This is a genomic window from Mycoplasmopsis lipofaciens ATCC 35015 (assembly GCF_000686585.1).
GTDB lineage: Bacteria > Bacillota_I > Bacilli_A > Mycoplasmatales > Metamycoplasmataceae > Mycoplasmopsis > Mycoplasmopsis lipofaciens.
Genome location: NZ_JMKY01000001.1, coordinates 115344 through 173014, shown reverse-complemented (window position 1 = coordinate 173014; position 57671 = coordinate 115344). Strand labels below are relative to the sequence as shown.

General features: G+C 26.0%; 60 protein-coding genes (2 of these 60 cut by a window edge). 23 read left to right on the top strand and 37 right to left on the bottom strand.

Annotation, left to right across the window (positions count from 1 at the left end; translation table 4 throughout):
* The 7 genes from lon to trpS all read right to left on the bottom strand — a co-directional run.
* Nucleotides 1-2569: the 5' portion of an endopeptidase La gene (gene lon, locus T388_RS0100855; RefSeq protein WP_084489739.1), read on the bottom strand. The gene continues 233 nt to the left of window position 1, outside the view; only the first 2569 of its 2802 coding nucleotides appear in the window; its start codon is at nt 2567-2569; its stop codon lies beyond the left edge, outside the window.
* Between the two features lie 136 nt (nt 2570-2705).
* Nucleotides 2706-5051 carry a class I tRNA ligase family protein gene (locus tag T388_RS0100850; protein ID WP_027120458.1) on the bottom strand — a complete coding sequence of 782 codons (2346 nt, stop codon included), beginning with the start codon at nt 5049-5051 and terminating at the stop codon, nt 2706-2708.
* 18 nt (nt 5052-5069) lie between these two features.
* Complete coding sequence (locus tag T388_RS0100845) at nt 5070-5813, bottom strand: MPN527 family putative ECF transporter permease subunit (protein ID WP_156930244.1); 744 nt, start codon at nt 5811-5813, stop codon at nt 5070-5072.
* Nucleotides 5782-6408, bottom strand: a complete 627-nt coding sequence (gene upp / locus T388_RS0100840; protein WP_027120456.1) for a uracil phosphoribosyltransferase — start codon at nt 6406-6408, stop codon at nt 5782-5784. The genes T388_RS0100845 and upp overlap by 32 nt, the downstream gene beginning before the upstream one ends.
* A 169-nt stretch (nt 6409-6577) precedes the next feature.
* Nucleotides 6578-6988, bottom strand: coding sequence for an MAG3450 family membrane protein (locus T388_RS0100835; RefSeq protein ID WP_027120455.1), 411 nt, complete (start codon nt 6986-6988; stop codon nt 6578-6580).
* Complete coding sequence (gene thrS, locus T388_RS0100830; protein WP_027120454.1) at nt 6981-8729, bottom strand: threonine--tRNA ligase; 1749 nt, start codon at nt 8727-8729, stop codon at nt 6981-6983. The genes T388_RS0100835 and thrS overlap by 8 nt, the downstream gene beginning before the upstream one ends.
* Before the next feature lie 19 nt (nt 8730-8748).
* Nucleotides 8749-9747 carry a tryptophan--tRNA ligase gene (gene trpS, locus T388_RS0100825; RefSeq protein WP_027120453.1) on the bottom strand — a complete coding sequence of 333 codons (999 nt, stop codon included), beginning with the start codon at nt 9745-9747 and terminating at the stop codon, nt 8749-8751.
* A 77-nt stretch (nt 9748-9824) separates the two neighbouring features.
* On the opposite strand from trpS, the gene T388_RS0100820 reads away from it, so the two are divergent.
* The 5 genes from T388_RS0100820 to T388_RS0100800 all read left to right on the top strand — a co-directional run bounded on the left by T388_RS0100820 (nt 9825) and on the right by T388_RS0100800 (nt 14285).
* The gene (locus T388_RS0100820; RefSeq protein WP_027120452.1) at nt 9825-10196 is read left to right on the top strand and encodes a PTS sugar transporter subunit IIB; all 372 of its coding nucleotides are present in this window, start codon (nt 9825-9827) and stop codon (nt 10194-10196) included.
* A gap of 128 nt (nt 10197-10324) precedes the next feature.
* Nucleotides 10325-11425, top strand: a complete 1101-nt coding sequence (gene nagA, locus T388_RS0100815; RefSeq protein ID WP_027120451.1) for an N-acetylglucosamine-6-phosphate deacetylase — start codon at nt 10325-10327, stop codon at nt 11423-11425.
* 17 nt (nt 11426-11442) lie between these two features.
* Nucleotides 11443-12165, top strand: coding sequence for a glucosamine-6-phosphate deaminase (gene nagB, locus T388_RS0100810; protein ID WP_027120450.1), 723 nt, complete (start codon nt 11443-11445; stop codon nt 12163-12165).
* A 213-nt stretch (nt 12166-12378) separates the two neighbouring features.
* Nucleotides 12379-12588 (top strand): hypothetical protein, encoded by a 210-nt coding sequence (locus T388_RS0100805; protein ID WP_027120449.1) that lies wholly within the window; start codon nt 12379-12381, stop codon nt 12586-12588.
* A complete protein-coding gene (locus tag T388_RS0100800; RefSeq protein WP_036456763.1) occupies nt 12588-14285 on the top strand; it encodes a PTS transporter subunit EIIC in 1698 nt (565 codons plus the stop codon). Before T388_RS0100805 ends, T388_RS0100800 begins: the two co-directional genes overlap by 1 nt.
* A 58-nt stretch (nt 14286-14343) precedes the next feature.
* On the opposite strand, the gene T388_RS0100795 is transcribed toward T388_RS0100800, so the two are convergent.
* Nucleotides 14344-15528, bottom strand: coding sequence for a phosphoglycerate kinase (locus tag T388_RS0100795; RefSeq protein WP_027120447.1), 1185 nt, complete (start codon nt 15526-15528; stop codon nt 14344-14346).
* Between the two features lie 166 nt (nt 15529-15694).
* Here T388_RS0100795 and T388_RS0100790 point away from each other — a divergent pair, with 166 nt between their 5' ends.
* On the top strand, nt 15695-16231 hold the full coding sequence (locus tag T388_RS0100790; protein WP_027120446.1) for a DJ-1/PfpI family protein: 537 nt from the start codon (nt 15695-15697) through the stop codon (nt 16229-16231).
* Between the two features lie 50 nt (nt 16232-16281).
* Here T388_RS0100790 and T388_RS0100785 read toward each other — a convergent pair whose 3' ends face one another.
* The 25 genes from T388_RS0100785 to uvrB form a co-directional block, all read right to left on the bottom strand.
* Nucleotides 16282-17223 carry a DHH family phosphoesterase gene (locus tag T388_RS0100785; protein ID WP_027120445.1) on the bottom strand — a complete coding sequence of 314 codons (942 nt, stop codon included), beginning with the start codon at nt 17221-17223 and terminating at the stop codon, nt 16282-16284.
* The gene (locus T388_RS0100780) at nt 17210-19390 is read right to left on the bottom strand and encodes a PhnE/PtxC family ABC transporter permease (RefSeq protein WP_027120444.1); all 2181 of its coding nucleotides are present in this window, start codon (nt 19388-19390) and stop codon (nt 17210-17212) included. Before T388_RS0100780 ends, T388_RS0100785 begins: the two co-directional genes overlap by 14 nt.
* Nucleotides 19371-20279, bottom strand: coding sequence for a phosphonate ABC transporter ATP-binding protein (phnC, locus tag T388_RS03625; RefSeq protein ID WP_027120443.1), 909 nt, complete (start codon nt 20277-20279; stop codon nt 19371-19373). Before phnC ends, T388_RS0100780 begins: the two co-directional genes overlap by 20 nt.
* Nucleotides 20280-20298: 19 nt before the next feature.
* A complete protein-coding gene (locus tag T388_RS0100770) occupies nt 20299-21612 on the bottom strand; it encodes a PhnD/SsuA/transferrin family substrate-binding protein (protein ID WP_084489740.1) in 1314 nt (437 codons plus the stop codon).
* A 296-nt stretch (nt 21613-21908) separates the two neighbouring features.
* Entirely contained in the window at nt 21909-22349 is a 441-nt protein-coding gene (gene rplO, locus T388_RS0100765; RefSeq protein WP_027120441.1) for a 50S ribosomal protein L15, read from the bottom strand.
* 121 nt (nt 22350-22470) lie between these two features.
* Complete coding sequence (gene rpsE, locus T388_RS03965; protein ID WP_027120440.1) at nt 22471-23190, bottom strand: 30S ribosomal protein S5; 720 nt, start codon at nt 23188-23190, stop codon at nt 22471-22473.
* 2 nt (nt 23191-23192) lie between these two features.
* The gene (gene rplR, locus T388_RS0100755; RefSeq protein ID WP_027120439.1) at nt 23193-23540 is read right to left on the bottom strand and encodes a 50S ribosomal protein L18; all 348 of its coding nucleotides are present in this window, start codon (nt 23538-23540) and stop codon (nt 23193-23195) included.
* A gap of 22 nt (nt 23541-23562) precedes the next feature.
* Complete coding sequence (gene rplF, locus T388_RS0100750) at nt 23563-24102, bottom strand: 50S ribosomal protein L6 (RefSeq protein WP_027120438.1); 540 nt, start codon at nt 24100-24102, stop codon at nt 23563-23565.
* 10 nt (nt 24103-24112) lie between these two features.
* Nucleotides 24113-24508 carry a 30S ribosomal protein S8 gene (gene rpsH, locus T388_RS0100745; protein WP_027120437.1) on the bottom strand — a complete coding sequence of 132 codons (396 nt, stop codon included), beginning with the start codon at nt 24506-24508 and terminating at the stop codon, nt 24113-24115.
* A gap of 2 nt (nt 24509-24510) precedes the next feature.
* The gene (locus tag T388_RS0100740) at nt 24511-24696 is read right to left on the bottom strand and encodes a type Z 30S ribosomal protein S14 (RefSeq protein ID WP_027120436.1); all 186 of its coding nucleotides are present in this window, start codon (nt 24694-24696) and stop codon (nt 24511-24513) included.
* Between the two features lie 2 nt (nt 24697-24698).
* The gene (rplE, locus tag T388_RS0100735; RefSeq protein ID WP_027120435.1) at nt 24699-25244 is read right to left on the bottom strand and encodes a 50S ribosomal protein L5; all 546 of its coding nucleotides are present in this window, start codon (nt 25242-25244) and stop codon (nt 24699-24701) included.
* A gap of 2 nt (nt 25245-25246) precedes the next feature.
* On the bottom strand, nt 25247-25573 hold the full coding sequence (gene rplX / locus T388_RS0100730) for a 50S ribosomal protein L24 (RefSeq protein ID WP_027120434.1): 327 nt from the start codon (nt 25571-25573) through the stop codon (nt 25247-25249).
* A gap of 10 nt (nt 25574-25583) precedes the next feature.
* On the bottom strand, nt 25584-25952 hold the full coding sequence (gene rplN / locus T388_RS0100725) for a 50S ribosomal protein L14 (protein WP_027120433.1): 369 nt from the start codon (nt 25950-25952) through the stop codon (nt 25584-25586).
* The gene (gene rpsQ, locus T388_RS0100720) at nt 25952-26224 is read right to left on the bottom strand and encodes a 30S ribosomal protein S17 (RefSeq protein ID WP_027120432.1); all 273 of its coding nucleotides are present in this window, start codon (nt 26222-26224) and stop codon (nt 25952-25954) included. The genes rplN and rpsQ overlap by 1 nt, the downstream gene beginning before the upstream one ends.
* Entirely contained in the window at nt 26224-26433 is a 210-nt protein-coding gene (rpmC, locus tag T388_RS0100715) for a 50S ribosomal protein L29 (RefSeq protein ID WP_027120431.1), read from the bottom strand. Before rpmC ends, rpsQ begins: the two co-directional genes overlap by 1 nt.
* Complete coding sequence (gene rplP / locus T388_RS0100710; protein ID WP_027120430.1) at nt 26433-26858, bottom strand: 50S ribosomal protein L16; 426 nt, start codon at nt 26856-26858, stop codon at nt 26433-26435. Before rplP ends, rpmC begins: the two co-directional genes overlap by 1 nt.
* On the bottom strand, nt 26836-27510 hold the full coding sequence (gene rpsC, locus T388_RS0100705) for a 30S ribosomal protein S3 (protein ID WP_027120429.1): 675 nt from the start codon (nt 27508-27510) through the stop codon (nt 26836-26838). Before rpsC ends, rplP begins: the two co-directional genes overlap by 23 nt.
* A gap of 9 nt (nt 27511-27519) precedes the next feature.
* On the bottom strand, nt 27520-27861 hold the full coding sequence (rplV, locus tag T388_RS0100700; protein ID WP_027120428.1) for a 50S ribosomal protein L22: 342 nt from the start codon (nt 27859-27861) through the stop codon (nt 27520-27522).
* Nucleotides 27861-28136, bottom strand: coding sequence for a 30S ribosomal protein S19 (gene rpsS / locus T388_RS0100695; RefSeq protein ID WP_027120427.1), 276 nt, complete (start codon nt 28134-28136; stop codon nt 27861-27863). The genes rplV and rpsS overlap by 1 nt, the downstream gene beginning before the upstream one ends.
* Nucleotides 28136-28981, bottom strand: a complete 846-nt coding sequence (rplB, locus tag T388_RS0100690; RefSeq protein ID WP_027120426.1) for a 50S ribosomal protein L2 — start codon at nt 28979-28981, stop codon at nt 28136-28138. The genes rpsS and rplB overlap by 1 nt, the downstream gene beginning before the upstream one ends.
* A 60-nt stretch (nt 28982-29041) precedes the next feature.
* Nucleotides 29042-29533, bottom strand: coding sequence for a 50S ribosomal protein L23 (rplW, locus tag T388_RS0100685; protein WP_027120425.1), 492 nt, complete (start codon nt 29531-29533; stop codon nt 29042-29044).
* Nucleotides 29533-30540 carry a 50S ribosomal protein L4 gene (gene rplD, locus T388_RS0100680; protein ID WP_027120424.1) on the bottom strand — a complete coding sequence of 336 codons (1008 nt, stop codon included), beginning with the start codon at nt 30538-30540 and terminating at the stop codon, nt 29533-29535. The genes rplW and rplD overlap by 1 nt, the downstream gene beginning before the upstream one ends.
* Before the next feature lie 2 nt (nt 30541-30542).
* The gene (gene rplC, locus T388_RS0100675; RefSeq protein ID WP_027120423.1) at nt 30543-31376 is read right to left on the bottom strand and encodes a 50S ribosomal protein L3; all 834 of its coding nucleotides are present in this window, start codon (nt 31374-31376) and stop codon (nt 30543-30545) included.
* Between the two features lie 80 nt (nt 31377-31456).
* On the bottom strand, nt 31457-31765 hold the full coding sequence (rpsJ, locus tag T388_RS0100670; protein WP_027120422.1) for a 30S ribosomal protein S10: 309 nt from the start codon (nt 31763-31765) through the stop codon (nt 31457-31459).
* A 394-nt stretch (nt 31766-32159) separates the two neighbouring features.
* Nucleotides 32160-34145: an excinuclease ABC subunit UvrB gene (gene uvrB, locus T388_RS0100665; protein WP_027120421.1), complete on the bottom strand. Its 1986-nt coding sequence runs from the start codon at nt 34143-34145 to the stop codon at nt 32160-32162.
* Nucleotides 34146-34270: 125 nt separating this feature from the next.
* Between uvrB and T388_RS0100660 the strand changes: the two genes are divergently transcribed.
* From T388_RS0100660 to galE, 3 genes are read left to right on the top strand one after another with little or no spacing between them, the layout of a single operon-like run.
* Nucleotides 34271-35071 carry a hypothetical protein gene (locus T388_RS0100660; protein ID WP_027120420.1) on the top strand — a complete coding sequence of 267 codons (801 nt, stop codon included), beginning with the start codon at nt 34271-34273 and terminating at the stop codon, nt 35069-35071.
* Entirely contained in the window at nt 35072-36949 is a 1878-nt protein-coding gene (locus T388_RS0100655) for an AAA family ATPase (RefSeq protein ID WP_027120419.1), read from the top strand.
* A gap of 11 nt (nt 36950-36960) precedes the next feature.
* Nucleotides 36961-37950 carry a UDP-glucose 4-epimerase GalE gene (gene galE / locus T388_RS0100650; RefSeq protein ID WP_027120418.1) on the top strand — a complete coding sequence of 330 codons (990 nt, stop codon included), beginning with the start codon at nt 36961-36963 and terminating at the stop codon, nt 37948-37950.
* Between the two features lie 31 nt (nt 37951-37981).
* On the opposite strand, the gene T388_RS0100645 is transcribed toward galE, so the two are convergent.
* The 4 genes from T388_RS0100645 to T388_RS03805 form a co-directional block, all read right to left on the bottom strand.
* Nucleotides 37982-39079, bottom strand: a complete 1098-nt coding sequence (locus tag T388_RS0100645) for an MAG0770 family lipoprotein (protein ID WP_156930241.1) — start codon at nt 39077-39079, stop codon at nt 37982-37984.
* A gap of 17 nt (nt 39080-39096) precedes the next feature.
* Nucleotides 39097-39837 carry a pseudouridine synthase gene (locus T388_RS0100640; protein ID WP_027120416.1) on the bottom strand — a complete coding sequence of 247 codons (741 nt, stop codon included), beginning with the start codon at nt 39835-39837 and terminating at the stop codon, nt 39097-39099.
* Nucleotides 39838-39858: 21 nt separating this feature from the next.
* Nucleotides 39859-40956, bottom strand: a complete 1098-nt coding sequence (locus tag T388_RS0100635) for a nicotinate-nucleotide adenylyltransferase (RefSeq protein ID WP_027120415.1) — start codon at nt 40954-40956, stop codon at nt 39859-39861.
* A gap of 107 nt (nt 40957-41063) precedes the next feature.
* On the bottom strand, nt 41064-41423 hold the full coding sequence (locus tag T388_RS03805; protein WP_169733521.1) for an HNH endonuclease signature motif containing protein: 360 nt from the start codon (nt 41421-41423) through the stop codon (nt 41064-41066).
* A gap of 149 nt (nt 41424-41572) precedes the next feature.
* Between T388_RS03805 and uvrA the strand changes: the two genes are divergently transcribed.
* The 14 genes from uvrA to T388_RS0100555 form a co-directional block, all read left to right on the top strand.
* Nucleotides 41573-44407, top strand: coding sequence for an excinuclease ABC subunit UvrA (gene uvrA / locus T388_RS0100625; RefSeq protein ID WP_027120414.1), 2835 nt, complete (start codon nt 41573-41575; stop codon nt 44405-44407).
* Nucleotides 44408-44418: 11 nt separating this feature from the next.
* Nucleotides 44419-46245: a M3 family oligoendopeptidase gene (locus T388_RS0100620; RefSeq protein ID WP_027120413.1), complete on the top strand. Its 1827-nt coding sequence runs from the start codon at nt 44419-44421 to the stop codon at nt 46243-46245.
* Nucleotides 46246-46462: 217 nt separating this feature from the next.
* Nucleotides 46463-47458, top strand: a complete 996-nt coding sequence (locus T388_RS0100610; RefSeq protein ID WP_027120412.1) for a phosphotransacetylase — start codon at nt 46463-46465, stop codon at nt 47456-47458.
* Nucleotides 47459-47475: 17 nt separating this feature from the next.
* Complete coding sequence (locus tag T388_RS0100605) at nt 47476-48663, top strand: acetate/propionate family kinase (RefSeq protein WP_027120411.1); 1188 nt, start codon at nt 47476-47478, stop codon at nt 48661-48663.
* A gap of 1 nt (nt 48664) precedes the next feature.
* A complete protein-coding gene (coaD, locus tag T388_RS0100600) occupies nt 48665-49087 on the top strand; it encodes a pantetheine-phosphate adenylyltransferase (protein WP_027120410.1) in 423 nt (140 codons plus the stop codon).
* Nucleotides 49088-49090: 3 nt separating this feature from the next.
* A complete protein-coding gene (yihA, locus tag T388_RS0100595; RefSeq protein ID WP_027120409.1) occupies nt 49091-49681 on the top strand; it encodes a ribosome biogenesis GTP-binding protein YihA/YsxC in 591 nt (196 codons plus the stop codon).
* Between the two features lie 16 nt (nt 49682-49697).
* Nucleotides 49698-51167: an MAG1430 family protein gene (locus T388_RS0100590; protein ID WP_027120408.1), complete on the top strand. Its 1470-nt coding sequence runs from the start codon at nt 49698-49700 to the stop codon at nt 51165-51167.
* Nucleotides 51168-51346: 179 nt separating this feature from the next.
* Nucleotides 51347-52777: a pyruvate kinase gene (gene pyk / locus T388_RS0100585; RefSeq protein ID WP_027120407.1), complete on the top strand. Its 1431-nt coding sequence runs from the start codon at nt 51347-51349 to the stop codon at nt 52775-52777.
* A 99-nt stretch (nt 52778-52876) separates the two neighbouring features.
* Entirely contained in the window at nt 52877-54397 is a 1521-nt protein-coding gene (locus T388_RS0100580; protein WP_156930240.1) for an APC family permease, read from the top strand.
* A 61-nt stretch (nt 54398-54458) separates the two neighbouring features.
* Nucleotides 54459-54593: a hypothetical protein gene (locus T388_RS03955; protein ID WP_281170869.1), complete on the top strand. Its 135-nt coding sequence runs from the start codon at nt 54459-54461 to the stop codon at nt 54591-54593.
* Entirely contained in the window at nt 54593-55024 is a 432-nt protein-coding gene (locus T388_RS0100570; RefSeq protein WP_027120405.1) for a hypothetical protein, read from the top strand. Before T388_RS03955 ends, T388_RS0100570 begins: the two co-directional genes overlap by 1 nt.
* A gap of 786 nt (nt 55025-55810) precedes the next feature.
* Nucleotides 55811-57220, top strand: a complete 1410-nt coding sequence (locus T388_RS0100565; protein WP_027120404.1) for a putative cysteine peptidase — start codon at nt 55811-55813, stop codon at nt 57218-57220.
* A gap of 9 nt (nt 57221-57229) precedes the next feature.
* Nucleotides 57230-57364, top strand: coding sequence for a hypothetical protein (locus tag T388_RS03950; protein ID WP_281170868.1), 135 nt, complete (start codon nt 57230-57232; stop codon nt 57362-57364).
* On the top strand, nt 57364-57671 hold the 5' portion of the coding sequence (locus tag T388_RS0100555) for a hypothetical protein (protein ID WP_027120403.1). It continues 124 nt past the right edge of the window; only the first 308 of its 432 coding nucleotides appear in the window; its start codon is at nt 57364-57366; the stop codon falls past the right edge of the window. Before T388_RS03950 ends, T388_RS0100555 begins: the two co-directional genes overlap by 1 nt.

Here is a 57671-nt window from a genome sequence, read left to right as displayed (position 1 = left end):
GTTTATTCGATAATGCTGAGATAAGTGCTGTTGTAAATGTAACTCCCGCACTTGGTCCATCCTTAGGAACAGCACCCTCAGGCACATGGACATGAATTTCATGAGAATCAAAATCAAAATCAATTCCAAATTTTTCAGCATTTGATCTAACATAAGTTAATGCAATATTAGCAGACTCTTTCATAACATCTTTAAGCGAACCTGTTAATTTAATTCCACCACTTTTACTTGCAAAAGGACTTACTTCTATTTGTAATGTTGTTCCACCTATTGAAGTATATGCTAAACCATTAACTACACCAATTTGTGGTTCTTTATTTTGCATATCTTCACTAAATTTAGGTGTTCCAAGTAAATCTTGAATATTGTGTTTATTTATAACAAATTCATCAAGTTTTTCACCAGCAACAATCCTTGTAACTATTTTACGTGCTATTTTATCAAAACATCTCTTTAATCCACGTACGCCAGCTTCAGCGGTATAAAATTTAATAATAAATTCAATAGTTTCATCATCGATTTGGAATTGTTTTGGAGTAATACTTGCTTGTCTTGTTGTAGCATCTATTAAATGTTCTTTAGCTATTTTAATTTTTTCATTAATTGTATAACTATTTAATTCAATAATTTCAACACGATCTAATAATGGCGCAGGTATGTTTTCATAATAATTTGCTGTTGCTATAAACATCACTTTAGATAAATCATATTCATGTTCTAAATAATTATCTTGAAATTTGGTATTTTGTTCAGGATCTAAAACTTCCAACATAGCTGATGATGGATCTCCTTTGAAATCTGAACTCATTTTATCTATTTCATCTAATAAAATAAGAGGATTGGATACATTAGCTCTTTGAATTGCTTTAATAATTTTACCTGGCATTGCACCAACATAAGTTCTTCTATGTCCTCTTATTTCAGATTCATCATGGACACCACCTAAACTAATTTTAATATAACTCTTATTTAAGGCTTCTGCAATTGCTCGTGCTAATGATGTTTTACCAGTACCTGGAGGACCAACTAATGTTAATATTGGAACATTATTATATTCTTTTTGTACTTTTGCACCTTGAGAATCTTCCTTAAATAAATTCATATCAATTTGATGATTTTTATCTAAATTAATTAAAGAACTATCTTTACCATTGAGAATGGTGTTTTTATGATTGATAATCAATGAAAGATATTCAATTATCCGTTCTTTAACCTCTTTTAAACCATAATGATTTTTATCTAATACTTCACGAGCTTTTTTGATATCCAATGTTTCAATTTCTACTTTTCTTCATGGTAATTGTTTTAACACATTCAAATATGCTTGAGTAATATTTGCATCAGGTGTACCAGACATCATTGATTTTAATCTATCTTTTTCCGAAGTAATTAATTTAAGAACTGAATCTGGGAAAATCATTTTAGTTTTTTTATTTGACAACAATTTACTGAACACTTCATCATCACTATCAGATTCTGGTGAAGTCTCATTTAGACTTTCTTTAATTGCTTTCATTTTTTCAAGCAATAAAAATTCTTTTTGTTGTCTTTCTAAATTATTTTTTACTTTTTTATTAATTTCATCTTCTAAAATATTTTCGTAAATATAATCTTTAGTTTCTTTTGACTTATCACTTTTATTTAATTTTTTAATTTCATTACTTACATCTGTTTTTTTATTAGCACTTTTTTTAGAAAAAGATTTATACAATTTGATTTTTGAAAAAATTGCTTTTTCCTTAGGTGTAAAATCCGTTAAGTTATAAAATCCTTCAAGAATTTTTTTAACAATATTTAATTGTTCAATAATTGATTTTGATGAAATAATCTCATATCTTTCTCGATTTCCTGCAACAGAATATAAAGCTAAAGGAACAACAATAGCTCCTGGGTTTTCGAATCCATCTGTATTATCAGCTGATGCTGTTAAAACAGTATTAATTCATTCTTCAGATGTATATTTCATTCCACTTTGAATTAATCTATATTTAACACATTTTGGTCACAAATGAGATTCTACTAAAACTGTTATCGCTTCTTCTAAAGCGCTCATATTATTAGTCATATAATCCATTGTTGAAAAATTTGGATCTGTTATTTCTTCTTCTGTAAATGGTAAATAGTTTTTTACATCTAGTGAGGTACAATATGCAGCATCGTTATAAATATTTTTAGCCTTACTATCATTCATAGTCATAATTGAAGAATTATCAATTAAATGTACATCCTTACATTCAATTGAAAGTAAAAATTTATTTTTACCTTTTACTTTAGTTATTTCGTTTAATTTACAATAAGAAATTTCAGATTTAACTTTTATATTATTAATATCAAATCCTTTGTCAGAACTATCAAAATAAACCATAAATAATGATTCTAATTTTTGATTTTTCTTATTTTTATCAATTTTTTGATACAAATCTACCAATTGATTTAGATATTCCATTGTTCAGAAATTACCATATGGTTCTACTTCCAAAGTAATTTTTTCAGTTGGTAAGATTACCAATTGCTTTAATTTTTTATTATTTATATCGATTAATAACATTTTTTCTTTTAATTTTGTCATATTACCTCCATAGATATAATAAATATTTTAGCACTTTATTTCAAAGAGTGCCAAAAATAATCAAATTATTTATTTATATTTTATAATAAATAGAAAAAACTCCAAAAAAGCAAAAATATATTACTTTTAAGGGGTTTTAATTTTTAATTACAATATTAATAATTTTATTTGGAACAAATATTTCTTTGATAATTAATTTATCTTTTAATCATTTAGAAACTGTTTTTTTAGCTTGTTCCATAACAAAATCTTTATTATTATTTGAAACCTCTATTTCAATTTGTGCTCTCATTTTTCCATTAATTGTAACTGGATAAACAATTGTATCTTGTGATAACGCTTTTTGATCAATAGTAAAATCTTTTAAATTTTCTAGATCAAAATATTTAGAACTTAATTCTCAAGACAAATGAGGAATAAATGGTTCTAAAACATTTAATAAAACATAAAACATTTCTAAAATTAATTTTTCGTCTTCAATTTTTTCATAATTATTTAAAACTTCCATTGATCATGCAATTAATGTATTAAAACTATATCCATTTTTACGATCAGTATAAATTGATTCTTGTTTAATTAAAGCTTCATAAAGTTTCTTTCTTGCAAGTTTCTCTTCTTTTGATAATAAAGATAAATTTATATTTTTAAAATCAACGTTTTTATTTTTTATTAAGTTAGATTTTTCAATCAATCGACGTATAAATTTAGAGCATCCCTCAATACCTGAAAAATTTCATTCTAATTCCTTTTCAGGAGGTGCGGCAAATAAAATAAATAATCTTAAAGTATCAGCATTATATTGCGAAATGGTTTCAACCGGGCTAACAACATTTCCTTTACTTTTTGACATTTTAAAACCATCTTTAAGAACCATTCCTTGTGTCAATAAATTATTAAAAGGTTCTCTAAAACTTATCATTTTTAAATCAGCTAAAACTTTTGTAAAAAATCTTGCATACAACAAGTGTAAAATGGCATGTTCTACACCTCCGATATACTCATCTACTGAATTTCAATATTTTAACTGTTTTTTACTAAAAAGACTGTTTGAACGCTCTTCTGGTGGTGTTGTATATCTCAAGAAGTATCAACTTGATTCAAAAAATGTGTCAAATGTATCTGTCTCTCTTTCAGCTATTCCATCACACTTAGGACATTTAGTTTTTATTCAACTCTTATTAGTTAATAAAGGATTTCCTTGTCCTGTGAATTTAACTTTTCTAGGTAATTTAACTGGTAAATTTTCTATTTTTTCAGGAACTATTCCACATACTTTACAATGTATCATTGGAATAGGAGAACCTCAATAACGTTGCCTACTAATACCTCAATCCTGCAAATTAATTTCTGATGCTTTTTTAAGTTTTATATTATCTTTATATCTAATATTTTTAATTTCTAATGGCTTAATATTATTTGCGACTGCAAATTCTTCATAACTTTTCAATTTTGAAGTGTTAACTAAAATTGTTTTATCTATTTTTCCCAAAGTTGCGAAATCAGAAACATATATTTCATAAATCATATCATTGTAAGAACATGTCACTTCTAAAGGTAACATTAGCGATAACTTATTAGAAAAATCCTTAGACTGTGCTCTATTTTTAATACTTTCTAATTTTGAAATATCTGTTTTAGATAACATTTTTTTATTTATTAGTTCTTTAATAAGAGGATGATTTGCACTAATAACAATGAATTCCATATTTTTAACTTCATCAAAATTTTTAACAAATACTTCTAAATCACTTTTAAAATTTTTTATTTTATTTTGTAATTTAAATTTAGCTAAAAAACCCTTTTCATAACCTATTCAATTTTTTTGCATTAATAAAACTTTTTCAGGTCAATGATCTTTTAATTTGTCTAAATCATTTTGTAATTCTTCAGCATAATTTCTAATTTTTAAATAATATTGTTCCATTTCTTTTTGAACAACCAATTTATCACATCTTCAACATTTGCCATCTTCAACTTGTTCATTAGCTAAAACTGTTTGATCTTGTTCACACCAATTCAATAATGCTTTCTTTCGATAAACCAAACCTTTTTCTCACATTTTAATAAAAATATATTGTTCTCATTTTGTATATTCTTCATCGCTAGTAATGCATTGATAATCTCAAGCAAATGAAATTCCTAATTGTTTTAATTGTGGGTTCATTTTTTTAATATTTTTATACGTTCAATCTTTAGGATGAATTTGATTTTTAATAGCTGCATTTTCCGCTGGTAAGCCAAAAGCATCCCAACCAAAGGGATGTAAAACATTAAATCCTTTTCTTCTATAAAATCTAGATAAAGCATCTCCTAAAACATAGTTTCTAACATGTCCCATATGTAAATTGCCGCTTGGGTAAGGAAACATACTCAATATATATTTTTTAGGCAGTTTATTCGAAATTTTAGGTTCAAAATATTGACTATCTTTTCAATATTTTTGTCATTTTTTTTCGATTTGTGTGTAATTGAATTTTGACATAATTCTCCTTAATGTATTTTAGTAATTTTTAATTTTTAAAAAATTGGTTTTGGTATTAATGGACATAAATGTATAGATTAATATTGCATTTACAGTTAAATTGATTAAATTAAACACAAAATATAATAAAAATGATCCTAAAAAATAATTATTACTATTAAAAAACATGTATTTAACTTTATGATACTCTAATAAAAAAGAAGTTAAAAAAGGTGATTTTGTAATTTTAAATAAATAAAAATAAAGTGGGGTAGTAATAAAAGTATTTAAAACTAACATAATAGTAATTGTTATAGTAGAAGAAATAATTAAACATATTAAAAGAGTAATTAACTCTCATTTAATAATGCTTTTATTTTTGTCATCAAGATTTTCTATATTAATATTTTGTTTCATCTTACGGTATTTAAAAAATTTAAAAGAGATAAAAAATGTTAAAGAAAATATAATTTGCATGATAGCTAATATGCCATTTCCCAATATGCCAGCAGAATCATACCCTAATGTACTATATGCAGGACCTATTATAAATAGTAATATTATTATTGATAATCCATAAAAAAAACCTACATAATGAAATGCAATTAAAATTGCAATTAAAGAAAAATCAAATTTTAAAAAATAACCAAAAGGTAAAAATTTACTTCCAATAAAATTTAACAAAATGGCTAAAGTTAAAAGCAAACCTGTTTGTGTAATTTTTAAAACAACTGGTTTTTTGTAGAATAAACTATTTGGTTCCAAATATTCTGTCCCCCGCATCTCCTAAACCAGGTTCTATATATTTGTTATCATTCAACTTAGAGTCTAATGATGCTAAATAAATATTAAAATCTTTTCCAAAAGTGTTTTCAACTTTTTTAACACCCTCAGGGCAGCCAACCAAACAAACTAATTGTATGTTTGTAAAACCATCATCTTTAAGCTTTTGAATTGCATCTACTGCTGAGTTTCCTGTTGCAAGCATAGGATCAACAACAAAAATTGAACTATCTTTATCAATTTCAGGCATTTTATAGTAATAAGTTTTTGGTTGATGAGTAATTTCATCACGATATAAACCTATATGTCCAACTCTAGCCTCAGGCACTAATTCTAACAAACCATCAGTCATACCTAATCCAGCTCTTAAAATTGGAACAAAAACTATTTCCTTATCAAAATCATAGCCATCATATTTCATATTTAATGGTGTTGTAATTGTTCTTTTTTTAGTTTGATAATTTCTTAAAACTTCAAAAACCATTAATGAAGCAATTTCATTTAAATTTCTTCTAAATCTAGAATGATTTGCATTTTTATCTCTCATACTAGTTAATTTAATTTTTATTATCGGATGTTCTAATAAATGTAACATTTTATTCCTTTCAAGATTATTTTTATACTAAAAATAATACCATAGATAAATAAAAATGTTTTCAATTAGAAAACACATTTATTTTGCTAAAATATTTTTTATTTAAAAAACAAGCATTGCTTTTTTACTAAAATATCTATAAAAAAGCTATTAACAGATAAAAAATATTTTATTTTATATTATTGATTTTATCTTCTATTTTGCCTATTATTATGTTTATCAATAAAGTAAATAAAACAATTAAAAATATAGCAATAATTAATCTTATATAAATATTTAAATTGCTGAAACTTGAAAAAATGATAAACATAAATAAAATAAATAAAGGAATATTTATATTAAAACTTTTAATTGATATTATTTTAAAAATATAAAAAGCTATATTTAATAAAGTTCCAACAAATATTATTATGAAAACAATTAAATAAACATATAAATCATTAATAATTTTTCTATTTTGAAAATCATTTGAACCAAATATTCATATTATCATCATAGGCAAAATAACAAAAATTATGGTAAAAAGAATAGTTGTTAATGGCTTGTAACTTTTTATTTGTTTTTTTTCTTTTCTATTCATATTTAATTCTTAATTTATTTAACATATCAATAAATTCATCAAGTGAAATTGTATGAGTGTCATTTTTACCATATTCACGATATGAAATGGTATTTTCTTTCATTTCTTTTTCACCAATTATTAATTGAAATTTACTTTTAGAAACTTGGGCATCTCTAATTTTTTTATTTAATCTTTCATCTCTATCATCAACTTTAACCCTAAAATTGTAATCAAATAATTTATTTTTAATTTCATTACAATAATTTAAGTTTTCCTCTAAATTAACAGGTATTATTGTTATTTGTTTAGGTGCTATTCAAAATGGTAAAACGCCTTTTGTTTGTTCAAGTAAAATAGCAACAAAACGTTCATATGTACCGATTAAACCTCTATGAATCATAACTGGACGAACTTCTTGTCCATTTTTATCTATATAAGAAAGATTGAAGTTTTTTGGTTGTAAAAAATCTAACTGAATAGTTGAAACAGTAATTTCATGTCCTAAAGCTGTATCAATTTGAATATCAATTTTTGGACCATAAAATGCTGCTTCTCCTGCAACTGTTTCATATTTTACATTCATATCATCAAGTGCTTTTTTCAACATTTTTTCAGCATTATCTCACATATTATCATCTGCAAAATATTTTTCTTTATTATTTTTATCTCTTAATGAAAGTGAAATATAACTAATATCTATTTTAAAAATAGAAAGCATTTCTTTTATTAATTTATACATTAATTTGATTTCGCTTTCAATTTGATCTTCTCTAACAAATAAATGACCTTCTGTTAAAAGCATTCCTCTTACTCGTTCAAGCCCTGTTAAAGCTCCTGATTTTTCATATCTATATAATTGACTTTGTTCAGAATAACGAATAGGTAAATCACGATAAGAATGTTTGTTCATATTATAAACAACAATATGGTGAGGACATGTCATAGGACGAGGAATTAGTCTTTCCTTTTCAACAACCAAGGGTGAAAACATATCTTCTTTATAATGCGCTAAATGACCACTAGTTTTATATAATTCTTCATTACCAAAATGAGGGGTTAAAACTTCTATAAAACCATATTTTCTATCCATTTTTAGAACAAGATTTCTAATTTCATTATGAATATACATTCCATCTTCAAGTCATATTGGAAATCCTTGACCACATAAATAATGAGTAGCAAAAATATTTAAATCTTTACCAATTTTTCTATGATCACGTTCTTTTCTATCATTTAAAATTTCTAAATAATTTGTCAATTCTTCTTTAGTATTTCAACATGTACCATAAATCCTAGTTAATTGAATATTATCGCTATTACCACGTCAATATGCTCCAGCAATACTTAATAACTTAAAATTTTTAATTACCTTTGTATTCTCAACATGTCCACCTGCACATAAATCTTTAAAAACAATTTCTTTATTTAAAGGATCTTGTAATGCATAAAAAGTTATTTCTTTATTTTGAGCTTTTAATTCATCATAAAGTTCTTTTTTATAAGGTTTATTAGTAAAATCAAATTCACTTTCATCAATTTGAATCGTTTGTAAATTACGACTAGCTAATTTTTTCATTAATTTTTCAACTTTATTCAATTCTTGAACACTAAATGGTTCTTCAAATTCAAAATCATAGTAAAAACCTTCATCTGTTGCTGGTCCAAAACCTAATTTTACATTAGGATATAATTTTTCAATAGCAGCACCTAATAAATGGCTAGTTGTATGATTTAATTGTTTATCAACTTTAATTTTCATTTTTTATCCTTCTCTTGTTTTATTTAAAACCCATTTTAACTAATAAATCTGAAACAATAGGTTCACAAATTTCTTTTGCTTTTCTAGCACCCTCTAAAACGACGTCATCAACCATTTTTAATGCTTTTTCATAATTAGCTTGAATTTTTATTAATTCTTCTTTTACAATTGTTGCTACTTCTGTTTTGAATTCTGCATAATTAGCTTCTTTAAATTTTATAGCTGCATCTTCTAAAGATATATTTGCTAGCGAGGCATAAATATTTAATAAATTTAAAACACCTGGTTTGTCATCAGAAATATAAACTTTATTTTCGCTATCTGTTTTAGCTTTCATAATTTTTGAATAAGCAACATTTGGGTCATCATCTAAATAAATTGTTGCTTTTGCACTTTTTTCACTTTTTGACATTTTGTTTTCAGGATTAGTTAAAGATTTTATTCTTGCTCCTACGGGAGGAATCATTCCTTGAGGCATTTTGAATTTAGTTTTATAATTTTTGTTTAATCTTTCAGCAATTGTTCTAGTTAATTCTAAATGTTGTTTTTGATCTTCACCAATCGGAACATAATCAGCATTATAAATTAAAATATCTGCTGCCATTAAAACAGGATACATCAACAATCCAACAGGTATTTTTTCAGTTCCATTTTCTTGTTTTTCTAATTTTGAACTTTTATCCTTAAATTGAGTCATTCTGCTTAATTCACCGATAGCAACTTCTGAAGTCATTAATCATTGAGCCACAGCATGTTCATAAACATCTGATTGATAAAATATAACGCTTTTTTTAGGATCTAAACCGCATGCTAAATACATTGCGACAATTTCTTTTCGAGCCTTTTTTAATTCTTTATTATCAACCTTTCCAGTTGTCAATGCATGCAAATCTGCAACAAAATAATAAGCATCATAATCATTTTGTAATTTAACAAAATTTCTTAATGCGCCAATATAATTACCTAATGTTAAATTACCAGTTGGCTTAATACCACTTATTAAACGTTTTTTGTTCATTTTTACCTTCTTTTTATTTGTTAAATAACTTTAATATATTTTACATTAAAATGAGTAACAATTGATATAATAAAATTATGAATAAAAAAGATAAATTTTTAATTACATTATTGACAATATGTACATTTGGTTTATGTTGATTACATTGAAATAGAAAAAATAAAAAACTAGCTTTACAAAAAACACAAAAAGAAAAAATTAAACTTCCTTCATCTGTAAAAATAGACGAATTAATACATTTATTAGGCACAAAAGACAATATTAAGGAAATAAGCCACACAATATCAAATCTAAAAATCAGTTTTAAAAATAAAAGCAAAATTGACATAAATAAAATAAGTAAATTAAAATACGTAACAGGTATTATGTCAAATAGTGACAAAATAACATTAGTTGTAGGAGATATTGCGGAAAAAATATCTACGGAGATTAATAATAAAATTAAATAATTTTACTAATAGAACTTTGAAATAGTTTTATTAGTAAATTTTTTATTTATTAATAAATTGATTTTTATACTAAAAAATGTAAAAATAAATATTAAATATTAGATTATAATTATAAGTAGAGGTGATAAATGCTAATTAAAAATGTGAAAATTGTTAATTTTAATGAGACTATCAATAATGCTGATTTGATTATTGAAGATAATAAAATTAAAAACATCATTAAAAAAGATGGATACGGAAAAAAAATATTAATGCCAGGTTTGATTGATACTCATATCCACGGTTTTATGAATGATGATGTTATGGATAGTAAAGAAGCTGTTGAAAGAATTTCAATTAATCTTGCAAAAAATGGAATAACTTCTTTTATGCCGACAGCTATGACGAACAGTTGAGAAAAAATATTAAAATCACTCAATCATATTTCGAAAGCAAATTACAAGGGAGCTAAATATATAGGCACTCATATTGAAGGTCCCTACATTGGAATAGAAAAAAAAGGTGCTCATAAACCTGAATGACTAAAAACAGCAACAAAAGAAAATATAGATGAATTATTAAAAGCAAGCGAATACAAGTTAAAAAAAATAAGTTTTGATCCTAAAATGCTAAATAACGAACTAATAAAATATTTAGTAACAAAAAATGTAATTCCATCAATAGGTCATTCAGCTGCAACCTATAAGCAAGCTCAAGATGCATATGATGCTGGAGCAACATGCACTTGTCATTTATGAAATGCGATGAGTGGAGTTGATTCACGAAATCCGGGTTTAGCAGAGGCTAGCCTAGAAAATAAAAACGTATATGCTGAAATGATTATTGATTTTCAACATATATGTCCTGAAACTATTAATTTTTCTATTAAACACAAGGGCATTGATAAAATTATGTGTATTAGCGATGCTATAAAACCAGCATATATTGAAGATGGTCCTTCAATTTCAGGCGGGATTAAAATTAACAAAAAAGGATTATTAATTACATTAGATGGCACAAATACAATTGCGGGAAGTGGCATTTGCATTTATGACTCTGTTAAATTTTTAAGACAATTAAATTATTCATTCAACGATATAGTAAAACTTACATCTTACAATAGTGCAAAAAATTGCAATTTAAACAATACCGCACTAATTAAAGAAGGTTATGATGCAGATTTTATAATTTTAGATGAAAATACATTAGATTTAGAAGAAGTATATATAAATGGAATTAAAATAAAATAAATATAAAGGAAGATATTATGAAAATAATTAAAGTAAAAGACTATGATGCTATGTCTAAAAAAGCTGCATCAATGTTAGAAAACCAATTAGAAGAAAAATTAAATTCAAGAATTTGTTTTGCAACAGGTAATACACCTATTGGAATGTATAAAATTTTAGCAAAAAATAATCAAGCTAAAAAAACAACATTTAAATATGCAGTCACATTTAATTTAGATGAATATGTTGGTTTAGATCCCAAAAATCCTTGTTCATATCATTATTTTATGAATGAAAATTTATTTAATCACATAGATATTAATCCAAAAAACATTAATTTCCCAAATGGAATAGGAGATATAGCAAAAAACGCTAAAAAATATGAAAAAATAATTGAAGATAATTCTCAAATAGATTTTATGATTTTAGGTATTGGCACAAATGGTCATATTGCCTTTAATGAACCAGGTAGTACACCTGATCAATTAACACGCGAAGTTGAATTAACAGCAAGTACTATAAAGAGTAATAGAATTTATTTTGACAACCCAAACGACATTCCTAAAACTGCAATTTCAATGGGAATTGGTTCAATTTTAAAAGCAAAAAAGATTATATTGTTAGCTAGCGGAGCTGCAAAAGCTGAAGCTATTCGAAATGCTATTAAAGGTGAAATTTCATCTAGTTGCCCAGCAAGCTTTTTACAAAAACACAAAAATGTAACATTTATTGTTGATGAAGAAGCAGCATTAATGCTTTAATTAAAATAATTAGCCGAAAACATCACTCCTTAGATGTTTTCGTTTTTTTATGAAAAAAATGTGAAAATATCTAATTATATTATAATAATATAATTTTATTTTTTATAAATTAATATAATTTAAATTGAAGGTTTTCCTTCACAAAAATTTTAGAAAGGTTTTTAGATATTTATGTTTAAAAATATGACAACCGGCAAATGAGTTGTATTTTCGATGTGAATTATTTTTATTGTATTAATGATAACAACAATTATCTTTTCTTCAGTAACCACATTTTCATCATCGTTAACAACTAATAATGCTAAACTAACATTGTCAATTATCGGTTTTCTTTTCTTTTTATCTTTAGTAGCAGCTGTTCTTTCAACTGTTATTGTCGGATATATTGAAAAGAAAGCAAAAACCGAAAGGGGAGGTAGATAATGAATGCAACTGCAACGAAATCTACATCATTCGGTAGAAAATTACTAGAACAATTAGGTAAAGTTGGAAAAACATTAATGTTTCCAATAGCCGTATTACCTATTGCAGCTATTCTATTACGTGTTGGTGCGCAATTACCAGACAAATTAGGAACTGGTAGTGCAGCAGATACATTTGTAAAATTAGTTCATTTATTAGTTATTCAAAGTGGTGCTATTGTTTTTGATAACTTGCCATTATTATTTGCAATAGCTATTGGATTCTGTTTCACAAAAGATAACCGAGGAGAAGCGGCATTCGCTGCAGCTATTTCAATGCTATTATTAATGGTATTTTTATCAAAAGGTAACTTTATAGATTATATCTATGGTAATATCACAATTAAAGGTGCAATTCTTGATAGTGATGGAAAAATAGCATCTATATCAGGTAATCCTGTTGCAAAAGGTTTTGCAGGTATATTTGGTGACAAATATAATAGCGCATTATCTGGCAATGTTTTAAATGGTATTATTGTAGGTTTTATTACTGCAATTATATATAACCATTTTTCAGACGTTCAAATACCAAAAGTTTTAAGTTTCTTCTCAGGACGTCGTTTAATTCCTGCTATCGTAGTTCTTACAACAGGTCTTTGAGGATTAGCATATGCTATTGTATTCCCATGAATTGGATATTTATTCTTTTTAATTTCAAAATTACTAGGAGAAGCAAATTCTAATCGTTTTGCTAGAGCAAGTGTTATGGGCGTTTATGGTTTCCTAAACCGTTTATTAATTCCATTTGGTCTTCACCATATTCCAAACAACTTGTTCTGATTCCAATTAGGAGAATTCCACACAGAAAATGGTACTGCTGTTAATGGAGATATTTTCATTTTCTTAAATGGTGCTGCTAAGAATAACCCAGGTGGATTATTCCAAGCTGGATTCTTCCCAACAATGATGTTTGGATTACCAGCATTAGTTGGGGCATTCTACTTTACAGCAGACAATAAAGAACAAAAATCAAGAATTATTGCTATGTATGGATCAGCAGCAGTAATTTCAATGTTAACAGGTATTACAGAACCTATTGAATTTGCATTCATGTTTGTAAGTCCATTATTATATTTATTCCACGCTATTCTTACAGGAATATTTGCATTCATTACAGGAGTATTCGGAATTCAAATTGGATTCGGCTTCTCAGCAGGATTAATGGACTATCTATTATCATTCCCTAAATCATTAGCAATTATTAAAGAATCAGGATTTACAGGTGCTCACAAAGTATTTGCAAATCCAGCTTGAATAATTCCTATTGGTCTTGTTTGTGGTGCAACATATTTTGCAGTTGGTTACTTTACAATCAAAGGATTAAAATTAGAAACTCCAGGTCGCGGTTCAAATCAATTAATTGATCCTTCACAAATTGAAGAAAATATAAGTACATCAAGCAATTCAAAATTATCACCAAAAGCAAGAATGACAGTTTTAGCTTTAGGTGGATGAGATAATATTTCAAAATTTGGAAACTGTGCAACAAGACTAAGATATTCTGTTAAAGACATGTCGCTTGTTGATGATGCAGCATTAAAATCTGCTGGTGCATTGGGTATTATGCGTATGTCAGACAAAGACATTCAAATAATTATCGGTACTGAAGCAGAAAGCCTAAATTATGAAATTGAATCATCTGTTGGCTCAGAATTATAAAACATAAAAAAATAATCACGCTAAAGGCGTGATTTTCTTATATATTTTTTAAATTTAATTATTCTTCACTGATTGCATCAACTCCTGGAAGTACTGTTCCTTGAAGAAATTCAAGTGATGCACCACCTCCGGTTGAAACATGTGAAAATTTATCTTCCATGCCTAATTTAGCAACTGCTGCAGCACTATCGCCACCACCAACTACTGAATAAGCATCTTTTAATTCACCTATAGCTTTAGCAATTTGCAATGTACCATTTTTATAATTTTCGAATTCTGTAACTCCCATTGGTCCATTTCAAACAACTGTTTTTGCGCCATCTAATGCTTTAACAAATTTTTTAATAGTTTTTGGTCCAATGTCAAGTGACATTAAGTCTTGTGGAATTTCTTTTTCATATACAACTGGTGGAACATCTTCAAATTCCTTTGTACATTGAAAATCTACTGGTAAAACCACTTTATCAGAATATTTTGCTAAGAATTCTTTTGCAAATTCAATGCGATCTTCTTCTAATAATGAAGTTCCAATTTCTTTTCCTTGAGCTTTTAAGAAAGTGTATGCCATTCCGCCGCCAATAATCATTTTGTCAACTAAACCTATAATGTTTTTTAAAACTTTTATTTTGTCGCTTACTTTAGCACCACCAATGATAGCAACGTAAGGATGTTGAGGATTTTCAACCAATTTTGATAATGCTGTTAATTCTTTTTCCATTAAATAACCAACACCATTTTCTTTAATATTTTTAGCGATTCCAACATTTGAAGCATGGGATCTATGTGCTGTACCAAATGCATCATTAATATAAACATCACCTAAACTTGCTCAATATTTACCTAATTCAGGATTATTTTTGCTTTCAGCTTTATTATTCAAATCTTCATAACGTGTATTTTGAACCAATAAAACTTCGCCATTTTTTAATTCACTAATTGCTTTTTCTAATTCAGCACCACGTGTTGAATCAACAAATAAAACTGGTTTTTCTAATAATCTTGCTAATTCATTAGCAACTGGTCATAGATTTTTCTTAGCTTTATCTTCTTCAGTTTTCACTTTACCTAAATGAGAAAATAAAATTAATTTTCCTCTTTCTTCTAATACTTTTTTAATTGTTGGTAAAGCTGCAACAATACGTTTGTTTGATGTTATAACACCATCTTTTAAAGGAACATTAAAGTCCACTCTCATTAAAACTTTTTTTCCTCTTAGTGTTAAACTTTCAATTGTTCTTTTCATTTTATCTCCTTAGAACAGTTTAATTATTAACTATTATTAATTAATATTATAAATCAATAACAACATTAGAAAAAAAATTACTACAAAATGATTCATACATATGTGAAAACTTATTCACTTTAAAATTTAGTTGTAAAATAAATTTGATAAATCAAAAAGGAGAAAAATGAAAATATTAGTATTAGTACACAATAATTTTAATGACATTGAACTCACAACCACAATTAGTTGTTTACAGAAAACAGAAAAAATAACAAAAATAACTTACTTTAATCCTAAATATAAAGAAGCGAAAGGGCAATATAATATTGTTGAACTAAAACTTGAAAATGATTTTAATATTAATGAATATGATGCAATATTTATTCCTGGAGGTAAAGGAGCAAAAGAATTAAGAAATGATAAGAATTCACTTACTATTATCAATCAATTCGTTAAACAAAATAAATTCGTATTAGCTATATGTGATGCGCCAAATGTTTTATTTGAAAATTCAATAATAAAAAATGAAAATTATAGTTCTTTTCCTATTTATAATCTAAAATGTGGATTAAATAGAAACAATAATATGGTAAGTGTAGATTCAAAATTCATTACAGCAAAATGTGCTGCTAGTGCAATGGAATTTGGACTTGAAATTGTAAAAATATTTTTTGGCGAAAATGACTATAATAAAGTAAAATCTGCAATGTTTGGAAATTAAATTTTTTAGAATTAAAAATATTAGACACACCTATCTAATATTTTTAATTTTTATTTTAACAATTTAGAAATATAAGTTAAAACTTCATCAACTTTAGATATATCAGTTAAAGTAAAACCAGCAGAATTATGATGACCGCCTCCGCCAAAATGAATTGCAACTTTTGAAACATCAAAATATGTTTTAGATCTTAATTCGCCTCTATATGTTTGATTATCTTTTTTTAATAATGCTAATTGAACTTCTGTATTTGATATCTCTGTAAATTTAGCAACTAATGGCCTTGCAATATCATTTTCAATAATTTCGTCTGTAATTAAATATGTAACATTATTTTTAATAATTGCCTTATTACACATGTTAAATATTTTTTGATTTTCATCAAAATTTAAGGACATTTTTGTTAATAAATTAGCATAATTTAAACCTAATTTCATCAAATAAGACATACATTCAAAAGTTTCGTCTGATATATTTCTTTCTCTAAAATATTCTGTATCAGTAATAATTGCGACAGCAGCAGCTTCTAAAACCTCATTATTAACTTTTAAATTAAGATATTTAATTAACAGAACAATTAATTGTCCAGTGGCTGGTCAGTAATCACCTCCAATTTCAAACATTCATTGATTTTCAAAACCATGGTGATCAATTTTAACAGATTCTTTTGGCACAACCCTTTCATCGAAAATTCTATGAACTGTTGATGTGTCAACAACCACTTTTAAGGATTTTTGAAAGAATTCGTCATCTACTAATGATATATTATATTTGTCCAAAAAATTTAAATTTCTAGGATAATCACCTCCAGAAATTTTAACTTCTTTAACTTTTTGACAGTTTAATTCGATTAAATTTTTAAGAGCAACTGCACTACCCAATGTATCTCCATCTGGTTCAATATGAGTACATAAAGTTATATATTGATGTTGACTAATTAGCTCTCAAAAATCATGAAGTAATTTTTTTATATCATTGTTATTTTTCAACATTTATTTGTCCTTTTTTATTAAAAAATTTTCTTATAACTTTATCTTTAGCTTTTTGTGCATATTTATGTCTTTCAACAATTCTTCATTTTGCGATATCAGAATTTTTAAAAGTATCATAATAGACATTTCTAGTGATAGTTTTAAATTTATTACTTAAACATTTAAAATCTTTTTTAAATTTTCTATTCAAATTTTTAACAATTATTGATAATTCTTTTTCATTTAATGAATTTTCATTTCTTCATTTAAAATCTAGTAAATATAATTGAGTATACTTGAATTTTGCATTTATATAATTAGCAATCTTTAAATCATTAACAAAATTTTCATTAATTATATTTGCAATTACTAATGCTTTTTTTAGAATGTAATTTCTTCATCATCTTTTAATAAAAAAGTTTTGTTCAAAGAAATAACCTAAAATTAATTTTTTACGCAAGATATTTGAAATTTGTTCAAGAATTAGAAGCAAAATTATTGTAAAAATTAAAAATGACGACAATAGATTTCATTTGTCATAGGCTTGATAATTAGAAATTAATTGTCCAAATGGACTTGCTCCTACTATACCTATAACAACAGTAGATTTAAAATTTATTTCAACTCTATAAAGAAAATTTGACAAAGTTTGAGGCATTATTTCTTTCAATACACCAAATCTAATTTTTTGTCATCAATTAGCACCAACAGAATCAAGAGATTGAAAAATTTTATTATCAATTTTTTCGGTTGATTCACAAATTAATTTACCCAACATACCAATTGAATGTATTCCTAATGCTAACGCTCCTGCTCAAACGATATTCGGTGTTAATAAAATAAATAATAACGCATAAGTAAATGGAGGTATAGCTCTAATAACAATTATTATAACTTTAAATATAATTGAAAAATAATTGCCTGTGATATTTCTAGATGCTAATATACCTAAAAATAATGAAAGAATTAAACCAATTATAGAACTTATAATAGCAACAAATAAAGCTTCTAACCCTGAATTAATAGGGTTATTAGAATTTCATTCTCTAAAAACACTTCACTCAGGATGAAATAATTTATAAATTCCATCAATAAAATGCTTTCTTTTCAAATGATTAGCTAATTGTCATTCAATTTGAAAAATTGAAGCAACGACTAATGCTAAAATCAAAATTATAAGAATAATTTTTCATCAGTAATTTTTAGGTTTTTGCTTATTCAATTGTTGTAATTGGGTTTCAAAAGTATCTTTATTGCTAATTTTAGGGTGTTTTGGAATAAATTCTAATATATATTTTTTAACTAAAAAATTTAAAAATTCCACAAAAATAATAAATGCAACTAGAACTCATAAAACCACAGAAATATGTGGAGCACCGTCAGGTCCAACATATTCACTTGTTAATAAACTACCAACAGTTGAAATACCGACAACAGAAAGAATAGCAGCAAAACGAACAACCATCTCAAATGAATAAAATCCGTATGAAAAAATTCTTTTTGATAAATAAGGTAATATTGATTTTTTAAAAGCCAAAATTTTACTATTGCCAATAGCTTGTAATCCATGATAAGCAGTTACATCATATGTATCTAAATCTTCATATAATCATTTAGCCATTAAAGAAGAAATAAATAATGAAATACTCAATGTTGCTGCTAATTGATTAGAAACTAAATAAAAAAACATAAAAGTAAACACAACTGGAGGAATAGCTCTAATTATTGACATAATTGAACGCATAGGTATATAAATTCAAGGTGTTTTAATAAAGTTTTTTGAACTTAACAAAGCAATAGGAATAGATAAAATAATTCCAAATATAGTACCCAAAATAGAATATGAAACAGTTAATCACAATAAACGAAGGGATTCTATAAATGTTTCATACATTGTTATTTCTTTGGCACCTATTTTAAAACCATCTCCATTACCAAAAAATGCCCCAATTCTTCTTCAGAAAAATCTTCAATTTGAAAAATCAGGATTAATTTTGTAAACTAAATATATAAAAATTATAATTCCTAAAATTCAACCAAAAATTAATAATCAGGGAAATTTTTTAGTGACTTTTTGGTTATCAATATCTATAAATTTAGGATTAAAATAATTTATAAATTTTTGGAAAAACAATTTTAATTTTAAAGATAAACTTAGTTCACTTATATTATTCTTTAGATTTTTCATTTTTACTAAAACCTTTTATTTTATCTTGAATTTCTTGTTGAATATTTAAACGTTTACGGCGAGTTTCTTTAAATTGTTCCTCGTCAAATTGTTCTAATTTTTCACCATAAATTGTTTTTAATACTGATAAATCTACTTTATCTCATGGGCCATCAAAAACAACATTACCACCTTTAGTTATCCCGATAATTCTATCTGCATATTGCAACGCTAAATCAACATGATGCAAATTAGCTAAAATAGTAATATTATCCATTTTATTAACTAATAAAAATCCATCCATAACACTTTTAGCCATTATTGGGTCAAGTGCTCCAACTGGCTCGTCAGCTAAAATAATATTAGGTTTTTGTGCCAAAGTTCTTGCTAATGCAACACGTTGCATCTGTCCGCCCGAAAGATCCTTAGCTAAATCATATGAATTTTCTAAAATATTCACCTTTGCTAAACATTCGTATGCAAATCTCTTGTCTTCTTTAGAATATAAACCAAACAATGCTCTAAATTTATTCATTTGTGGTAATCTTGCAGTCAAAACATTTTGCAATACCGAGATATTATTGATTAAATTATATCCTTGAAACACAATTCCAATTTTAGTTCTAAATTTTCTTAATTTTTTACCTTTTAATTTGTTAACATCATAAGGTCCAACATTTAAAACTCCGCTTGTTATATTATTTATTCTATTTACAGTTTTTAAAAGCGTTGTTTTACCTGCTCCTGATAAACCAATTATTGCCACAAACTCGCCCTGATTAATAGAAAGATTGACATCAGTTAAACCAACCTTACCATTTGGATAAGTTTTATTAACGTTTTGTCAATCAATTTTTCAATCTTTATTTGTTGCAATAATATTTTTTTTAATATTATTGTCTTTTTTCATATTTTAATTCCTTAAATTTTTAAAAGTGTTCAAATCCTTCAAAATGTTTAATAAATCATTGTTCTGGATAAACATAAGATGAACTTGAGGTATTTGATGTATAACCAAATTTAACATATTTTTTAACATCATCTCACTTTAATTTTCAATTAGATCCTTGCTCATTTAAAGCATTTGTTACTAATTCATAAATTTTCGAGTCTTTTCTTGCAAAAATGTATGAACGATAGTAATTAACAATAGGCATTTCGTTATTAACAGGTTCTAATGAACTTACAGCATTGAATAAATCTTGTCCATATTTACCTTCAATTGCAGCTGTTGGACGTTTGCTTTTATCAGCTGAAATATATAGATTCTTGTTATTGAATTCTTTATAGTTATTCATTGCTTGAACCAATTCTTTTTCTTTATCAACCCCTAAAGCAGGTTCTGATGTATTATTTGTTGATTTATAAGGATCAATAATTTGTACATCTCTACCGGCTTGCAAAATAAATGACGCATCTCCTGAATGTTGAGCTCATGTTTCAACTGGTAAAAACGCAACGTCTTGTGTTTTGGCATTAAGAGCTTCTGCAGCTGCATTATAATCTTTTGAAACTGTAATAACAACATTATCAATACCTAAAACATTTCTAATATAATTACTTAAAACAGTTGTAGCATTTTGTACATATGTTGGATCTGAAGAAGGAATAAACATAATTCTAAATTCTTTAGCTCCTGCAATTTTTGTAACACTATTACCTGAAACTGTGAAATAATCACTACCTGCTAATGGTTTTTTAGTATATGCTTTCTTCTTTTCCCCACTTGTATTGTATGGAATTAATGAATCTAAGTTAACTTTTGAATAACCATCATGATTGTATATTTTGAATACTGATTGTGTTTTGTTATTATAAGTTACTAATAAAGATTTATCAGTAGGTTCAACTGCTGCTGGATTATTTTTTAGCTCTTTTAAATAATTAGAATAATCTTTTGCTTGTTTTTTAGCTAATTTAACAGCATCAATAAATATTTTTTGAATTGCTTCAATATCTCCTGCTTTTAAATCATTACGAGCTTGGATACCATCGTTTGCAATAACTTCTGTTGCGCCAATTGCAAAAATATTTTTAGCTTCTTCTTTAGCGTAAAATCTAGCATCGCTTCATGCTCCAGCAACTGTCACATCGCCATCTCCTAATTTAGTCATTAAATTATCATAGCTTCCTTCTTGTGAAACAGAATATTTTTCTGATGAACATGCTGCAGATACAAAAGGTAAAACCGCAGTTGTAGAAAGAGTTCCTAATGTGAACATTCATTTTGTATTTTTTTTCATTTTAATTGTCCTTTGATATGAATTTTTATTTTTTTTAACTTGAATTTTAATGTGCAATATTGATGACATTACACACGTTCATTTTAATATAATTTTTTATTAAAAAATGCAAAAAAATGAAAATTTTGCATTTATTATCATTTAAAAAAAGAACCCTAAAAATTTGTTATAATTATAGTCCAAAGATTTTTAAAAACACGCTTTTCAAAAGTTAATTTTATTTATTTAAATAGTTCAATAATTAAAATACATCAAAAAAAGTAGAGCCTAAACTCTACTTTTAATAATTAAAGATTTTATAATAATGTAAATTTTCCGCCAGCTTTTTCAATAGCATCAATTGCTGTTTTTGAAGCAGCGTGAAGTGAAACATTTAATTTTTTAGTTAATGTACCTTTACCTAATAATTTAACTGGTTGATTTCTTTTGATTAATTTTTCGCTAATTAAAACTTCTAAATTAATTGTGCTGTTTGCTTTAAAGTGTTCTTCTAAGTCTTGTAAATTAATTACTTGGTATTCAATGTGATTTACATTTGTAAAACCACGTTTTCCAATACGACGGAATCAAGGTGTTTGACCACCTTCAAAACCTAATCTATGACCTTTACGTTTATTTTGTCCTGATTGACCTTTACCGGCTTGTTTACCTTTACCAGCTGCATGACCACGTCCTACACGATGTTTTTCTTTACGACTACCTTCTGCTGATTTTAAATTACTTAATGATTGATTCATAGTTAATTCCTTTCTTAAATTGTTTTATAAATATCTTAATTTAATAATAATTTTAAGTACTTTTGATTAAATTTAAATCAAGTTGCTTAAACATTAATATAAATTTAAAAGTATAAAACTTTTATAAAAGATCTTTAACTTCTTTGCCTCTAATTTCAGCAATTTGTTCTGGTGTTCTTAAAGATTGTAAAGCTTTTAATGTTGCTCTAACAATATTAGCTTTTGAACGTGAACCGTAAGTTTTTGTATAGATATCTGTATAACCTGCCAATTCAATAACTGAACGAACTGTACCACTTGCAACAATACCTTTACCTTTAGGAGCAGGTTTTAACATTACACGACTTGCTAAAAATTTAGCATGAATTTCATGAGGAACTGTTGTTTTGTTATAAATTGGAACTGTAATTAAATGATTACGAGCATCTTTCACTGCTTTTTTGATTGAATCAGGAACTTCATTAGCTTTTCCATGTCCAAAACCAACACGTCCTTTTTTATCTCCAACCACTACATAAGCAGCAAATGAAAATCTACGTCCACCTTTTACAACTTTTGTTACACGTGCAATATCTACAACTTTTTCAGTAAAGTCTTTATTTGCGTTATCGAAATTGAAACGTTTTCTTGAACGTTCTCTTCTATCACGTGGTTTTTTACCATCAGGTTGTTCTTTATCACGGTCACGTGATACGTAAGATTTTTTTTCTCAAATAGGTTTTTTACCATCTTTATCAAAACTTCTATTTCTAGGAGCTCTAACTTCTTTTGTTCCAGCTTTTTCAGCTTGAATTTCAGTTTTTTGAACTTTAACTTCTTTTTCTTTATTTAATTCTGACATAATTAGAACTTAACTCCTTTTTCTCTAACAGCTTCGGCAAACGCTTTAACTTTTCCATGATAAATATATCCTGAACGATCGAAAACAATACTTTCTAATTTCATTTTTTTAATTAAATCACCCATTTTTAATCCAGCTTGTTTAGCAGATTCAACATTTCCGTGATATTCACCTTTTACTAATGTTGAAACACTTGCTAATGTTATTCCGCGTTCATCGTCAATCAATTGTGCGTAGAAATTTTGATTTGATTTAAATACACAAAGACGTGGTTTTAAAGCTGTTCCACTAATTTTTTGACGTTCTTTTAAGTGTTTAACCTTACGTGCTTCATTTCTTGATTTAGCCATAATATTTTCCTCCTAATAAGAACTACTTAGCAGCAGTCTTTCCTTCTTTACGTCTAATAACTTCATCTTTGTATGCAATACCTTTACCTGAATAAGGATTTGGTTTTCTAACCATACGCACTAATGCGGCAAATTGACCGACTTTTTCTTTACTTATTCCGCTAACAATAACTTCTGTTGGTTTAGGTGTTTCAACTTTGACATCACTAGGGATATCTAAATTTACTAAATGGCTATATCCTGCAGCAACTTCTAAAACATTGCCTTTTAATACTGCTTTATAACCAACACCTTTTATAATTAATTCTTTTTTGAAACCAGTTGAAACTCCAATAAGCATTGAATTAATTAATGCATTTGTTGTTCCATGTAATTGTTTTGTATGTTTTTCTTCATTTGCACGAATAGTTGATATACTATTATCTTCAATTTTAATTGCAATTAACGAACTAAATGTTTGTTTTAGTTCTCCTAATTTACCTTTAACAGTTAATGTTGTATTATCTAATGAAACTTCAACACCACTAGGGATTGCTAATACTCTATTTCCAACACGAGACATTATCTACCCCCTATCAAATGTAAGCGATAACTTCACCGCCAACATTTTCCTTACGTGCTTGTTTTTCAGTCATCATTCCTTTTGAAGTAGAAATAATTGCTGTTCCATAACCTGATAATACTGTAGGTAATTTTTCGGCTGAAGTATAAACTTTTAATCCAGGTTTAGAAATACGTTTAAAATCAACAATAGCACTTTGATTACCTTTGTATTTTAAACTAACTTCTAAAACTTTATCTTTACCTTCGCCTTTTTCAGTAACACTACCAATGTAGCCTTCGTTTAATAGAATTTCAAGTATTTTAGCTTTTTTGGTTGAAAAAGGAATAGTTACAGTTTTAAATTTTCTTTGATTCGCATTCTTAATACGAACAATCATATCTGAAATAGGATCTGTAATAAACATAATTATCAACTCGCTTTCTTCATGCCTGGAATTTTTCCTTCATGTGCTAAATTACGGAAACAAATACGGCAAACTTTGTATTTTCTTAATACAGCATGTGGACGACCACATAATTCACAACGTGTATAAGCACGTGTAGAGAATTTAGGGTGTTTTTTTGCTTTTGCTTTTAATGAAACTTTTGCCATAATTATCTTTCTCCTTTAGCGAATGGAATACCTATTAATTCTAATAAACTTTTTGCTTCTTCATCACTATTTACTGATGTTATTAATTGAACATCTAAACCTTTAATTCTACGAATTTTATCAAATTCGATTTCTGGGAATATGATTTCTTCTTTTACTCCTAATGAGTAATTCCCGCGACCATCAAAGGCTTTAGGATTTGCACCACGGAAATCACGAATACGTGGCATTGCAATATTAATTAATTTTTCTAAAAAGTCTCACATTCTATCACGTCTAAGAGTTACTTTTCCACCCATAGGCATACCTTCACGTAATTTTCATGAAGCGTTCGATTTTTTAGCTTTTGTTTGAAATGGTTTTTGACCTGAAATTGCTGTTAATTCATTTAATACTTCTTCGATAGCTTTTGAGTTAGTTACTTCTTTACCAGCAGTCATATTTAAAACAATTTTTTCTAAACGTGGTACTTGCATAACTGAAGAATAATTGTATTTTTTCATTAATGCAGGTACAACTGTTTTTGTGTAATAATCTTTTAAATTCATAATTATCATTCCTTCTTGGTCTTACGAGCAATTCTAACTTTTTTATTGTCTTTATCGAATTTATATCCAACTTTACTAAATGTAGCTGGTTTTTCTTTTGTTGCTTTTTTAACTAAAATAGCTATATTTGAAACGTGAATTGGAGCTTCTGTACGTTTAATGGTTCCATCTTGACCTTGAGTTGGTTTAACATGTTTTGTTACCATATTAACATCTTTTATAAATACTCTGTTGTTTTTTAAGTCAGTACGAATTATACGTCCAACTTGTCCTTTATTATCTCCTGCGATAACTACGACTTCATCATTTTTTCTAAATTTAACTTTCATATATTACCTCTTATAACACTTCAGGAGCTAATGAAACTATTTTCAAATAACCACGATCACGTAATTCACGTGCTACAGGTCCAAAAACACGAGTTCCACGCATTGATTTGTCTTCCTTAATTAATACAACAGCATTATCATCGAATTTAATATGTGAACCATTGTCACGTTTAATTCCATAACGACTACGTACAATAACCGCTTTAACCACTTGACCTTCTTTAACTAAACCATTTGGTAAAGCTTTTTTAACTGAACAAATAATTACATCACCTATATTAGCTGTTTTTTTTCTAGAACCACCTAAAACTCTAATAACACCAACTTGTTTTGCGCCAGAGTTATCAGCAACATTTAATTTTGATAATTCAATAACCATTATTTTTCTCCTTCAGTAGCTTTATGTTTAATATCTACTAAACGAAAATGTTTTGTTTTTGAAAGTGGTCTAGTTTCCATAATTGTTACAATATCATTTACATTAGCTAATAATTTTTCATCATGTACCGCAAAACGTTTTGTTGTTCTAAAACGTTTTGAGTAAAGATAGTGTGATCTATAGCTTTCAACTTCAACAAAAATTGTTTTATCGCCTCTAACTTTGGTTACACGACCAGTTAAAATTTTTCTAGTTTGTGTTGATCTTTCCATTATTTAGCTCCTTTTGCTTCTTGACTTTTTAATTCATTTAAAGCTGTTAAAGCTTTTGCGATATCTTTTCTAACAACTTTGATTTTATGACTTTGGTCTAATTGACCTGTAACATTTTGAAAACGTAATGTAAATAATTCAGCTTTTAAGTCAGCAATTAATTTTTGAAGTTCTTCAACACTTTTACCTTTAATATCTTTATAAAGCATTATTGTTGACCTCCTTCATTTTTAGCAACAATTTTTCAACTAACTGGCAATTTGTGACCACCTAAACGAAGTGCATCACGAGCAATTTCTTCTTTAACACCTGAAACTTCAAACATCATTGTATTAACTTTAACAGGTGTATATCATTTTTCAGGTGTACCTTTACCTGAACCCATACGAACTCCAATAGGTTTTGAAGTTTTAGCAAAGTGAGGGAAAATACGAATAATAACTTGTCCTTCACGACCCATACGACGGGTAATAGCAATACGTGCACTTTCAATTTGACGAGCTGTAACTCATGCACTTGTAATTGCTTGTAAACCAAATTCACCATATGCAACTGTATTACCTTTGTGAGCTTTACGTTTGTCATGATGAACTAGAAATGGTTTACGGTATTTAGTTCTTTTTGGTTGAAGCATCTCTTGACCCTCCTTCCAAAATTTCACCTTTTGAAATTCAAACTTTAACTCCAATTGCACCATATGTTGTACGGGCAGTTGCACGAGCAAAGTCAACATTTTGTCTTAAAGTATGAAGTTTCATTTCGCCACGACTATAACCTTCTGTACGAGCCATGTCAACTCCATTTAAACGACCACTAACAGCAGTTTTAATACCTTTAGCGCCGCCTCTTAAAGCATCATTAATCACTGATTTTTGAGCGATACGAAAACTTTCACGATTTTCCAATCTTATTGCAATAGCTTCTGCAGCTAAACGTGCATTAAGTTCAGGATTTTTGAGTAAAACAACTTGTAAATTAATATCAAGAGTTCTATTTTTAAGGTATTTATGTAAATCCTTATTCATTTTGTCGATGGTTGTACCACCTTCACTAACTAACTTATTTGGTGTAGCTGAGTGAATTAAAACAGTTATTTTATTTTGTTGATTTCTTTTAATTTCCACTTGGCCAATTTGATATTTACGTACTAATTTGTCGAAGAATTTATAGATTTTAGCATCTTGAACTAAATATTCACCATAATTTTTCTTTTCGCTGAATCATACTGTATTGTGTGATTTAGTAACTCCATAACGGAAGCCATTTGGATTAACTTTTTGTCCCATACTTTTTACCTATTCCTTTTCTTCTAATGTAATTGTCATGTGTGATGTACGTTTTAAAATTGAGAATGCGCGACCTTGTGAATGTGGTTGATATCTTTTTAATGTTGGTCCTTCGTTTACTAAGATTTCTTTTACAAATAATTTTGAAGCATCCATTCCATGGTTGTTTGTTGCATTCGCAACAGCTGCGTTTAGAAGTTTAATAAATATTTTTGAAGCTTTTTTGTTTGTATTATTTAGAATACCTAAAGCATTACGAATGTCTTTGCCTCTAAATAAATCAGCAACTAATCTAGCTTTACGAGCAGAAATACGTTGCATTTTTACATGTGCTTGTGCTTGTTGAGCCATTATTTCTTACCTTTATCTGCACCATGACCTGAGAAGGTACGTGTAGGAGCAAATTCTCCTAATTTATGACCAACCATGTCATCTGTTACATAAACTTCTATAAATTGACGACCATTATGTACTTGGAATGTTAAACCTATAAAATTAGGAAAAATTGTCGATCTTCTTGATCATGTTTTTATAGGTTTTTTAGGTGCTTTACCTTCAACGATAGCATCTACTTTTTTAAGTAAATGTTCGTCAGCAAATGGTCCTTTTCTTAAACTACGAGCCATTATTTAGCATCCTTTCTTCTTCTTAAAATTAATTTATTTGAAGATTTCTTAGTTTTACGTGTTTTAACACCAAGAGCTTTTTTACCTCAAGGGGTAAGAGGAGCTTTACGTCCAACAGGTTGTTTACCTTCACCACCACCATGAGGGTGATCAACAGGGTTCATAACAGAACCACGTACAGTAGGTCTAATACCTTTATGACGATTACGTCCTGCTTTACCTAGATCAACTAATGAGTGTTCTTCATTACCAACTGTTCCAATAGTTGCACGACAACGTGCTAGAATACGACGCATTTCGCCTGATTTTAGACGCAATACAACGTATTTTCCATCTTCATCTTTACCCAAGATTTGAGCTGAAGTTCCAGCACTTCTTGCAATAATGCCACCACCACCTGGTTGCATTTCTATATTATGTACAAATGTACCTTCAGGAATATTTGCTAGAGGTAATGTATTACCCACTAAAATATCAACATTAGTTCCTGACATAACTGTTTGTCCCACTTTAATCCCTTGTGGGGCTAGGATATATCTTTTTTCTCCATCAGCATATGCTAATAAACAAATATTAGCTGAACGGTTTGTATCATATTCAATTGATTTAACCTTTGCTGAAATATTATCTTTATTACGTTTGAAGTCGATAATTCTGTAATATCTCTTAACACGTCCACCGTGATGACGTACTGTAATCTTACCTTGATTATTTCTACCAGCATTATTCTTAAGAATAACCATTAAAGATTTTTCTGGTGCGTGACCACTTAAATTTTGATTGTAATTAAGAGATGACATATTACGACGACCATTCGTAGTTGGCTTGTAATGTTTAATTGCCATTTCTTTCTCCTTGCTTAAAAATATTTGAGGAATTTTTTCTTTTAAGCAAAATTAAATCCTCTATTTTTCTTTTTTACCGCTTCTTGCTACTTTTTTTGTAGTTGTTGAAGCTTTTTTTGTTGTAGTTGATTTTGCATCAACTTTTTTAGCAGCTTTTTTAGCAGCGATTTTTTCTGCCAATTTAGCTTCTTTTGCCTTAGCATCTGCTTTTTCAGCTTCTTTTGCCTTAGCTACTTCTTTAGCTTTCTTATCTGCTTTATCTTGTGCTTCTACTTCGTTTGGATAGAAATTAATAACACCTTCTGATAAAGTAACAATAGCCTTTTTATAACGGTTTTCAAAACCTTCAAAACGTCCTACTCTTTTATATTTTTTATCAACTTTAAGAGTATTTACTTTAGCAACTTTTACTTTAAAAATAAATTCAATAGCTTCTTTAATTTGAAATTTATTTGCATTTCAAGCTACTTCAAATGTATAAGTATTATTTTGTTGTTGAATATTAGACTTTTCAGTAAGAATAGGTCTACGGATAATTTGTGTTACTTCCATTATTTAATTCTCCCTTCAAAGATCTTTAATCCTTCATTTGATAATACCAATGCATCTGCTCAAATTAATTGTTCAACTAAAACACTATTTGGTTTAACACAAATAACATTTGGTAAATTATTTACAGACTTATAAACAATTTCATCATTTGTAACAATCAAAATATGTTTTAGATTTTGAATTTTTAAACTAATTAATTTTTTAGCTGCTGCTTGTGTTGAGATTTTTGCTAATTTAAAATCATCAATAACAACTGAATGGTTATTTGAAAGAATTGTTAAAGCACTAATAAATGCTGCTTTTTTAACTTTCTTATTAACCTTAAGTGTGTAATTTCTTTCTGGTGTAGGACCAAATGCTCTACCACCACCTACTCAAATTGGTGATCTTGTAGAACCTGCACGTGCACGTCCTGTACCTTTTTGTCTTCAAGGTTTTTTACCACCACCACGAACTTCTGCACGATTTTTAACATCATGTGTTCCTTGACGTCTTGATGCTCTCTCAGACATAATGGTGTCAAAAATTGCTTGTTCATAAATTTTTTCTGATGAAAATAATTCTTTAGGTAATTTTTTATTATCAAAATCTAAAATAATAACTTTTGTAAATTTTTCATTAGTTGCTCTTTTAGCACCTTTAATTTTAACATTTGATAATTTTGTATCTGTTGAAGTAATAGTTTTAGCAGTACGTTTAGTTGCTGCAGCTGCTTTTTTAACTTCATCAATTTCTGCTTTAGCTTTTGCTGCAACTGCTGCTTTATTTTTTACTTCTTGTGTTGCTGATTTAGCTTTTTCAGATTTGATTTCTGCTGCAATTTTTTTAGTAGCTCTTGTTTTTTTTGTTTCCTGAGCTTTTGCTTCTGCTTTTGAAGTTGAATTTGCAGTTGTAGATTTTTTAGTTTTGGTTGATTTAGCAGCTGCTGTTTTTTTCGCAGTAGAAGTTTTCTTTACTTCTTTTGCATCATTAGCTACTGATAATTTAGTTTTTTTAGTATCAGCCATGATTATTTATCTCCTTCTGCTTCTTGTGCTTTTTCTTGAACTTTTTTAGCCTCTTCTGCTTCTTCGGCAGCTTTAATTAGAGGTTCTAATTCACTTGAATGCATTCCAACTTGTACTTCGATATTGTATTTTTTAGCTTGTTCAACTAATTCATTCATTCTAATTACTTCTTTAACATCAACTAATTTAACACCTTCGTGATTTGGTAAACCTTTAACAGCTTCCTTAATAATCACATATGACTTTTTAGGTCCAGGAATAGAACCTTTTACTAAAATTAAATTATTTTCAATATCTATCTTAACAATTTCTAAATTTTGAACTGTAGTTCTAACAGCTCCTAAATGTCCAGGCATTGTCATACCTTTGAAAACACGGTTACCGGCAATATCACCTAATGATCCTGTTTGTCTAATAGGTTGGCTACCACCACCACCACCGTGAGATTTAGGTCCAATGTGTTGGTTTCATCTTTTAATTGTACCCGCAAATCCTTTACCTTTTGAAGTTCCAGTAACATCTACTAATTCTCCAACAGCAAAAATATCTGCTTTAACACTTTGTCCTAATTCGTAACCAGACATGTCACGAATTTCTTTTACGTAGCGCTTAGGTGTTGTTTTCGCTTGGGCAAATTGGCCTTTTAAAGGTTTATTACCTTGATTTTGTTTTCTTTCACCAACAGCTAATTGGGTTGCAACATAACCATTTTTATCTGCGGTTAAAACTTTAGTAACAACATTTGGTTCAACTTCAATTACTGTAACTGGTAAAATTTGACCGAATTCAGTAAAGATTTGAGTCATTCCAACTTTACGTCCTAAGATTCCTTTCATAATAGTCTCCTTAAATAATTTGTACATTAGTTGATTCATTTCAACATAATGACCATCGCTTGTTTAAAACAAGATGGATTTTATCTTTTTTGTGAAATTTGAACTTCAACACCACTTGGTAATTCAAATCTTTTAATTTGATCCAAAGCTTTATCGCTAGGATCAATTAAAGTAATTAATCTTTGGTATGTTCTTGATTCAAATTGTTCACGAGATTTTTTGTTAACGTGTACTGATCTTAAAATAGTAACCACTTCTCTTTTTGTTGGAAGAGGAACTGGTCCACTAACCTTAATGTTATTTTTTGATGCAATTTCAACAATTTTTTTTGCACCGAAATCCACTAAAGCATGATCAAAACTTTTAACTTTGATATTTAATTTACTCATGTGTTGTCTCCTTTTGTTCTTTACTTTGAACTTTACTCCACATAAATTACTTAACTTGTCCTCAACAACATTTTGGCAAATTAACAACCTTATGCTTCATCGTAATAGTTGCTTTCTAATTCTATAAAAAAAGTTAAAAAACGAAAGCAAATAATTAAATAATTTTATATATAGATAATAATATTAAAACTTCAAAAAATTTATATATCTAAAAAAGTTAAAAAAACATATATTTTTTTCTTAATTTTGAACTTTTTGATAAAAATAATCATTTTTTCTTTATTTATTGCCTTAAACATGTTTTCTATAATTTTTAATCGTTTTTAAAAAAGATACACCGAAAAGAGTTGTATATATTTCAGATATAAAAAAACAAGCTAAAAAATTATTAAATCTATTTATCTTTAGCTTGTAATTCTAATATTATGTCTCTTAACTCTATAGCTCTTTCATAATCCAATTCCTTGGCAGCTTGATTCATTTGCTCACGAAGTTTATTAATAACTTCATTTTTAGAAATGGTTTTATCTTTTTTAGTTTCATTATTAAAATAAAATTGAATAGCACCCTCTAAACCATCACCTTGTATAGGTTCGGGAATTGGCTTAACAATTGTTTGCGGAATTATATTATGTTTTTTATTATATTTTTTTTGTAATTCCCTTTTGTATAAATTATCATCAATAGTTTCTTGCATACTTTTAGAAATTTTATCTGCATAAAATATAACTCGACCATTACTATTACGAGCTGCTCGTCCTGCAATTTGAATTAAACTTCGAGTATTTCTAAAAAAACTCTCTTTATCAGCATCTAAAACAATAATCAAACTAACTTCTGGTAAATCAATTCCTTCCCGCAATAAATTAATTCCAACTACAGTGTCATAAACACCCTTACGCAATTTACGTAATATTTCATTTCTTTCAAAAGTGTTATGATCAGCATGAATATAAGCTATCTTTTCATTCTTTTCTAAGTAATGTCTAGTTAATTCTTCAGCAAAGCGTTTTGTTGTTGTTAATATTAACGTTCTTTCATTATTATTTTTTTGTTTTTGAATTTCATCGTAAATATTTTCGACTTGATTTTTTGAAGATCTAATTTCAATTTTTGGATCTAATAATCCTGTTGGTCTAACAAATAATCTAGTAATTAAGCCATGTGTTTGATTTAATTCATATTCAGCAGGAGTTGCAGAAATATAAACCGTTTGAAAATCAAATTCTGTTTCAAATTCATCAAAACGTAGTGGCCTATTATCTAAGGCACTTGGCAATCTAAAACCATAATCAACAAGTGTTTGTTTTCTTGCTCTATCTCCTCTATACATTCCATTTAATTGTGGTATCATCATATGAGATTCATCGATGAATAAAATTGGTTTTTTATTCATAAAATAGTCCAATAATGTATATGGTCTTTCCCCTTCTTCACGTCTATCCATATAGCGAGCATAATTTTCAATTCCAGGGCATATGCCAAACTCAATTAAAGAGTCTATGTCTTTTTCAGTTCTTTCTTTAATTCTTTGAGCTTCTAATAATTTGTTATTATTCGTAAAATATTTAATTCTTTCTTGCAATTCTTGTTGAATTTTTAAACATGCTTCGTTAATAACATCGTGATCAACAGTGTATGCATCACCAGGAAAAATAGTGAATTTTTTAAAACTTTCTAAAACTTCTTTTGTCACAGGATGAACTGTTTTAATTGAATCAATTTCATCACCAAAGAAATCTACTCTAATTAAATATTGATCATCATGAGCTGGTCTAATAAACACAATATCGCCTTTAGAACTAAAACTTCCTAAAGTTGAGTCAACTTCATTTCTTTGATAATTTTTTAATACCAATTGTTTTAAAAAATCTTGTCGAGAAATTTGCATACCAACATTTATTGGCATAATAGATGAATAATATTCCTTTGGATTCAAAGCTCCGTATATTGCACTAACAGAAGCAACAATTATAGTATCATCTCTTGTTAATACAGAGTTAGCAGCACTCATTCTCATAGCATCTAAATCTTTATTTTGCTTGCTTGTTTTATCTATAAACGAATCACTTTCAGGAATATAGGCTTCAGGACGATAATAATCAAAATATGATACAAAATATTCAACTTTATTTTCAGGAAAAAAACTTTTTAATTCGCTATACAATTGGCTTGCCAAAGTTTTATTGTGTGAAAGAACCAAAATAGGACGATTAAACTCTTTTATAACATTTGCAATAGTAAATGTTTTACCACTACCTGTTACCCCTTTTAGAACTTGATATTTCATTCCATCTTTAATATTTTGTACTAATTCTTGAATTGCTCGGGGTTGATCACCAGCAGGTTTATATTTTGATACTAATTTATAAATTGACATATTAATATTATAGTATAAAACAATACATATAAATTTTCTCAATAATTCTTAATTTAAAGTATTTTTAGTAAAAAAGATAAATAATTAAAATAAAAAAATATAATTTAATAGAAAAAGGGGTGTTAATGAATAAAAAGAGTCAATTATTAAATAAAATAAGTGATTCAGATTTAAATTTAGAAATGATTTCCTATTACATGGAATTAAATACTGTTGAAACTTATAATGAACTAATTAAATATATAAATAACAATAAAACAAGTAATAATAAATATAGAAAAATATTCGAATTTTTAGAACACGAAAACAATTTAACTATCGACAATTACATAAAGTTTTTATGTCTTTTAATTAAAAATGAATCCAAATTACAAAATTCAAATATTTTAGAAACTCAAAAAATAATTAAAAGTAAATTATTGCAAGTTAAAACTAAAAAAGAATTCCAAAAAATTGATGCTTCAATTTTAATAACAATTTCTTCAGAAATAAATTCAATTTTATTTAAGCTTATGGAACGAAAAGAAAATAAATCTTTATCACTTGAACATTGTTTAAATTTTTTAACAAATTATAAAGACTCAAATATAATTTCAACTTTTAGAAAATATAATAGTGAATATTCATTATCTAAAGAATTTAAAACAAATATAAATAAATTTATAAAAAATAAAAAAACTAAATATGAAGAGAAACTAAAAGAAATATTTTTATTGCTAGAAGATGAGAACATAAGCGAATCTAAAAAAAATTTTCTAATGGTTTTAGACGAAATATGAAACGGGCATTGTTTTGATAATTTACTATCAAATTTTAGAAATTTGGTTACCAATTATTTTGATTCAAATGCAAAACCAAATATTAAAGCACTAATTAAACAAATTCAAAATAAAATAAAAAATGTCAAGAAGAAAAAGGATAAATAAATGAAAAAAATATTTTTTAATAATTGAAAATCTCTAGGCGACAAAGAAAATAAAAAAGTTTCTGAATTAGTACTAGAATATTCCAAAAATAATCAAGGACTACTAATATTAACTGGTGAAAATAATTCAGGAAAATCAAATGTTTTAAGTGCTTTATCTGTTTTAGAAGAATTTGGAAATAAAGAAAAAATTCATTGTTGCTATGATTCATATAATATGAATGAAAATGATGAAGTATATTTCTATTATTTCGAAGAAGATGATAATTATAAATATTTTCAATTTGTTTATTGCGATAAAAATAAAGGGCCAATTGACAATCATTATTTAAAAAAACAATTATTTTCTTTTAAAAAACAAATTAATTATTTTGAATCAAAAAATGTTGAAAAATTAATACGTTATGCTAGAGATTTAATTAGCCATTACAAATATGATTTGAAAACTATACACTTTTATTTAAATAATATTTTTATAAAAATATTCAAAAAAATAATAAACAATGAAAAAATTATTGTCAATGATTTTGTTGAATATATGAAATTAGAATTGTTTATAGAAGAAATTAGTAAAAAACTATCTTTAGAAGAAAAAAATAAATTTATAAATCCATCCTACCATTCAGGATACGAAAATAATAAAACTTTATGTCTAAAAAATCCTATAAAATTTGAGTACGATTCATCAATTACAAATAATTTAATAATTAATGCTAACGAAATTAAAAAATATAACGACAATGAGAAAACCAATACATTAATAAAAATACTAAATTCATATGACCAAAATATAATTGAAGAAATATCTTATTATTTTCAATTATCAGATATCGATAATTTAATAAAAATAACTGAAAAAATAAATAATTATTTAAATGATTTTTCGAATAAAATAAATGAAATTGTAGGAACTAATAAAAAATATTTATTTAAATGCAATTATTTAAAAACTAGAAAAAATATTGAATTGAAACTACGCAGTATTTATGGTAAAAAAAGAGAAATATATGAGGATATAAATACGCAATCCCTAGGTTTTAAATGATTATTTTCATTACTAGTTTATTTGATTACAATAAAAACAAATGATCAAAGACAAATAATTTATATGGATGAACCCGCAACTAATTTGAATGGCTTAATTTTAAAGAATTTAAGAGAGAGTTTAAAAAAAATTGGAAAAAATAATAACATTTTATTTGTTCTCTCGACTCATTCATCATTTTGAATAAATATACGAAATCTAGAAGAAATTAGAGTTATACGAAAAAATGATTATGGATCTGAAATTCACAATTATTTTGAATTCTTTTTTAAAAAAAATACACAAGATTCAATTGAAATGTTATCTAAATTATTACTTACTACAAAAGAATCACTTTTAGAAAATGAATATACACAACTTATATATGTTGAAGGTCATAGTGATGTATTGTATTTAACAGGAATGGCTAATAGGTTAATTAAAAAAACAAATAATGATATTTATAAAAAATTAATTTTTGTACCAATAAATGGATTAGGACGAGATGAAGTTGATGTTGAAGACATTACTGAATTATCAAAATCTGTTCGTAACCCACTATTGTTAATTGATGGTGATGAAAAAGCAAATGAATTTGAATTAGCTGTTAAATTGTTCAATGTAAAAGGATCAGAAAATGCTAAAGTAAATCATATAAAATTAATTAAATTAAGCGATATTAATAAAAAGTGAAAAGAAATTGAGAAAGTTTTTAAGGATAAATTACCAAATAATAATAAAAGTCCAGAAATTGCTCTTAATACAAAAGAAGAAATTGAAGATATAAACAATAAGAAATTTGAAAAATCAGAAAAAGAATTCAAAAAAATATTAGATATATTGGTACTAATGTAAAAGGAGATTTAATGAAATATTTATTGGTTGGAGGAGCTGGTTATATTGGCAGTCATATTGCTGAAATATTAAATGATAATAAACAAGAAGTTGCAATATATGACAATTTATCAACAGGTTTTAAAGAGTTTGTTCTAGAAAATCAACAATTGTATATTGGAGATGTTTTAAACCAAAATGACTATGAAAAAGTTCTTAAAAATTTTAATCCAGATGTTGTTATTTATTTAGCAGGATTAATTAAAGTGGGTGAAAGTATTAAATTTCCTATTAAATATTATGAAACAAATATTTTAGGAATAATTAACACATTAAAATTAATGGAAAAATATAAAATTAAAAATTTAATATTTTCTTCATCTGCTGCTGTATATGGCAAAAACTGTAGACATAAAAATGGTTTTTTAGAAAAAGATACAAAAAAACCTATATCGCCATATGGAAAATCAAAACTTTTTGATGAGCAAATTATTGATGATTATGCAAAAGTGCATAAGGATTTTAACTACACTTTTTTAAGATACTTTAATGTTGCAGGAGCAAGTGAAAGTCAAAGAATTGGTTATTTAATTAAAAATAATAGTGAAATCACGCATATAGTACCCGCAATAAGTTATCATGTTTTTGGTAAAAATCCAAATTTTAAAATAAATGGAAATGATTATAAAACCCATGATAAAACATGTATTCGTGACTACATACATGTAAAAGATTTAGCAAATATTCATTATCAAGCAGCTAAACACATGATTAAAAATCGAAAAAATTATATATATAATGTGGGTAATAATAAAGGTTATTCCAATCTAGAAATTGTGAAAAAATTTGAATTTATTCTTAAAAGAAAACTTGATATTAAATACGGACCTCGTAGAGAAGGTGATCCAGATATTTTAATAGCAAATTCAAGTAAATTAAAAGAAGAATTAAACTATGAATTTAAATATTCATTAGAAGACATCGTAAGAACAGAATTAGAATTTAGAAAAAATCATCAATAAAATGTGTGAAATCATTATTTTCACACATTTTTTAACTTGATTTATAGCTTTGAATTATTCTAAAAATAGAATGTGCTATTCTAATCATTTCATTGATAGGAAAAATGAATTTTTCTTCAAACTCTTTTTCATTATTGTGCATTTTTATTAATTCACTATTATTGTAAACTGCTTTTCATTTAGTCATAAATTCTGAAAAATTTATTTCAACACTTTTATTATCTTTAGAAATTTTAATAAATATTGGTTTATCTATATTTTTATCTTCTATTATATTAAAAAAGCTATCTATAAATTTCTTTATTATTACTACTTTATTATTTTTATTATATTTAAGCTCGTTATTTATATTGTAAATTGAAGTTGCTGAATTTCATTCTCTTCATAAATTTATTAAAGCATGAGTATGTTTATTATTGCTTTCTAAACTAGAGGTATTAACCAAAATAGTAGAATAATCTATTGAAGACAAATGCTTATTAAAATATCTCTGAGAATATTCATTTTTCATTTCATTAAATGAGTCATTAATTTCTTTATAAAATTCATTTTCAAGAAATTTTTTGTCTTCTTCACTGTAATTAGAATTATTAAAAAACGGTCAACCAGGATTATTCAAAAATGCATTTACATATCTTTTTAGAGCTGAATTATTTGGTATTCAATTACTTCAATCATCCATTATTTTATTAATTTCAGTATTTATTATATCTAAATATCTTATTTGAAGATTTAAGGGAATTTGATTATTTTCAGAGAAAGGTTTTAGTTGAAATTTAAGAAACTCAAAATCTGGATTTTCAACTATAGAATTTCCATTTTTATAACCTACTTGAATAATAGAATCCTCTTCGTTTAATAAATATCTCAATAAATCATCGTTTTGAAATTTATTAATAAAAAAATCTGTTACTTTTTTAATTTCTAAATAACTATTGAAATAATATGATTTATAATTATTTTTTTCATTATCACCCATAAAGGAATTTAATTGGTCAAAATTAATTTTAAATATTTGAAAATTTTGTCTCAATTTTAAAGAATATTCACTTTTAAAAAAATCGGTTGAATCATAAAAACTACTCTGACATTTGATTGCCATAGTGGACATTGGTAGAATTGATATCATAGATAATGATAATAATTTTATTTTTGTCTTGCTTCGCATAATTTTTGTTCTTGTTTTCTAATTATATTTTTTAAATCTTTCAATTCTTTTAAAGTGATTTTTCGATATGCTCCTTCTGGAATTTTATCAACTTTTAAATTGGCATAACTTACTCGTTTTAAATTAATTACTTTATGATTTAATTTTTCAAATAATTTTTTTACATGATGATATGAACCGACATGCAATGTAATTAAATAACTTTTTTCCTCAACCTGATCAACAATTTGATGAGAGATTTTTCCATCTAATTCGATACCACTATTTATTTTTTTAAATTCAGATAACGATAATGGACTATCTATTCTTGCTCGGTAAGTTCTTGGAATTTCATATTTAGGGTGAGTTAATTTATTAACTAATTCAAAATCATTAGTTAACAACATTAATCCAGTTGTATTATAATCTAATCTACCTACGGGTACTATTCTTTCATTAGTATCTATGTATTGAACTACTGTTTGTCTTCCTTGTGGGTCTTTGACAGTAGAAACCACTCTTTTAGGTTTATTTAATAAAAAATAAACAAAATTATTTTCTGGAATAGAAATCAATTTATCATTAACTTTTATTTCATCATTGATTTGAGCCTTTGCACCCAACTCAATGATAACCCCATTCACTTTTACTAGTCCCTTACTTATATATTCTTCTGCTTTACGACGCGAGCAATATCCCGATTGCGCAATAATTTTTTGCACTCTAATTAATTCTTTCATATTATTCTTTCTAGTAATGAATTATGACATTCATTTTTTATATATTTTTTCTTGTTCTTTATCAAAAATTATACCTTTGTTTTTATTAAATTCATAAGTTCTTTTTACAACTTCTTTAAAACCTTGTTCAAAATTAGTTTTGACAAGTTGACGCAATTTTTGCACACCATCAAAAGCTCTTCCTTCACAAATCTTATCGGCTATAAATAAAATTTTATCTAATGTAGATAAATCAAGAGCTAGTGAGGTGTGAATGCTAACAGCTTTTATAATCTCTTCATTATCAATTTTATAAATATATTTCAATCACAAACTTCCAGCAATTTGATGTAATTTATAATTAGGAAATATTTCTTTATCAAAGCCATTTAAATTAAATTGGGAAATAAATTCTCTAAATTCCAATTCATTTAATTCTTTACAAATATCATGGAACAAACCTGCATAATATGCAATTTTAGCGTCATAATTAATTGTTTTTGCTAATTCGGCTGCAAAAGTTGCTGCAGCGACACAATGTTTAGCTCTTTTAGCTGATAAAATACCATGAACAATTTCTTTGCTATATAAAAAGTTATTTCCAATATATTTATTAACATCTTCATCTAAAAAATCAAATATTCCATTTCTAATATTTGTTGATGAATCTTTTAAAATTTTATTTTTCATTAATAAACAATTATATTTTTTTATATTTATCTTATTAATTTTATTATTTCTTCGATATATAACAATTTTACATTTACTACTTATTTCATCTATATTTTCTCACTTATTTAATGTTGGTAATAAATCACTACCCATTATAAAAAATAATTCATCATTAGGAAATTTTTGTCTAAAATACCTAATCGTTTCGAAAGTATAACTATTTCCTCCTCTTTTTGTTTCAAATTCACTTACTTCAAAGTTCATATCTTTTATTTTTTTAATGGCAATATTTAACATTTGAATTCTTTGCTCATTAGTTGTAGATATTTTTCTTTTTTTAAAAGGATTTTTGTTTGCTGGAATAAAATATAATTTATCTATTTTTAATTCTTCATATGCTTGTTTAGCAATTTCAATATGACCTTTATGGATTGGATCAAAAGTTCCTCCGAATAATGCAATTTTCATAATACTTCCTGCTTTCTTAAATTAAGATACATATTTAATTTTAATATAAAAATAGCATTAAATAAAAATGCTACTTTAAATTTATTCTAGTTAATAATGTTTCTTTTTTAATTTTTAATTTGTTTTTCTCTTATTACATAACGTTTAACCTTTTTATTACCATTATGACATTTTGTAGGTGATGTTCGCTTTATTTCTCAAATTTTATTATTATCTTTTCAACTTGTATTATCTTTTTTTACTTCATTAGACACTATATTTAATGGAACGCAATTTCCACAAGTACTTTTACCACCTTTACTTATTGGTAATATATGGTCAATATTTCAACCGTATTTAGAATTTTTGTTTCTATATTCTTGTTTATGCATTTCGCGACCTACAAAATCCTTTACATTGGTTTTATCATCAAATCTTTTTTCTCAATAAATTTCTGCTCGTTCTTTATCTATTATTTCTTCATTCATAAAAACATCTAAAATATAAATTTTTTTATTACTCAAATTTTAATATTTTTCCGCTTAATTGCAACAGAATTATTTATAAATAAAAAATAATTTTTTAATTCTCTATATAATTAAAAAAATTAAATTTATCTTGAAAATAAGGGGTTAATATGTCAGCAAAAGAAGAAATTATTATAAAAGGAGCAAAAGAGAACAATTTAAAAAATATTTCATTAACAATACCTAAAAACAAATTGATAGTATTTACGGGCTTAAGTGGAAGTGGTAAATCTTCTCTTGCATTTAATACTATTTATGAAGAAGGACGAAGAAAATATGTTGATAGTTTAAGTAATTACGCAAGACTATTTTTAGGGGGTACAAGTAAACCTGACGTTGATAGTATAGATGGTTTAAGTCCATCTATTTCTATTGAACAAAAGACAACGCATAATAATCCTCGTTCCACAGTTGGTACTGTTACAGAAATTTATGATTATTTTAGATTATTATTCGCTCGTATCGGCGTTCCATTTTGTCCTAAACACAAAATTGAAATAACGAGTCAAACAAATAAAGATATATTAAATTCTATTTATTCTTTACCTCAAAATAGTAAGTTATACATTTTATCTCCAATTATTGATGGAGAAAAAGGAACACATGCAAATACCATTGAAAAACTTCGGAAAGAGGGTTTTATAAGAATCAAAGTTGATAACCAAATAATGAATTTAGATGAAAAAATAGAATTAGAAAAAAATATCAAACATACAATAGATATAGTTGTAGATAGAATTGTTTTAAATGAAGAAAGTAAAAATAGAATAAGCGAAGCTATTGACATAGCAATTAGTTATTCAAAAGGATTAGTAAAAATTGAAACTACAGATGGTGTTATAAAAACATTTAGTAAATTGCATTCATGTATTTATAAAGATTTTGAAATGCCTAAAATAGACACTAGACTTTTTTCATTTAATTCTCCGTTTGGAATGTGTCAAAAATGTAAAGGATTGGGTGTTGATTTAAAAGCTGATTTTGATCAAGTTGCTCCTGAACAATGAAGAAGCATAAATGAGGGCGGAATAAAATATTTTCAAAATACTGTAAATAGTCAAAACTTAGAATGACAAGAATTCGATGTTTTATTAAATTATTATAATATTGATAAAAATAGGCCAATTGAAAATTTAAGTAAAAAAGAATTAGATATTATCAAATATGGTTCAGAAGATGAAATTGAATTTGTTATTGTATCCTCAAACAACAATAAATATCGCAGAACAAAATTTATTGAGGGTATTTTAACTAAAATTGAACGTCTTTATTATGAAACATCAAGTCAAAAAATAAGAGATTGACTTAAAAAATATATGGGTACATTCGAATGTCAAAAATGTCATGGTAGTAGATTAAATAAATACGCATTAGCAGTTCAAGTGAATGGTAAAAGTATTAATGATTTTGCCCGTATGAGTGTTGATGAGGCTTTAATTCATGTGGAAAATTTAAAATTAAATGAAGAGCAAAAAACTATATCAAATTTAATAATCAATGAATTAGTAAATAGGTTAAGATTTTTAAAAAATGTAGGTTTAAATTATCTTACATTAAATAGAAATGCAGAAACTTTAAGTGGTGGAGAAAGTCAAAGAATAAAATTAGCAACACAAATAGGAAGTAATTTAACAGGAGTTTTATATGTTTTAGATGAACCATCTATTGGTTTGCATCAAAAAGATAATGATAGATTAATTAAAACACTTAAAAAAATGGTGGATATTGGTAACACACTAATAGTAGTTGAACACGATGAAGAAACTATTAAAAGTGCAGATTATTTAATTGATATAGGACCTAAAGCAGGAATACATGGTGGTGAAGTTGTTGCACAGGGACAAATTCAAGATTTAATTAATGAAAATAAATCTATAACAGGAAAATATTTAAGTGGAGAATGAAAAATAGATGTTCCTAAATCCAGAAGAAGCGGTAATGGCAAAGTTGTTACTATTCATGAGGCAAATCAAAATAATTTAAAGAAAATAACAGTAAAATTTCCATTAGGTAAATTTATAGGTGTTACAGGTTTGAGTGGTTCAGGTAAAAGTACACTAGTTAATGAAATTTTCGTGAAGGGTACTGAAAAAGCATTAAACAAAAATTTTCAAGGTAAGATAGGGACATTTAAATCAATTAGTGGTTTGAAAAATGTCGATAAAATAATCTCTGTTAATCAAAGTCCTATAGGTAGAACTCCAAGAAGTAATCCTGCTACTTATACATCTGTTTTTGATGAAATAAGAGAAATATTTGCAACTGTAGAAGAATCGAGAATAAGAGGTTACTCAAGATCACGTTTTAGTTTTAATGTTCCTGGAGGGCGTTGTGAAAAATGCTCTGGAGATGGTTTAATAAAAATAGAAATGCATTTTCTACCAGATGTTTATATAACTTGTGACCAATGTGATGGTGAAAGATATAATCGAGAAACATTAGAAATAAAATATCACAATAAAAACATTAGCGATGTTTTAAATATGACAGTTGATGAAGCTGTTGAATTTTTTGGAGCTAGAGTAAATGTCAAACAAAAATTAGAAACTTTACAAGCTGTTGGACTTGGTTATATAAAACTAGGTCAATCGTCTACAACATTAAGTGGTGGTGAAGCACAAAGAGTAAAATTGGCAACATATTTACAAAAAAAACCAACAGGAAAAACTGTCTATGTTTTAGATGAACCAACAACAGGTTTACATACATATGATGTGAGCAATTTACTAAAAGTACTCAATAAAATAGTTGACAATGGTGATACGGTTATTGTGATTGAACATAATTTAGATGTTATTAAAAATTGTGATTACATTATTGATTTGGGGCCTGAAGGCGGAATAAATGGTGGTGAAGTTGTTGCAGCTGGTACTCCGGAACAAATTAGTGAAAATCTAAATAGTTATACCGGATTATATTTAAAAGAACTATTAAATAAAAATTAATTGGAGTAAATATGAAACAATATAAAAATATAAATGAAGTAGATAAAAAATATAAATTCGATTTAGATGATATCTTAAAAGGTAAAACTATAAATCAACTTTTTGATGAATATAAAATATTATTTAATGAATTAATAAATATTAAAGATTCAAAATATGAAAACATCGAAAATTTTATTAACAGTTTTTCCATTTCATATAAGACAGGTATTTTAGCAAACAAAATAAATAACTATATTAACAATAATATTAATCGTGAACTCACGAATAGTAAATGAAAACAATTAGAAATTCAATGAAATCAAATAAACACTGAGTTAAATGAAAAAATGGGTTCAGAAATTAATAGATTCTACAAAAATATTCAAAAAATAAAAGAATGAATAAAAGATGAAAGACTTTCAAGTCAAAGAAAAAATATAAATCAACAAATAGAGATGTTTGAGCACAAATTATCTGATGAAATAGAAGAATATTTAGTCAAAACCGCAAATGCTAATCCATCATATGAAAGTGTTTTTTCTTTAATTACAGATAGTGAATCTAAATTCGAAAAACCTGTAGATTCCAAAAATAAAAAACATAAATTGACACCTGCATCAAGATTAAAATTAATGAAGTCTGACGATGCATTATTGAGAAAAAACACTGTTAAAAATTGACAAAAAGCTTTTTTACAACATAAGGAATCTTTAGCAAATCTTTTACACCAACAATTCACAAATATAGCAACGGAAGCTAAAATTAGAAAATATAAAAATTCAGTAGAGATGTTAACAATAGATGACAAAATTACAGATAATCTTTTACTAAAATTATTCGATAGAGTATCATCATTAAAGACTCTTATTAAAAGAAAAGATGAATATTTCAAAAAATTTTATAAAGCAAAATTCAAAGAAAAATATAACCCAAAATATGATTCATATAGAGAATTAACAAAAATTAAATCAACTTATACTATTGAAGAAATGCAAAATCTAGTTAGTGAAGCTTTAAAACCTTTTGGAGACGAATACAATTCAATTATAAATAAAGCTATTAACGAAAATTGAATTGATTATATGACAATAGATAATAAAATATCTGGAGCTTATTCAATAGGCGAAACATATGGAATTGATAAAAAATACATATTAATGAACTTTGATGGAGATTTAAGTTCTGTAGAAACATTGGCTCATGAACTTGGACACTCATTACATTCTTATTTTAGTGATAAAAATAATGATTTTGAAAATAGTCAATATCCTATATTTTTAGCTGAAATAGCATCTATTTTTAATGAATTAATGTTATATGATTATTTGTTAAAAACAACAAACAGTAACTTGTTGAAATTTAAAATATTAGAAAATATGATAGATGGTTTTATTGGAACTGTTTTTAGACAAACACTATGAGCTAATTATGAATATAACCTTTATAAAAGTGTTGAAAATTTTACAGTAAATGCAAGTTATGATTCTATTAGTAAACTATATTATGATAATTTACAAAAATATAGTTATAAAAAAAATAAATATAAAAAAGACGAAATGATTGCTTGTGTTACAGTGCCACATTTTTATTATGGATTTTACGTATACAAGTATGCTATAGGACAATTGGTTGCAAACTACTTTTTTGCAAATTATAAAACACAAGGTAGTGCTTATTTACAAACATATATAAAAAATTTTCTATCAATGGGTGATAAAAATATGCCATTAGAAACTTTAAAAAATATTGGCGTTGATTTAAATGACGACAATTTTTACAAAATAGGCTTTAGTTATTTTGAACAATTAATAAACGAATGAATAAAAATAGGCAAAAAAATTTTCAAAATAAAATAAAAATCGATTTTTTAGAAATAAGAAATAAAATTTATGCTCTTTTAACATAAACTTTTATTTCTTATTTTGTTTAGCTTGATTTTTAAAACAAAAATGAATGAATTTTATTGTTTTTTGAATCATGAAAGTTTAATTACTTATCTTTTTATCATTTACATATAAAATATTAATTATAAATATTATTCAATTCATTATAAGTATTTTAAAAGGAGTTATTATGAAATTTACATCATTGATAGCAGAAAAAGTTAACAATCTTGATAGACCAAAAAAAATTGTTTTAATTGATGGAGACAATAAAATTGCCTTATCAGCAGCTAAAGAACTAGCAAAATTTAAAAATATCGAATTGATACTTTTAGAAGATAAACAACAAACATGTGAATCTTGTTGTAATGAAAACCCAAAAATTAAATTTCTAAATTTATTAAACGAAACAAAAAAAACCGAAGAATTAGCACAACAATATTTTGAAATGCGTGAAGCTAAAGAAAAAGCAAGAGGAAGAGAAAACAAAGATACATTAGATATTTGTAAAAAAATGATGAAATCTAGACCATATTTTGCAATGATGTTACTTCAGACTGGTGAAGTTGATGGAGTTGTTGGGGGATTAGACTATTCAACAGCAGACATATTACGTGCTGGTTTTAAAGTAATCGGCCCTAAAAAGGGAACAAAAACAATTTCGTCAGTTATGATTATGCATAAAGATGAAAACACTTTATTCTTTAGTGATATTTCAGTTAATATAAAACCAACTGAAGAATCATTAGTTGATATTGCAAAAAACGCGGGTGAATTTGTTGAACAATTTGGCATCGAACCAAGAATCGCCTTTTTAAGTTTTTCAACAAATTTTTCAGCAAAGAGCCCTGAAAGTGAATTAGTACATAATGCTGCAAGCAAATTTAGAGAATTACACTCACAATATAAATCAATCGGCGAAGTTCAATTAGATGCTGCATTAGATTTAGATGTTAGAAATAAAAAATATAGTTTAGAAAAATATGATGAAATCTCAAATACATTAATTTTTCCAGAACTTAATGCTGGAAATATAGGTTATAAATTAGTTCAAAGACTAGCAAATTATGGAGCAATTGGCCCAATTATTGTTGGAACAAATAAACCTGTTAATGATTTATCAAGAGGTTCAAAAGTTGAAGACGTAGTCAATACTGTACTAATTACAGCACTACAAGCAAAGTAAAATATTAAGGAGAAAAAATGAAATCAAAAATTTTAGTTATAAATTCTGGAAGTAGTTCAATCAAACTTTCATTATTCGACAAAGAAACTTTAAAAGTTATAGCAAATGGTTTAGCAGAAAAAATTAAACTTCCACTAGGAAATATAAAAATTAAACACGACGATAAAGTTAATGAAATTTCATTAGAAATGAAAGATCACACCGTTGCTGTTGAAAACATTATTAACTTAATGAAAAAAATGAAATTAATTGAAAATCCAAAAGAAATCGAAATAATAGGATTTAGAGTTGTTCATGGAGGCCCATACTTTAACTCAACAACTAAATTAGACGATGAAAATATCGAATTAATTAATAAAGCAAGTATTTATGCGCCATTACATAATCCTGGTGCTGTTCAAGCAATGTTGGGATTTAAAAAAGTTATGCCACATGCAAAAATGTGTGCTGAATTTGATACATCATTTCACACAACAATTGAAGACATTAATTCAATATATCCAATTCCTTTTGAGTGAACAGAAAAATTTAATATAAAAAAATACGGAGCGCATGGAATTAGTCATGAATTTTGTACATTAAAATTAGAAAATATTTTAAACAAAAAAAATGTAAATTTTATCAATCTTCATATTGGTAATGGCGCTAGTTTATGTGCCGTTAAAAATTCAAAATCAATTGATACATCAATGGGATTAACACCTTTAGCAGGAATAATGATGGGAACACGTTCTGGAGATATTGATCCTTCAATACCTAACTTTGTTGCGGAAAATTTAAATTTAGATATTAAAACAATTACAGATGATTTGAACAATAAATCAGGCCTTTTAGGTGTATCAGGTGTTTCTAGCGATATGCGTGATTTATTAAAAGCTATTGATGATAATAATGAAAGAGCTAAATTTGCTTTTGATTTATATACACAAAAAATAATTGATTACTGTGCAATGTATGCAAACAAAATTGGAAAATTAGATGCATTAGTATTTACTGCAGGAGTTGGAGAAAATACACCTAACTTACGTGAAAACATAGCTAAAAAGATAAATTTTGCCAAAATTGAAATAGATGATACAAAAAACTATGGAAAAATAGGGGAATATGAATTAATTTCAACACCTAATAGTGAAGTAAAAGTATTTGTTTTAAGAACAAATGAAGAATTATTAATTGCTAAACATGCGTTAGAATTATTTAAATAAAATGAAAAAAGCAATTTATGCAGGTTCTTTTGATCCATTACATGATGGACACATTTCAGTTATTAAAAAATCATTAAAAATTTTCGATAAATTAGTAGTTATAGTTTCTATTAATCCAGATAAAAATAATTTAGAAAATATTGAACAAAGATTTAAAAATGTTAAAGAAAAATTAAAAAATTTCGATAACGTTGATGTAATTTTGAATAAAAATAATTTAATTGCAAATATTGCTAGCGAATTAGATATTAATTTTTTAATTAGATCAGCTAGAAATCAAATAGATTATGAAGATGAATTAGTATTAGCAGCAGGTAGCCATAGTATTAACAATAAAATTGAAACAATTTTAATAATTCCTGATTATGAAATGATTAACTATTCATCAACATTAATTAGACATAAAAATAAGTTAGGAAGATAAAATATGTGAAAATTTATAACATCAGCTTTAGAGCCAGATAGTTGACTTAAAATTGATCCTGTTCAAACATTAGTTTGTTTTTGAGGTAGATCAAATGTAGGAAAATCTTCACTATTAAATTCAATAACTAATCAAAACATTTCATATGTTTCTAAACATCCAGGTAGAACACAATTAATAAATTATTTTGGAGATATAAACGATAAATTAATTGTTGACTTACCAGGATATGGTTTTGCTAAAATGTCTAAAGAAAAGCAAATAAAAATGAATAAATATATTGATAAATTTTTAGAAAATAATGATAATAAATACATTTTTTTATTAATAGATTCAAGAACAGGAATTACAAAAATAGATTTAGAAAAAATAAATTATTTAGAAAAAATAAATTGACCAGTTGACATAATTTATACTAAGATAGATAAATTAAATCAAAAAGAAAAATCACAATTAATAAAGAAACATAATGAATTGTTTAGTAAAAATTTAATAAGTAATATAACTAATTTCTTTTTTGTATCTAGTCAAAAAAATATAAATCTAAATGAATTAGTTAAACATATAGACAAGATTCTTTACAATGAACATTAATATGAAGAGGAAAAAAATGAAAAAAAACACAATTAAAAATTTGTTACTTGGTGGAATAGCTTTAACTAGTTTAGGAAGTGTTGTTGCACTGTCGGTTATTATTTCTCAAAACAAAAAAAACAAAAATCCTATTGACTTATTAAAAACATATTCATTCAAAATGAATAAATATACAAAAGATGAAGGCGATTTCATTTATAACTTTAATAATTCTACAAACCCTAAAAAATTGTATGAAATAAACAAAAATGATTTACTTGCAAGTGAATTTGCTTTTTCCTCTTACCAAGATAATTCGTCTAATGCTGACAATTATCCGGGATTAAAAAATTCAAATTATTTACAAAAAGAATTTTGAAAATATCAATTTGATTGAAAATATAACAAAGAAAATTTTAAGGAAACTAGTTATAAAAACAAAAATTTTTATCCTCTATTTAGTTTAAAAACAAAAAATGGGAAACCTATTGATTTACTTGAAAAAGATTTCAACATTTACTATAGAGCTTATGCTAATGATTTTGAAGGTAAGTTATATCTTAAAATAAACTTAGAGAATAAAAACGTTGATAAAAATAAAAAGATAAGCGAAAGAAAAAATGAATGAATTGGCTATACTTATGAAATAAATGGTTTTCGAAAAATCAATAAAAATGATTACATAAAAAATAATACTTCAAAGGTATGAAATTTTTCAACAAATGAAAAAATGAGACTTAGTTTTTATCAAAAAACTTTAAATTCTGTGGAAGATTTATTCGAAATTTTGCCACATAAAAATATTGAAAATATCAATGATGAAGATAATAAAAAAACAATTCAAAATAACTATGAAACAATTACAAAATACTTTTCGTTTGGGCTAGATGATAATATTTTAAAACCTGTATATAAAATAAACAAAAATAGATCTATTTGATTTAATTATGATACAAATAAACCAGATGAATTGCAAATTAATTACTTTTTAAATAAGTATATAGATGCAGCGAGTGAGGATGATTTATCAAAAACAAAATTAGTGGAAATAACAGATGAAAACAATCAGCCAATTCAATTTTCTACAACAATTAAAATTGATTACTTTGAATTAGAAAAGATTGCTAAAGAAAATGTCAAAATCATTCCTTTTCAAAATCAAAATTTAAGTCAAATTGATCCTTCGGAAATGGTATTTTACAAAAATGTTAGTTCTGCTTCTACCAATCATAAAAATACTTTAGGCGGTTGATATAAAGATATTGATTTAGTCTTTAAAGATGATTTTGAAATTGAAAATGGTAGTAAATATATTCTAAAATTCTTTGATAAAAAAATAGACGATATATATAATTCGAAAGATGAAAACAATTATAAAGATACTCCGCTTATTAAATATGAAAAAACAACTGGAGAAGCAACCTTTACATACATAATTTATAATAAAAACAATCCTTCAAGTAAATACATTGGTACATATACATTAAAAGGTTTTCAAAAAAAATAACACGTTTAAAAATTGGCGTGTTTTTTATATAAGAATATATAAAACATTTTAGAAAATAGAAAATTTAAAAATACTTGTTTATATAAATAATTATCATAAATTATTAAATAAATATAATAAAATTATAAATATAAGCATTTATTAATCTACATAAAAAGAATCATTTAAGGAGAAAATCAATGGAATTAACAAGTAAACGCAGTAAGTTAGTCATTACCGTTGGACCATCAAGCGATAATTATCAAACATTGCTTTCATTAATTAAAGCTGGAGCCACATGTGTACGTGCAAATTTTAGTCACGGTGATCATGCGGAACAATTGAATAAATTTAATTTAGCCAAAAAAATATCACAAGAATTACACATTCCTGTGTCGTTAATGTTAGATACAAAAGGACCAGAAATTCGTCTTGGTAAAATGAAAGATGGTGCTCAATTAATTGAGTGCGGTCAAATATTGAAAGTTTGAACAACTAAAGAAAAATATGAAACATTAGAAGGAACAAATAGAGAAGTAACTGTTGCTTATGACATGTCACAAGATGTTGTTGTTGGAAATCAAATTCTTTTTGATGATGGTAAATTAACAGCAATTGTAACCAAAGTAGAACCAGGATGTGTTGAAGTTAAAACTTTAAATCAACACAAATTAAAAACAAATAAGAGAATTAATTTACCTGGTGTTGACTTTTCTTTACCATTTTTATCTGAAAGAGATAAAAATGATGTTATTTTTGGAATAGGTTTAGGTATTAACTATGTTGCCGCATCTTTTGTAAATACAGCAAAAAATGTTCAAGACTTAAGAAAAATTTTAGATGACAATGGCGGTAAGCATATTAAAATTATTTCAAAAATAGAAAGTCACTTAGGAATTAAAAATATTGATGAAATTATTCAAGCATCAGATGGAATTATGGTTGCGCGTGGAGATTTAGGATTAGAAATTCCTTATTACGATGTTCCCTACTTTGAAAAAGTAATGATAAGAAAATGTCGCGAAGCTGGTAAACCAGTTGTTGTTGCAACTCAAATGTTGGATTCAATGGAAAGCACACCACATCCTACTCGTGCAGAAGTTACGGACGTTTATTATGCTACTGAATTAGGAGCGGATGCAACAATGCTTTCAGGCGAAAGTGCATCAGGTTCATATCCTCTTGAATCAGTTACAGTTATGTCAACTATTAATCGACGTGCTGAAAAAGAATTTTATGAAAAAACCTATTATGATGTTCAATTAGAAGAAGTTCGTCGTAATTCTGATCAAAGAGACAAAAGATCTAGAATTGCTTACGATGTAGCCAATAGAACTCGTTTTGGAGATTACAAATTTGCTATCGTTCTATCAAGAACTGGCCAATTATTAAAAGAAGTGGCAAAATTTCGCCCTAATACAACTATTGTTGGTATTCTTAATGATGAAAAACTAATTGGAGGTTTTGGAGTTACTTCTAGTGTTTGAACTTCTTTGGATTCTGTAAGATTATTCAATGAAATTAAACAAGATAAACAAAAAGCTAAAGATGCTTTAAAAGCTTATGGAGCAATTAAAGGCGATAGATTTTTAGTTGTTGAAAACGAAAGTTTAACAGAATACATTTTTTAAAATTTATGTGCTTAATTTAAAGCACATTTTTTTATACACGTTTTATTTAATTAAATTTTGATAAAATTAAAAAAATTGAAAAGAAAGGTTGAAAATTTAATGAAGAAAACAAAAGTAAAAAAAATCGGATTCTTTTTTGCATTAACGATGTTAATAGGATCAATTGTAGGAATTGGTATATTCTTTAAAAATGCTGGAATTAGAAATGCAACACAAGGAAATGGAATATCATGATTATTAACATGAATAGTTGCAGGTATTATTTCACTTTGTGCAGCAATTAGTTTTAGTGAAATTAGCACAATTAAAAATACTAAAATATCTGGTATAGGAAATTGAGCAACAAGAGTTATGAATAAGAAATTTGGATATTTTATAACTTTCAATTACACATTTTTATATGGGCCCATATTAATATTTATGCTAAGTTTTTTTACTGCTGAAGCTGCCCACTTATTGATATTTCAAATATCAGGTAAATTAATACCATATGCATATTTACCACTAACATCCTTAATATTATTTTCAATAGTTTTTTTTAGTTTAATAATAAATATAAAAATTTCAGGACACATTCAAAAAATTACAACAATCATTAAATTCATTCCACTAATTGTTGTAATAATATTGGGCATCTCGATGCACAATACAAATAACGCAGGTGGTACGAATGCATTTGTTAATAAAGCGTTTAAATGATCAGATTTAAAAAATATGATAATTGCTTTACCATCTGCATTGTTTGCATATGATGCTTTTTTAAGTGTTGGAAGTACAGCAAACAATATTGAAAATTCAGAAAAAAAAGTCCCTTTAATTGTTCTTTTAGGAATGATTGTTGTAATTACTACGTATTGTTTAATTGCAATAGCATCGATATTGCATGATAGTTCTATTGTTCAACAAATTTTTAATAACATATTTAAAAATAAAAATTTTCAAAAAGCATTTAATATTGTGTTTTGACTATTATTATTTATTTCTGCTTTTGGAGTATTGAACGGTTTTACAACAGCATATGCTCACGATATAAACAACGTATTAGTTACTAATATTTCTTTTGGAATGAACAAAATTAAGAATAAATTAAATTTAAAACAACTAGTTGTAATTTATTTTGCATTAATTTATTTATTAGTTTGAATAATAGGCAGTTCAATTTTATGAATAACTAAGTCAGATAAATTATTAGATGGAATATCAAATTTACCAACATTTATATTTTTTAATTTTTATGGACTAATTATTCTGTTTTACCTAATTAATCGAAAAAATATTAATACTAAAAAGATGAACAAAATAGCTTATTATATAGTTTCTATTTTAGCTGTCATAGGTTGTTTGAGTGTAAACGCAATTTATTTAACAAATTTAACTATTTCTATCATAAATAAAAATAATAGTGGTTGAGGTATTTTTTATTCAGGCTCATACAATGTTGCAATATATATTGAATTAGTCATCTATTTAGTTTATGTTGCACTAATTATTATTCTTCCATACTTAAATTTATGATTAGTCAAAAAAATTGAAAAAAGAGATTTATATAAAGAATTCGAATTTGAAAATAAGGAAATCGATGTAACTAAATTAGTATTTACAAATTACAAATTAAAATAAATGTAAAAGTTTTACATTTATTATTTTTTTTATTGATAAAATAAAAATATAAGGAGAATTTATGAAAAGAAATACTGTTATTTTTATTGTTTGCTTAATTGTTTTTGTTGCTGTAGCAGTAACCGCTAGTTTTTTAACAACTATGTTAATCGATTGATCAATTGCTCCCAGATTGCTATCTCCAGGAGGTAAATAATGAATAACAATAGTTATAAGATTCAAAAAGTAATTATATTATTTATGATTTTGATATTTTTAGAACTTATTAAAAACGGTTTAATGTTGGCATTACAAATTAGATTTGTTTTTGGTAATGACTTAATGAGAATTGTCTATTGAACAACCCAAATTGTAGAATTTAGTTTAATTTTTGTAATCAGTTGATTAACAATTAATGTAATATTAAATTTAAAAAGAATGAACAATGATTTATGAAAAAATGTATTGTTGTTTGGATTAATCACTATTTTAATTTCATTTGTTTTAACTTTTGCTTTTGGTGATTATTTACTATTTATAAAACATGTAAATGTTATATTCATTGTTCTAACAATTGTTAATTTATTTATCGTTATTATTTGAGGAACATTGCTTTATTTCAATACTCAAAAAATTAAAAAAATATAATTAAAAATCACATTCGCAATGAATGTGCCTAAATCGTGATCTACAAGTATACAGTCTGTTTTGTAGTCTACGGTTTAAAATTTATAAGTGGATAATACCCACTTTATTTTGTTGTTTTTATTTTTAATATAAAAAAATAAAATATTGAAGGAGATTACAATTTTGAATATAAAAAAATTGTGAAGAGTTTAATAAAAAATACAATAAATATTACTTTGGAATCAAAGAAACATACAATTATCTCAAAAATAATTACATTTTAAAAGTCCTTCAATTAGAACAGTATTTGATTAAATTAAAATACAAAAATAAGTAATAGCAAAAAGTCACAGATTAAGATCTTATTATAAAAAGAACTTTCACTATAATAAGGAAATTCGCTAAATGTGTAGATTATGTTTATTCCATTAAAACAAAACATAAAAGTGTTTATTCATATTAAAAACAGTATTTTTTATGTGCTCCGTAGGCTCTTGACAAAAAAATCATTTTTCAAAAAATAAAAACAAAATTTTACGAAGTTATATATATAATAAAAAACATAAAGAATACTAGTGTTGTCCTTGGTGGGATACTATTTAGATAAATAAGAGTTTTTTTGTATTTTTAAAAAGTTGTCAATTAGTAAAAGAAAAAATTGAAATTTGAATTACTTAATACAATCATTTTTTAACTTACAAAGTTTTGAATAATCAATTATTAAATATGAAAATATTTTCATATTAAAGTAAAAAAATAATATTTATGTTTCTTTTAATTTAGAATTAAATTATAAGGAGGTGAAAAATGAATAAAAAAATATTATTTTCTAGTTTAACATTAGTAGCTCCATTATCGACATTGGGCGCTTACAACGTAAATACAAATTACGGTGAAAATGATGATATAAATAAATATTTTTCAAATGATTTTAAATTGGATGATTTAGTTAAATCGATAGAAGTAGAAGTATCAAACATAAAAAAAACTAATTTAAAAAATTCTAAAATTATTTCATATAAAAAAATAATAAATTACGATAATGAACCTATTATAATTTTTAAATTTATAAATAAAGGTTATGCAGTTGTTAGTTTGAGTGATTACGAGTTAATTGAATATAATCCAAATGTTAAAATCAGCGAAAAAGATTTTCAAGAAATTAACAAATATTATCCTTACAAGTCATTAACCAAAGAATACGATAGTAAAAGTTATAGCATTGTTGACAATTTTAAAACAAAAATTGCAAAATCAAAAGTTAAATCAAATTTTGATAAACGTTCTGATATTAGCTTAACTAAATTTAAAAATAAAAATTTTAGAAAACAATTAGCAAAAAATTATAAACACAATAAATATTCTTATCGCTCTATCGATAACTCTGATTTTTTAAATGCAGACTACGAAATTGATTATTCATGATGATTTAAATCAAATTTTGATTTTTTTGGTTATACCGATTTAACAAGACCGAATAAATACGAAAGATCTGCAGTTGGCGAAGAAGGCTTATGCGAATATATTTCATTAGCAATGTTAATACAATATCATTATTTATTTAAAAATTCAAAAATAATAGAAGATAGAGTATTTAATAAATATGCAAAAATAGTAAGCGCAAATAATTGAAGTGAAATAAATAACGATGCAAGATTTAATTTTAATACAAATAAATATCAAAACTATATGTTTTTAAAAAATAATAATTTGCCATTATATCCAATATTTAGTTCGCAATTGGTATATGATATGTATAAAGCAACAGATGTAATTAACATCATAAATCCTAAACATTATACAACAGCTTTTAACTCAATTGTTAAAAATGACAATTTTGTTCCTAAATGGTATCATACATATTTTGCAAATAGACCTTGAAAATCACTTTATGATAACAAACCTGTAATTTTAGGTGGTTGAGTTTCATCATATACAAAGGATGTAGAAAGTGCATGACATTCTGTTATTGCTTATGGGAAATGAAAAGATGGAAGTAAAGAAATTTCGAATCTTTACTTAACACATTATGGTTGAGGTCATTATAATAACTTATACTCGCAAGTTGCAATTTCAGCACAAAGAATTAGAAGATGAGGGTATATGTGGTATGTAAATGACAAAACAAAAGAAAATGAAAAAACACATGATAAAGTATTTTGAAAAGATGGAAAATATGTTTCTGCACTTGAAATTGATAAAAAAATATTTTTATAAGGTTGATATATGAAAAAAAACGTCATTATTTTTATTGCATGTTTAATTATTTTTGTTGCAGTAGCATTAATTGCTAGTTTTTTAACAACTATGTTAATCGATTGATCAATTGCTCCCAGATTGCTATCTCCAGGAGGCAAATAATGAATAACAATAGTTATAAGATTCAAAAAGTAATTATATTATTTATGATTTTGATATTTTTAGAACTTATTAAAAACGGTTTAATGTTGGCATTACAAATTAGATTTGTTTTTGGTAATGACTTAATGAGAATTGTCTATTGAACAACCCAAATTGTAGAATTTAGTTTAATTTTTGTAATCAGTTGATTAACAATTAATGTAATATTAAATTTAAAAAGAATGAACAATGATTTATGAAAAAATGTATTGTCATTTGGATTAATCACTATTTTAATTTCATTTATTTTAACTTTTGCTTTTGGTGA